This window comes from Bacteroides sp. 44_46, assembly GCF_001915465.1.
GTDB lineage: Bacteria > Bacteroidota > Bacteroidia > Bacteroidales > Bacteroidaceae > Bacteroides > Bacteroides clarus.
The window spans coordinates 230,686-288,356 of the sequence record NZ_MNQO01000013.1 but is presented as its reverse complement, the minus strand read 5'-3'; the positions used below and the strand labels follow the sequence as shown (position 1 = coordinate 288,356).

Below are 57,671 nucleotides of genomic sequence, written 5' to 3'. Positions count from 1 at the left end.
TAGTCATTGTAACGAAGTGTCCGGATGACATCAAGCCGATAGACTTCAACATTATTACCAAAAGGCTGCATTTGTATCCGTACCAGCAATTGTATTTCTCCAGATTCCGCTATGGCTCCCTACTACCGTTATTCCCCGAAAAGACGAAAGAGAGAATATCCTGTACGGGAAGCGAGCAGGTACTACTCGTTACGGGCATCGCCTCTCCCGCCCCGCTGGTGGAAGAAGTGGAATCGTACACCCCCGATGTCAATCTGCTGGAATTCGGCGACCATCACGACTTCGGCGAAAAAGACCTGCAACTCATTGAGGAGCAATTTGCCCGGTTGAAAGAGGGCAAAAGACTGATTATCACAACGGAAAAGGATGCTACCCGACTGAAAAATCATCCGGCTCTGAACGAAACGCTGAAACCGTACATTTATGTACTCCCCATCGAAATAGAGTTTTTGCAAAATCAACAATATATATTTAACCAAAACATTATTGGCTATGTTAGAACGTATTCAAGAAACCGCAGCTTATCTGAAAGGTAAGATGCACACGCGTCCTGAGACAGCGATTATCCTCGGAACCGGACTTGGCAGCCTTGCAGGCGAGATTACCGAGAAGTATGAAATAAAGTATGAGGATATTCCCAACTTCCCCGTTTCTACGGTAGAGGGACACAGCGGTAAGCTGATTTGCGGCAAGCTGGGCGATAAAGATATTCTGGCCATGCAGGGACGCTTCCATTTCTACGAGGGATATTCCATGAAAGAAGTGACGTTCCCGGTGCGTGTGATGCGCGAATTGGGCATCAAGACCTTATTCGTTTCTAACGCCAGCGGTGGTACGAATCCTGATTTTGAAATCGGCGACCTGATGATTATCACCGATCACATCAATTTCTTCCCCGAACATCCGCTGCACGGCAGGAATATTCCTTACGGCCCGCGTTTTCCGGATATGAGCGAGGCCTACGATAAAGAACTTATCCGTAAGGCGGACGCAATTGCCGCCAAAAAGGGTATCAAAGTACAACATGGCGTGTACATCGGTACGCAAGGGCCTACGTTTGAAACTCCGGCGGAATACAAAATGTTCCGTATCCTGGGTGCGGATGCGGTAGGTATGTCTACCGTTCCCGAAGTAATCGTTGCGAACCACTGCGGCATCAAGGTGTTCGGCGTATCGGTTATCACGGACTTAGGCGTGGAAGGCAAGATTGTAGAGGTGTCTCACGAAGAGGTGCAGAAAGCTGCGGATGCCGCACAGCCGAAGATGACGGAGATTATGAGGGAGTTGATTAACAGAGCGTAAGTAAACAAATAGTTGAAAGTTGATAGTCGGGAGTTGAAAGTTGCCGTGCAGTGTAAGTATGTAGTAACTATTCGCTTTCAACTATCAACTTTCACCTTTCAACTAATTAAGATGAGAACAGAAATAGCAACTCTCGGTGAGTTCGGCCTCATCCGCCACCTGACCGAGGGTATCGAATTAAAAAACGAATCAAGCCGGTACGGCATCGGTGATGATGCCGCCGTCCTCTCCTACCCGGCGGACAAAGAAGTACTGGTTACCACCGATTTATTACTGGAAGGCGTACATTTCGATTTGACGTATGTGCCTTTGAAGCATTTGGGGTATAAAGCGGCCATAGTGAATTTTTCCGATATATATGCCATGAACGGTACACCCCGGCAAATCACCGTTTCGTTGGGACTGTCCAAACGTTTCAGCGTAGAGGATATGGAAGAACTGTATGCCGGCGTCCGCCTTGCCTGTGAGGAATATGGCGTGGATATTGTGGGCGGCGACACGTCTTCTTCTTATACGGGGCTCACAATCAGCATCACTTGCATTGGAGAAGGTGAAAAAGGAAAGGTCGTTTATCGCAACGGTGCCAAAGAGACTGACCTTATCTGCGTTTCCGGTGACTTAGGTGCAGCTTATATGGGTCTGCAACTGCTGGAACGTGAAAAGAGCGTCCTTAAAGGTGGCGACAAAGATTTACAACCAGATTTCGCAGGCAAAGAGTATCTGCTGGAACGGCAACTGAAACCGGAAGCCCGTCGCGATATTATTCAGAAATTGGCTAAAGAAGGTATTCAGCCTACTTCCATGATGGACGTTTCCGACGGATTATCTTCGGAATTACTGCATATCTGCACGCAAAGCAAGGTCGGTTGCCGCATTTATGAGGAGCATATCCCTATCGACTACCAAACTGCTGTTATGGCAGAGGAATTCAATATGAACCTGACGACTTGCGCCCTCAACGGCGGCGAGGATTACGAACTTCTGTTTACCGTGCCTATTGCCGACCATGAGAAAGTGTCTGACATGGAAGGTGTCAAGCTGATAGGTCATATCACTAAACCGGAATTAGGTTGTGCCCTTATCACCCGCGACGGACAGGAATTTGAGTTGAAAGCACAAGGCTGGAACCCGCTTAAAGAGGAATCTGCTACTTGAGGCGACAGAGGATATGGAAGATTCTAAAGAATAGAACTGAAAAGCAAAGGGTAGAGCTGAAAAGCCGAGTAAAAAACGGACAAACAATGTTCTTACAAAGTTTTTCAGTATTTTTTCTAAAATAAAAAACGCTGATACTTAGCCACGTAGCCAATTATCAGCGTTTTTTATCTCTTAACCTCTTGCATAGTCCAAAACTTTCACTACCTTTGCAACCGCAAAAGAGATAGAAATGGTGCCATAGCTCAGTTGGTAGAGCAAAGGACTGAAAATCCTTGTGTCCCCGGTTCGATTCCTGGTGGCACCACTTTGAAGAAAAGCAAAAAGCAGTAAAATCCTGATTTCCAAACGAAATCGGGATTTTTTGTTTTCCGAGGGAACGCAAAAATCGGCAGAATATTACCGTTTTCGGTGTTCCAACCGGTAGGGCAAGAAAGGTGGAGCGTGAATCTCCACCGAACAAGATTATTTCTCTTTGATTTGCAATATTTTGCGTATCAAGAAAGCGTGCATGGTTTCCTACTTTTGTCCAACGAAAAAACTGTAGGAATTGAAACGAAACTCAATGAATGTGCTTTTCTTCATCAAGAAAGCCAAACTGCTGAAAAACGGGGAAGCCTCCGTGTGTATGCGCATTACCATGAACGGTGCGCGAGTGGAAAACAATATCCGCATGAGCATTGAGCCCGCCCTGTGGAATCAGGCGAAGGAGTGTGCCAAAGGCAAGAGCCGCAAAACTTATGAACTCAATCTTTACATCGAGCAAGCCAAAATCAAGTTGCGCAAGCTGTTCGATGAACTGGAGGAACGGAACCACCCTGTCGTAGCCCGAATCTTGCAAGAAAAGTTCTTCGGAGCTAACGAAGAAGTAAAGTAAGTCCGCACACTCATCAAAACCATACAGGAGTATAATGACCAATGCCGTGAACTTGTAGGCAAGGACTATGCGCTAATTACCGTCCGCCGTTATGAAAGCTGCAAACGCTATCTGGCGGAACTTATCAGACTGAAATACGATAAGGAGGATTTGCCATTGTCGGAAGTCAATGGCGAACTGATACGAGCCTTTGAATTTTATCTCAAAACGGAAAAGGAGTGCCAGCAAAATACAGTCATCCGCTATATGAAGTGCCTGAAGAAGATAACCAACCTCGCACTTGCCAACGAATGGATTACCAAAGACCCGTTTATTGGAATCAAGTTTCACGAGAAGGAAGTAATCCGTGAATTTCTGACCTTGGATGAACTGCACCGTATCTACAACAAGGAGTTTTCCCTTGACAGGATTACGGTTGTGCGAGATGTTTTCATCTTTGCGTCGTTCACTGGGTTGGCGTTCATAGATGTGCAACAACTATCAGCTGAGCACATCGTTCAAGATAACAACGGCAACTATTGGATTCGGAAGCCTCGCCAAAAGACGAAGAACATGTGTAACATCCCATTGCTTGATATTCCGATGCAGATTCTGGAGAGATACAAAAGCCACCCGACTTGCCAAAAGAAAAATGTATTGCTCCCTGTCCCCTGTAATCAGAAGATGAACAGTTACCTGAAAGAGATTGCCGATTTATGTGGCATCTCAAAGTGCTTGACCACGCACATCGCCAAACATTCGTATGCGACCTCTGTGTGCCTCGCCAATGGCGTAAGCATTGAGAATGTGGCGAAAATGCTCGGTCATTCCAATATAAAAATGACCCAGCACTATGCCCGTGTACTGGATTCTTCCATCCTCAAAGATATGATGAATGTGAAAAGTACCTTATTAAAAAGTCTTTGATTCTGAACAGAAATATTATAACAATCAGTGAAATGGGGATAGTATCCATTCCTGCTACTCCTGTATGGATGACCAAGTTTAAGATTGCCGACCTGTTCGGGGTATTCTCGTGCGACATCCGCAAGGCGATACGAGTAATCTATAAAAACAAGGAACTGACGGAAACTGATACGATGAAGTATATCAAGCAACCTGACGGTATCAGCTATGATGTGTATAATCTTGAAATGATTATCGCCATTGCATTCAGAATATGCAGTAAAGAAAGTATCCTGTTCAGACGGTTCGTAATAAATAAAATCTGCGCCACCAAGAAAGGAAGCCCGGTCACGTTGTTCTTATCTTGTGGAAAAGGGAGCAACTTATGGTATAGTTGAGGCTCATCCCGTCAGCCGCCTGTTCCCGATGCACGGATGCAAAGGTAGAAGATTTTGCCGTCCAACTGGATGTAGGCTATGCGTCCCTCGTTGCGGTAGTCCTGAAGTGTCCGGCGGCTCACCTTCAACCGAACCGACACCTCCTTGTCGGTGAAGAAACGCTCCCCGTTCAGTGTCGGGCGATAGTTGGCGGTCAAATGCTCTACGTTGTCTAGCAGGCGGTCGAGACTGCCCATAAAGTGGATTATCCACTCGTTTTCTTTGTTAATCAGTTCATTCATATTACTTTGAATTTAGTGGAATTGTTGTTGCTACTATATTTAGTTATCAGATAGTCCTGCCTTTGAACTTCGCTTCCTTTCGCCTGTTCTCTACGATGGGAACGATGCTTTGCACGTCTTCGGGTCGGTAATAGGTCTTGTGGTTTATCTGTGAATAAGCCAACGTGCCGTTGTCCCGAAGCGTCTGCAATGTGCGTGGGCTGATGTTGAGCATCCGACACACGTCCTGATTGTCCATCCACTCGCTCATCTTCTTTTTGCCGTACCTATGGCAGATGGCATCCATCCGGCTGATGAAGCGGTCGAACTTGGCGACCAGTTCCTCAAAGGTCTTTCTCTCGATTGATAAGATTTCCATTGTCTTTCTTTTTTAATGGTTGATGATTTTTCGTTTCCGTGATGACACATACAGACAGATTGCCGCCTGTCAGGTTCAGCACTGAAATGATGTTACAAAGAAGCAATGATTGACGACATTGCGTCATGAATTCATTGAATCCATACGTCACCGAATTATCGGATAACCGGGTTTCCGACGGTTCGGGTATCCGCTTCGGCAAGTATCCGCAGAAGCGGTTTTCCGCGTATTTGAATGTTCCTTTTCTCATATCTTCAAATCGTTGGTTTCTTGAATCACGATGCAAATAAACAACGATATTTTGGAACTTGTATCACTTCCCAAGTAAGTGGCAGCACGTTGTGTCGATTGGTAGTCATTGACTGGGTCAATCATCTGTCCGATACCGCTTTAATGGCGTAACTTTGCCCCGGACAGCAGGGTTCGCCGATGGTGGCGCAGCCGGAGTCCAGAGAAGTATCTTCCCCATCCGTCCCCTAACGGATTTTTATGTTCACCTGAACATAGCAAGGTATGTTTTGTATTTACTCAAAATGATTTGAGTAACCACGGAAAACGCCTTGCCCCTACAGGGGGCGGGCTTACCCTCCGAAGTCGGGAAGCCTTTCAGACCTACGGTGTATGTGCCTTGAAGCGGCGGCTTATGCCGTCAAACCGCTAAATCCAAAGTATTATGCCAAAAGAAAAAGGTAAGTCAGGGAGAAATCCCAAATTGAATCCGAAAACGCATTGCATCATGGTGCATTTTGACGATTCGGAGTGGAATGATTTCCTCTCCATGTTCGAGGAATCGGGTGTCTATGCACGCTCGGTTTTCCTAAAGGCTCACTTCTTCGGTCAGAAGTTCAAGGTGCTGAAAGTGGACAAGACGATGCTGGACTATTACACCAAGCTGTCGGACTTCCACGCTCAGTTCCGCTGCATAGGCACGAACTACAATCAGGTCGTCAAGGAGCTGCGCATCTACTTCTCGGAGAAGAAGGCGATGGCGTTGCTCTACAAGCTGGAGAAGTGCACCATTGACCTTGTTAAACTGAGCCGTGAGATTGTAGAATTATCAAAGGATATGGAGGCGAAATAGCAACAATATGACAGTTACTAACTTGTGATACCGCCAAGCAAGTATCGGAACAATTAAAAACCGCATCGGAATATGGCAGTCATTCCGATGCGGTTATATGGCAAAGATTTTATTAGACCTTCCCCGTCAGCCATTCTTTAGCCGCTTCTGTCAACTTGTATTACTGTTTTGGATGCTTCGGTTGGTTAGGATAAAGTCATTCAATTAGTCCCTCTTCCAATGCAGGGGTGATATAGCTTTCACGGAAATACTTTAAGTCCTTAATATCGCATACATCCGCCATATCCCTTAGAGACATATAAGAATCGCTCATTTTTTGAATGAGTAATTCTACTTGTGGGGTGCTTAGGGGGTACTTGTCCTCTTTCGTTGCTTTCTTGTCCTCCTTATCTATCTTTGCTGTGCCGGGTATGAAATCAGGTCGTTTGAAAGTGACGGTGATGAAGCTTCCATTGTCATGCCATGTTGGCTCTTCGACATTTTGTGCTTTATAGGCATCCATGATGCACCTTGCTCCGCTGCCCCAGTTTTCCAAATAAGTCATCCGATAAAGAGTTTCCGCCACTTTCAAGTTATGAGGATATGATTCGTGAGGTTCCTTGATATTTTCAGCAGTAATCTGTGGTGGAAACGTGCCAGGACTTGCTATCTCGATGCGGTCATCATAGATGGCAAGACTGATGGTCAAATTATACCTTTCCCAATGACGGTGGCAAAGAGCATTGATAAGAGCCTCCCTTAACGCATAATAAGGTACTTCAAGATGTTCCTCTCGTTCAAGGCTATGGTTTGTAATCCTGCCGCTGAGAGAAAGATGTTTGAAGCAGAACGCAACTCCGGCATCCAGAAGTTTGAAGAAATTTCCTTCGGCTCGTTGATTATCACGGAACATATTTTTGTTCATACCCACAAACCGCGCCATCCTTAGAGTGAACTGCGGGTACTCGTCAATGTTGTTGGAAAAGAGCAATACCGCTCCATTTGTCGGTACACCATTCTTAAGCAGCTTCCATTTTGAAAGAATATCCCCTGTCGGCTCATACAATGCAGTTTCAGGAATACGTCCACCGTCAATACCTCGACGGATGCAATTACGAATCAAACTCTCATCAAGGTTTGCTAACGTCACACCATCAGCCGCCAGTCGTTCCCACACATACATCTGTGGCTGGTGGGCGCGGATATGTTCATCGTACATATCTGTGGCATGACCTTCGTTGTGCTTTCGACTTTGTAATACGGACAGCCATGAAACGTATGCGGACGCTCACCCCATACCCATCCGTCAAAGTGCATAGTTATAACTTGGTAGCCCGGACGCTCCGGCACATCAACATACGCCACTCGCACATCTAGCGCAGGTTCCAGTCCTGCCAAAGCCTGAGCAATCTCCTGTTGTGTCTTGTCTGTCACTTCTTGTCCAATTATCTTCAAAGACTTTGGTGCTACACCGAAAATCAGCTAACGCCCTCTGTATTCAAGAATGCACATGCAGAGTGCATACCGTCTTTCAACTCTCCGGTAGTCTTCTTCAGTTCCAGAGTTCTCGACTCATCGGCTGACACCAGTTTCTTTATATCGTCAATTGTCATAGCACTCTAAAAAAAAGAAGTTTTATAGGCATATAATTTAGCCAATTTGTTTTCAACTTATCCCATTTTCCTATTTGTATCAAACATGCTTCAATTGAATTCATTAAAAAGAGTCTGAAATACAATGGTTCATTTTAGATATATAAATGCATTACTTGGGCCTAACAATTGTTTATCCCAAGTTTTTCAAAGAAAATAGCATTTCGCATCTTGGCATGAGTAATAAGACTCTTATAACTCATTACCTCAATATATGCATTACTGTTTTTGATAAATCCAAAATATCTTTCTCCATCGGGAGATTTTGTTAAATTGGACCAATCTGCGAAATCGTCTATTTTGGGAACAATATCACAAACAATGTAAATAAAAATAGGTGTAGACTCTTTATTTGCTTTGATTGGTTCAATGCCACAAGGGAGTTCATACTTACCTTCTTGAATCTGTTTTGCATATTTAAGAGCCTGTGTTATGGGATTTTCCGAATCTGTATAAGTTTTTCGTTTAGGCCGTTTGAATTCAACTATAGTCAGAAGCTGTAAACTTAGAAAAAGCAAGACGTTCATCCAAAAGCCAAAGATTGTGGTCTTCATAATCAAGTTCTTCGGAATTGTATCCCATTGGATAAATCAAATTATGCATAGTTGACTCATATGAGGCAGTTCCGTCATCTTTTCTCTTACGAAAGGAATCAAATAATTCTATTACCTTTTTACGGGTACATACGTAATGAGCCAAATCATTCTTTGATGCAATAGAAATTTTTGCTGTCAGTTCATGTATCTGATTTTGAAAATCAATGTCATTATCCTCATTTTCTGCAATTTCTTGTAGTTCATGTATAGAAATTTTTATTTCTCTTTCTCTTTCATATTTTGCTTTCTGAAAGCGCATTTCAAGTTCAAAATTTGAAATTCCCATCGGCATTGAATCTATATCTACATCATTAATGAGTGAGCGATGCCATGGAGCAGATTCGTTAATATAGTTAATTATCTTGGCTCGTTTTTCTTCTGAGCGTTTATCTACTTCTCCTGCAAAGTATTCTTTTACAACTTTGGCAGCAGCTTTTTCTATTTCAGTTTCTGAAACATCTGCAATGATTTCACCTTCTTCTTTGCCTAGTCTTTCTGGATTTATTTTAAATCCATCTCGCTCTACTGGAACACTATCATCAAGAAATTTTCCAAGCACATAGGCCTTTACGGTGTAGTTTTTCTGTTTCCCAGAAGTCACCTCAAACAAAGTTTCTTTAAACTCTGGAATGTACTGATGAATAGGTGTATCTGTTACTTCTCGTTTATTTGCAGTAAGACTTATTCGACTCGTAATTGGAGAATAATATATTTTATAGACCTGTACACTAAAATTAAAAACTTCTCCTGTTTTATGGGAAACGACCTCAACAGGTTTCTCTCCAATGGAAATGATATCACTTTCCGGCCCAATATAATCATTAAGAACGACCATATCTGATTTATCCTCCTCTATAATAGTAATCTTTGGGGCAGGTTTATTTGAATCGACAAAGAAAACAAGAAGTTTTTCAACCAACTTCCGAGCAATTACATCAATCCCCTTATCTGTGATTTTATTAGGCTTAACCCCAGCAAGATGTAAGGTGGTACCAGATTTTGTTAATAACGACGGTCTTACTTCTTCTTCAACGATAACTTTTTGCCAAAGCGAAACGTTCTTTCCATCATACCATCCTTAATGTGATATGCACTTTCTATTGTGACATCGTTAAAATATTTGAGATACATAAACCTGCCAAATCCTTTGCCGCCTTGTGTGGCTTTCAATCCACTTTTATATGTGTCAAAGGATTCACGGTCTTCTTCTGTGAATCCAACGCCATTGTCTATTATATCTATACCAATAATATTGGCTGTTGCACGAGTACCAGTTCCAGGGAGAAAATTCTCACGTTTTATAACAATGTCAATATTTCCGCCTAACACATAATCAATTGCATCAATTGAATTACATACAGCTTCAACCAAAGGAGTCAGATAGGTAGTTCTAACATTAATATCCTTAACGATTCCCTCAATATTAATTTTGCTCATTTATTTTTTTGTTATTCTTTAACGACGAAAATTATGTCAGCAAGACTCTCATAAGACTTTTTGTTGAATGTAAAATCAATTTTTTTCAATGAATGTGCATTGAATTTATTAAGATAGTCATTTACTTTGGGTTCAATCAAAGAGAATGCTCGCTTCATTTTCCACGATTGTTCCATATCTGTTGAGTCTATGAGAATAACAAATAAGCGATTCTCTGCACCAAACAAGCGTGGACTTTGATTCTCGTAAAGCCATTTCATTAAACTTTCTGGATTTGCACGAACATAATCAACAATTTGCTTTCTTGTCGCTGCAAGTTGTGCAATCACTTCAGGATGTCCATTGTTTTCAAGTTCTTCTTTAAGAAAATTATATTGTTCTGAATCAGAAAGGTTTTTATCAGGTAAAATATTGAACAATTTAGCTTTACGCTTAAGCCATGTAAGTTCGGAATTACCTAAAATATCCTTTAATTTACCTTGCATGTACGCTCCGGGGAAGTAAGTGACTTTCAAGTCTACAGGATTATTGTCAATAAAGAAATCAACGCTTTTAATCTCACCAACCGCTGACAAAACACGCCTATGTTTTTTGAATATCGATTCAATAAGATAAGAAGTCCAGTTATTGTACCAACTTGTTTGAACAAATTTCCAAGCGTTTGTTGCGATAGCATCTGCCTTACTTTTAAGTTCATCAAAGTCACTTATAACCTTGATGAATCTTCTAACGAGATATTGGTCAAGTGAGTTCTCTTGATCACCGCCCCACTCATAGTTATTAATTTGACGTAAGCCGCTCTTTAATTTTTCTTCGTCAACCCCCATCGTGTGATACCACTCGTTGTTCCTGTCACGTAAATAAGCATCAAGCATATTCATACTATTAGATGTTTTCTCCATCACAGAAAATAACTCAGCGAACTGATCGTTGAGTTTTGTCGATTTTAGTTCGATATTGTTTCTTTCGATAAATTGCTTTATCTGCTTTCCTCGGCATACGGCCCTAACCTTCAAGTACAACAATGCGTTCTCGTTGTTATTGAATGCATATAAATTTTGTGCGCGAAACTCTTTGTCCCACTTCTCAAAGTTTGTCATATCAAAATATAATAGAAGTATGTTTTTAGTTTTATTTAAGGCTCCATTGCCCATTGTCTCTAATTTGAAATTTTTTGTTTAATATCATAAACACGTCAACATTACCAATCATAATCATGTTTCGTAATATCCATTCCATTATGGCCATCATAATACCATTAGTATCTGTAATGCCATTTTGAATCGTTTCCGTTATGAAATCAACAACAATATTAGTGAAGTGTTGATCATCGCAAATATACAGATGGGCAGGCTCTGGATTCTTGCGGAAAGTCACAAGAACATCTCCTTTTATCGACTTAACTCGATTTAATTGTCTTGGTGGGTATGTTTTTTGTTCCAACCACTCATAATCTACAACATTAAAGTTGTTAAATACACACGCATTACTTACAGTTTTCCATTCCAACCCCGATAAAGAATGAAATGTTAGCGAAAAATACTTATTGTCCTTTAATATTCTTCTAATCTCTGAAAAAGCTGAATTGATATCGTTTTCGAAAGTATCAATATTTTTTTGACGTTGCTTGCTATCTGAAATTACTATTTCCTGCTGATAATCAGGAGTAAAACCAAGCCATGAATTCCAAATAATACTTTGCTCAAAGTATGGTACACTATCTCCATAAGGTGGATCAGTGAATACATAGTCCACAGATTTATCAGGAAACTGTAGTTTTTTTGCATCAAAATTTGTAATTTGATAAGTTGATTGTATGGGTTCAGTTAGCAAATCACCAGAAAAAAATTTTAAATAGTCTTCCTTTCCTTTGATAGCTTTGTTAATGCGGTTTTCATAGTAATGCAATACATTATTTTCTATATAAGTCTCGCCTATGTAAAACCCTGTCATCCATGCGCCTTGAGAAAGAGTTCCTCTACTTTTTATTGGAGGAACAAGTTTTGAACAATTTGCCAAATTTGCTGTAAAAGCAATTAGAAACAAGTTCTTAACCGAGCCTGTCGCATATTTTTCTATCAATGAAAATAATTTGGCATGACAAGCGAGAGTTCTTTTGGTGAAAAGATCTTCAACTGCCATATTGGGATGGGCAGATATTCTTGAATTCTCAATAATAGGAACTACGGGATACCAATCTTCTATAATATAATTATTTTCATACACACAGTATTCTTTGGCAAGTTCTTCAGGAATATCTTTTATTGAGGTCTTTTTACCGTCCTTAAAAGTGAATTGTATCGGCAATCCTTTTTTATTTCTTAAAACTGATATAGGGTAATAGTGGATACCATCAATAGTTATTTTATACCATTGTTCCACATACAATGATAGCTCTTTTTTAATATTTTCCCATGTTTTTTTTACGAGAGATATATTGACATCTTTAGAAAACAAATTATGAGCAATAAAATTTGCAATAGGGTTTAAATCATTAGCTATTACATTACGATTTTTAAGATACGCCTCGCAACAGAATACACCATAACCTGAAAAAGGATCAATAATCATATCTCCTGGATTTGTGTATTTGTCAATTAAAGGGCTAATACCGAAAGCAGGCTTTTTACCCCAGTATTTGTGCATAAAATATCGTGGTGCATTTTTTTCGCTACTCATTAGTTGAATTTTAATTATGATTGTTATTTTTGTGGAATGAGCAAATCTCGAGGGTCAACATTCAGAAGTTCTGCAATTTTCACAAGCATATCGAGAGAGGGTTGCATCTTGTTGGAACACCATCGTGAAACGGTTGCTTCGTTCTTCCCGACCTGCTCAGCGAGCCATTTTCCGGTTTTACCATTCTCGACTAACACAACTTTCAGCCTATTGATTTTTTGAGATTCCATACATCTTAATTTGCCTGTTAATTACAATACTTTGATTTATAATGCAAATATAATACTTCTATTTTGAATCTATCGCATTGTTTCTCAGAAAAGTGGATTAAAAAGCCGGAAACGTGATGAATTCTCGTACTAAATCAGTACTTTTGTACCAAGAAATCAATCACTTCCGCATCAAATTATGAACGAAGAAAACAAAATAATACTCTATCAGGACGATAACGAGATAACACGTGTGTCCGTGCGTTTCGCCGATGAGGACTTGTGGCTGACACAAAATCAGTTGGCGGATATATATTGTACTACCCAACAGAACATCAGCCAACACGTGGACAACATATATAAAGATGGTGAACTGACCATAGAGGCAACTAACAAGAAATTCTTGTTAGTTCGTCAGGAAGGTAATCGTCAGGTAAAACGTAACATCGACCACTATAATCTTGATATGATTATCGCCTTGGGCTATCGTGTTCAGTCGCAGGTGGCTACCCGTTTCCGCCGCTGGGCTACCCAACGGCTTCACGAATATATCCAAAAGGGATTCGCTATGGATGACGAACGATTAAAGCAAGGAGGGAACCGTTATTTCCGAGAACTTTTGCAGCGCATCAGGGACATTCGTAGTAGCGAACGCAACTTTTATCAGCAAATCACCGATATATATGCCACTGCAACAGACTATGACCCACGCGACAGTATGACAAAGATGTTTTTCGCCACCGTGCAAAACAAGCTGCATTATGCTGTTCACGAGAATACGGCTGCTGAAATCATATACAATCGTGTGGATAATGAAAAGCCTTTTGTCGGGATGACCAACTTCAAGGGCAACTATGTAACCAAAGATGATGTGAAGATTGCCAAGAACTATTTGTCTGAGATTGAGCTTCAACGTCTGAATCTGCTTGTTTCAGGTTTCTTGGATTTTGCGGAGTTCCAAGCATTGGAAATGAATCCTATGACAATGAAAGATTGGATAGAAGCACTGGATAACCAAATTATTGCCCATAAACGGAAAGTCTTGATTGGCAAAGGAAACATCTCGCATAAACAGGCAGTTGAAAAAGCGGAAAAAGAGTTTGAAATCTATCGCAAACGTGAAATGGAGTTGTTAGAAAGTGATTTTGATAAAGAAATAAAGAAGTTGAAAGACAATAATTCAAAGTAATTCACTACCTTTGTGCCAAGAAATCATCCGCTGCAACGATGTGCGAAACGCAGAAGTCCAACGGTGGAGCAATAGGAGGAGATTACTCTTGTGACGTTTCTTAAAAGTGATGATATACAGCCACTTGTGAATTTAGCACGATTCCTGGTGGCACCACTTTTAAGAAATGATGTAATCCTTGAATTTCATTGAAATTCAAGGATTTTTTGTTAATGGCCTTACCAAATCCTTTTAACTATGATTGACTCACAGTATATCTTTCCGGCAACACTTTCTGCCCTGACAATTTTGGCAACGGTACTGAATTTTACAGCACTTTTTTCGAATGGTGAATATCTTTCATGGAAAGCATTCAACAGAATATCATTTGCTACCCTTCTCTCCATGACTGTGTGTATTTTCGCCTGGATGATTCACTCACGGGCAGGGATGTTATCATCGCTTCAATTAGTAGAAAATAATCTGGGAAATATGGCGCTGATAATTCTGGGAAGCATGTTTGTTGTATATCAAGAGTTTATATTGTTCAAGAATGTGTTGTCCTGGATAGGACGTAATGCATTGCCAATGGATTTAGGCTATTCCTTATACGCTATTCTTGTTCCATTGGTAGTGATGATTATCAAAATCCCATTCAGCAGCCCGCTGGATATGTTTCCCAAGAATAACATATGGGGAGCGTTATGTTTCGACTTCGGCTTCTGGCACTTTATGACGGCACTTTCACTGGTATATGCCATTATTATGATTGTTATTCAATTCATCCAGTTCGTTACCGTGCTACGGCAGAGCCGTAAACGTCTTCTATTGGTATGTGTAATCTATTTCCCGGTAATGTTTTCCTTATTCATATTGTCGATGTATGCCGTAATAGGAGTAGTACTTCTCTTCATCATAAAATTTGCATTGAGTGTCATGGAAGAGAATAGCAGGAAATAAATTAAATAAAGATTACTCTATATACATCAAACATCTATTATCCTTCTTTTTAAAACGCTTCAACCGTTCCAGCTTCTCGCTTTCACTTTCTTTGGCAGGAAACGTTACTTGACCAGTGTCCTTGTTATAATCGTATAATTCCTGTGCAGGAGCCACATAAACTTGCTCCGGAGCACCATTTACCCACCCAAAGCCAAAAACGTAAAACAGACTTTTTATCGGACGGTTCAGTTGGTTAATATTCATATACACCTCATACTTCTCAATATCCTTCCTCTCAAGATAAAATCCTACTTTACTTCTCCATTTACATTCTACGGCTATTATCTCTCCGACCTTATAAATCCTGCTCCTATCTACAGCACATTCCAATAACAAATCCGGAGATGAAGAAGACAGAGGCCGGTATCCCTCAACATACTTATCGCCTCGCCAATCCAGAAACCGCCAGAATATTTTTCCTGCATTCAAGTCAGAGCACCCATCTTTACTGATATTAGAATTTTTCACAACCCACTCTTCAAACCTATCTCCCAAATATTTATTCTTGTTCCTTTCTTTAAAGTATTGAAAAGTGTCCATAAACCGATATTGAAAAACATTCACACAGTCATCTATAAATCTATTTAATATTTTCATTGCCATAACAAACTGCTTCTATATCATTATTCATTATCTATGAAGGTGTTTCAGGGAGCTTCATTACCTCGGTACAGATGCGGCTCACAATAAACCACCTGCAAAAATAAAGCAATATTTATTTCAAACAAATATTTACAAATAAAGAATAAACATTCTTGACTAGAAAAGCACAAAACAAACACCAAAATAAAAAATCAGACTTTTTTCTGTTTTTCCCAATTCTTTCCAGATTCCTTTCCCATCTTTGCAATACGAAAACAAATAAAGTATTAATCATTAAAAATAAAGAAGTATGAAAAAGTTTATTATGATGTTAGTTTGTATGTTTGCAGTGCACACAATGGTAATGGCAGATAACGATAAACCGATACAGGTAAATCAGTTACCGGTAAAAGCACAGACATTTATCAAGACTCATTTCAAAAACCATAAAGTGGCATTAGCCAAAATGGAATCGGGAGTATTCTACAAAAGCTATGATGTAGTCTTTACAAATGGAGAAAAAGTAGAATTCGATAAAGCGGGAGAGTGGAAAGAAGTACGATGCAGGCAAAGTGAAGTTCCCGCACAAGTTGTACCGGAAGCAATCCGTAATTATGTAAAGACCAACTATCCGGATGCAAGAATTCTCGAAATAGAATTCGATCACAATGAATATGAAATAAAATTGTCCAATCGTTGGGAAATTACATTCGACTCTCAAATGAGAGTAATCGATATCGACGATTGACAATGCCTACTCCCAAAGCATGAGAGATTAAAATTCAAAAGTACAAAAACAGTTGTTCGAGTAAACTCCGAACAACTGTTTTCGTTTAAAAGCCAAATGCATATCGGCCGGCAGATTATCAACTCTTTTGAGAGCAAATAACACATTATTTAATAGTAGCTCTCCAAACATTTCGTACATCATGAAAAATAAATGCCACAATAAGAAAATAAACACTTTGATTTTTATACTTTTACACTCATTAAATAGCAAATTCAAATTATATAAACGATGGATAATTCAACTAATAATAAAAATATATTCCAGTTGGAACTACCTTATGAAAAGAAAAACGGACACAGCATAATCCAAGAATTCATAAACAACTACCCTTACGGTATTCAAGACTTAGTCAAATTGCTCGAATGTGGTTATCAAATTACTTATGAAGATAGAAAAATCATGAAAGAGCAGTTCCCCGCCGACACTTATAAATATTATGCTACTTTCTCCAGATTAGCATTCAAATTGTATCAGGAAGGGCATGCTGAACTAATAACATCTCTAATTACTTCCGGAGCAGACCTTTCAGGAACAATTTATACGATTGAAGCATTACTTTCCAACAAACCCGAGTATTTCAGTTTTCAAACCAATGTATGGGTATGTATCGCTAATAACGCAATAACCCATTACAAAAATCATTGGATATTTTGTGAGGCAGCACTCAAACAAAGCGGTAAATGGGAAGAGGTTTATAAAGCAGAGTCATTCCTAAGAAAACACAACAAATTAGATAAAAATGAAATTGTAGAATGGAAGAAACCCAAAGAATACAAAATATTAAAGCTGCTCTATCCTCAATTGCAAGTACCGACTGTCCACTTCTTAGAAGACGAACAGCCCGACCGTTGCCAAACGGCTATCTCCCTTTTTCATAAAACCGAACTATCAGATGTGTTGGAAACATTAAGCACAAGTATAGAGAAAGAACGTCCGGTTTGGGGATATCATCACATAGCCGGTGCTACTGCTGAAGAGAAAATCAATACACTATGGCATACATTTCCCCACGAAGAATTTCTTGAGGCATTGTTTTACCTCGCTGATTACAAACACTCTTCTTCCATTCTCAACCTACTGATAAAAGATGAAGCTAATGAAATTAGAGATGCCATACACGCCCCTAATACACTTCATAAGTTACAAACAGGGCTGGAAGTCGGAAGAATATATCATCCGGAGTTTCTACTTCTATTATGGGAGTTAGGATACAGGCACAAGAAAATGGAAGATTGGCAAAAAGACAATAGTCTGACAAATACTACGAAAATGAAACTTTATTGTTTAGACAAACTATTCAACAATACACTAAACATCGATTTAAAAGAGATATTAAGTAATAGTATTATCCAAGCAGTGTGCCTGATTGAAGACATCAGGAATAACCGCATTACTTTCACCAATCATCCTAATTGGAAATCGCGTATAAACAGTATACGCAGTGTATCCAATCATCCCCTAAATAATTATTGGGGATACATTGATATGGCTTTAGATAATTTCCATACAAAAGAAGGACAAAGCATGAGAACGTATCTATGCCAGAGAGAACCGGGAATCAAACTTGATAATAAAGAGGAGACTATTGTCAAAGAGACAAACCTTTATAAGGCATTGACTATTTTATATCCAGATATTTATAATTAAATCATACTTATAAATACCGCTGCCCTTTACTAGAAAAAGAAGAATCCCTAAGAACATTATATTCCACCGAAAACAACATTCCGGAGCAGGACATTTACAGCCCAAACTATACATACCAGAGACGATGATATTCGGACAAAGATTGAATAGCGTAAGCAGTCAAAAAAACAAATATTTCGTTATTCGCAACGGCAATAAGTATTTGCACCGCATGTACAACGAGGCAATAGTTGCTCACTCAATTCATCGCGATAGAACTCGTACAGTTGTCGATACATTGTTTCATAGAGGGTTGCTATTTGTTGCTCTTGTTCACTCTCACTTTGAAAACGATTTTTAAAAGGGTCTTCAAAGTTAAAATGCGCTTGCCGTTTGGCATTGAGGGTAAGGAAGCTCAGTTCTTCCTCAGCTTCTTTACACAAGGTAACAACATAGTCCCATGACCGATGTGCATATACTCCGACACCGGAAGGCTTTTTACACGATATGCCATAACCGTTTTGCTCCATCACATTGCATACAGCATCGGGAACGCAATTTCCTTCCATAACTCCTGCCGTAGAAATATTCATCCCTCTGCCAAATGCGTACAGGAGTTCTTGTGCGATACGGCTACGGCACGTATCTTCATTACTTATTAATAATATATCCATTGTGTGTTATTTTACCTGTTCTAAATATTCACCATATCCTTCTGCCTGCATCTTGTCTTTAGGGATAAAACGTAAAGAGGCACTATTGATACAATAACGCAATCCGCCTTTATCGGCAGGACCATCTGTAAAGACATGTCCCAAATGGGCATCACCTGTTTTGCTACGGACTTCCGTACGTACCATTCCGTGAGTGGTATCTACTTTCTCCTGAATCAGTTTGCGGTCAATCGGCTTGGAAAAACTGGGCCATCCGCAACCGGAATCGAACTTATCGGTAGAGACGAACAAAGGTTCACCCGTAGTAATATCCACATAGATGCCGGGACGGTATTCATCCCAGTAGGCATTACGGAAAGGCGGTTCGGTGGCGTTTTTCTGAGTAACAGCATACTGTTCTGCGGTGAGTTGCGAATGCAAAGTTGCATCATCAGGCCTACTGTAAGCAGCCACCGATTTCTTCATCTTCGCTTTACGTGCCAGATCGAACAGCGCAGGATTGATATGACAATAGCCACCCGGATTTTTATCCAGATAATCTTGATGATACTCTTCTGCCGGATAAAAATTCTTCAACGGTTCAATCTCTACCTCCAACGGACGGGTATAGTTGGCTGCCAGACGGTTAACGGTTTCACGGATAACAGGCAGATCCACGACATCTGTATAATAGATGCCTGTACGATATTGAGTTCCACGGTCATTTCCCTGACGGTTCAGACTGGTAGGGTCAATTGTTTTGAAGTAAAGGTCGATAAGAAAAGGCAGGTCTGCCTTATCGGGGTCATACTGTACCTTTACTGTTTCGGCAAAGTTTGTAGTACCGGTGCACACCTGTTGATAGGTAGGGTTGGCTATATTCCCGTTTGCATATCCCACTTGGGTAACTTCTACCCCTTCTATTTGTTTCAGAAAATGTTCGGTTCCCCAAAAACATCCCCCTGCCAGATAAATCTCTTTCATTGGCTTCATATCACTTCTCCTTTCCGCCTGATTTGCCGGTTTACCGGCACAGGACAGGCAACTTATTAGCATTACAAAAATAAAGATTATTTGTTTCATACCACTTATCGTATAAACTGTAAAAACAAAAAAGTCAACACAATGGTTGACTTTTCCAAACAATATGTCTGCAACGATATCATCAGAAACTGAATTTCTCCAGTTTCATAGAGGCAATATCTTGTATTTTAGGAACTAAGGTTACAAAATGTGTAGCCTTTTCGTGCGCAGCCAAAGATTCCTCGTCTTTCCATGTTTCGCAAATCATAAGAACATCTTCACGGGTTGCACTTTCAAAAATATCATAGGCAATGCAGCCATTATCTTTCAAGGAACAAGCTACCAGTTCTTTTGCCATTTCCATTACAGCAGCACGGTTATCCGCACTTACTTGAATAAAAACATTCAGTCTAATCATACTCGTATCTATTTTAAATGCGCCGCAAATTTATATAGAATAAATAAGAAGTCCGTTACGATTCTGTGTAATGAATGTAAATCTCATAAAAAAGAATTCCGGTTCATAATGAATCTGAATTCTTATATTACAACAATGTGTAGCGTGCTTATGACCTTACTTCTTCCCGTACTCCCCGCCGTTCCATAATATCCGCCATGTGCTCCAATGCCCAACCTACCAGTGATTCGATATGCGGCATCAAGCTATATCCCGTTTCCGTAAGGGAATATTCCACACGTGGAGGAACTTCCGCATACACTTTCCTGACTATCAGCCCATCCGTTTCCAACGAACGCAGCGTAACCGTAAGCATACGTTGTGAAATATCACCGATTGTTTTCTGAATATCACAGAAACGCATCGTACCATTCGTCTTTAATGTAACCATGATAAGCATTGTCCACTTATCTCCCAACTTGCTCAAAACATCCCGTATCGGGCAACTACCTATATGATGAAAGTTTTCCATTTTTTAACTTTTACTAATTGTCTGAACGTCAACAATGGTTACATCGCTGTAACTATCTAACATTCAAGTGCCTTCTTGTTTACAACCAATAGGAAACCTAACTTTGCAGCACAAAAGTAATAAACTTACTGAAAATAACTATTGTTTCACTTAATAATTAAGATTATGACAAAGAAAGTTGCGGTTTTGGCAGTAAATCCGGTAAACGGGTGCGGTTTGTTCCAGTACTTGGAAGCGTTTTTTGAGAATGGCATTGCTTATAAGGTGTTTGCGGTGGCAGACAGCAAGGAAATCAAGACCAACTCCGGTATCGCTCTGACAGCAGACGATGTGGTAGCTAACCTGAAAGGACATGAAGATGAGTACGATGCGCTTGTATTCGCTTGCGGTGACGCCGTCCCCGTATTTCAACAGAATGCCGACAAACCGTATAACGTTACCATGCTGGAAATCATCAAAACATTCGGTGGAAAAGGTAAAATCATGATCGGACACTGTGCAGCCGCCATGATGTTCGATTTTACGGGTATCACCAAAGGTAAGAAAGTAGCCGTTCATCCATTGGCGAAACCCGCCATCCAAAACGGAGAAGCAACCGACAATCCTTCCGAAGCAGACGGGAACTTCTATACCGCTCAGGATGAAAACAATATCCGGAGCATGATAGAAAAGGTAGTAGCAGCCCTAAAAGCATAAGCAATACGTGAAAGCCCTGTACGATGAGACATTCTAACGAATACGGGGCTTTCTTTTTATCTGTAAAACACATACGCACTCACAGAGATTATTTGTACATTTGTTGCATCGTACTTAGATGCAGTATCCTATGAAAGTCAAGATAGAAGAGAGCTGGCGGCAGCGTTTACAAGAAGAATTCGACAAGCCCTACTTTGAGAGATTGGTATCATTTGTGAAAAGCGAATACGGACGCGCCAATGTGCTTCCGCCGGGACATCTTATCTTTCATGTTTTCAACTCATGTCCTTTTGAGAAGGTAAAAGTGGTTATCTTAGGACAAGATCCTTACCCTACCCCCGGACAATATTACGGAATATGTTTTTCCGTACCGGAAGGAGTAGCTATACCGGGTTCACTCACCAATATCTTCAAGGAGATACATCAGGATTTGGGCAAACCGATTCCTACTTCCGGTAATCTGGACCGTTGGGTAGCTCAGGGAGTACTCTCCGTGAATTCTGTCCTTACGGTACGCGCCCACGCAAGCGGTTCGCACCGTAACATGGGCTGGGAAACTTTCACAGACGCGGTAATCAAGAAATTAAGTGATGAACGGGAACATCTCGTATTCATGCTTTGGGGAGCGTATGCCAAAGAAAAGGCAACTTTGATAGACAGCAGTAAACACCTTATACTGACAACCGTCCATCCTTCGCCTCGTTCCGCCGAATACGGTTTCTTCGGATGCAAACACTTTAGCAAAGCCAACGATTATTTACGAAGCAAAGGCATTGAGGAGATAGATTGGTAAGAAAAAGCCCGATTTTACAACACTCCGTTCACCCCGCTGCCGAACAATGCAAAATCTCCCAAACAAGGGTCATCCGGAAAGACCTCCGCCAAAGCCGCAGTTATGTTCCGCGCATTTTTAAGAGAGAATGTTTCCGCATCGGTAAGCCCTAAAAGATAAGCTACCCTACAAACATGGGTATCTAAGGGAATCAGCAAGTCACGACGGTCAAAGCTGTCCCAAATGCCGAAGTCCACTTCCGATTCTTTTCGTATCATCCAGCGCAGAAACATATTCAGCTTCTTTTGAGGGCTCTTGGCTGAAACTTCCAAAAATGCGCACAACTTCTCCATCGGTGTACCCGAATAGCCCAACAAGGCGTTTTCCAAACTATCAAACTGAGAATAGGCGGCATGCAACCGGGCGAAGTAAGTATAAAAATCCGCATGAGAAAGCATACGGTAAAAACTGCTCTTATCTGTCGGTCGGAAATCTTCTTTCCATTGACAGGACAAGACATACCGATAAGGTGAAGCTCCCATTAATTGATGCAGTTCATCCGCTTTTTTCAATATCTGTTTGCGATTTCCAAAACTCATTATAGCTGTGAGCAAACCGCTAATCTCAATATCCTGTTTCTGCGTATACCGATGTGGAAACTGAACAGGATCACCTTGTATAAAGGCGGCGCAATGATATTCTCTTGCCCATGCCAAAAGTTGCAATCGTGTTTTCTCGGTCATGCCTTATAAGATTCAGCCGTTTGTAGTTTCTGTCTTTGCCTTTCTATCCAATTGCTGTAATCCCGCCACAATCCATACAGCGACAACAAAAGGTGCAGTGAGAGTTGTTATCCCCCATTCCATTCCGCCTATCTGAAGCAAAACGGACAGCAATACGGCCATTACAGCCCCCACACCGCCTTTCCATGTTTTATCCCCCAAAGCAATGGCGCACAACACACCGTTATATCCCATCAATCCGGCATTCAGAGCGGCATAATCCACTCCAAGCAGCAGGGCAAAGGGAATGGGAAGCAATGCCCCCAGTATGGTATAAAGACCATTGATACGGGAATTCACCAAGATACCCAGCAGAAAGAACACCCCTGCCAACACAGTATTTCCCTGAAACATTACCTGACCGATATTCAGACAAAAAGCCTGTAAAAAAGAAAGCGTCTGAGCCGTCACAGCATCTCCGGAAGGCAGTAACAAAGACGGCATCATCCAATTGCAAGTAACCAACAATATCCACACAGAAATAATAAAGGGAGCGGTGAACCCAGATACCAGCCGCTGCAAACCAAAAAGACGGGCTATCCAGGTAGACAAGCACGAGCCTGCAACCAACAGTAATAGGGAAGCAACAGTAATCGGCATAAACACCCCGATTGCTATTCCCACCAAAGTTCCGTTAAACCCGTAAAGTCCGTTCCGTATATCTTCGCGACTATAACCGGAAAAATAAGCCGCCAATGTACTTACAACATTACCTGCAATCGCCAACAAGGCCATTTGCCAAGAATTCAGAAGAACACCTACCAACATTAATAACCCTGACAGTGCATTATTCTGAAACATCACCTGCCCTATACCGCGTCCTAAAATAAGTAAAGCTCCTTTCATATACTTTTTCAAAAGCTATTTATATAATATAATTCCATTGCAAAAGTACATATATTTTATCTTTACAGACAAACTAAACAATGATTATTAACAACCTTCCGTTCAATAAATATGTGATAAACCATATTTATAGCAACATCGGACAAGTCCTCTATCCCTTTTCCCCTTATTTTTGCATCGTGAACAAACCGATAGAATATATGGAAACCAAGAAGACAACCCGGGAAGAGTATCAAAAATGTGTGAATGCAGTGGTAGATTATATCAATCTCCACCTCGGAGAAGAAATCGACCTGAAATCACTGGCCAAGATTTCCCATTTCTCTCCTTTCTACTTTCACCGCATCATGAAAGCTTTTTTGGGCGAACCCATAGGTACGTTTATTGTCCGGACACGTACCGAAGCAGCTGCACGGTTGTTGCGTCATTCCGAACTGCCGATAGCCGACATCGCTTATCGCATCGGTTATTCGTCACCCTCGTCGTTGTCTAAAGTATTCAAACAGTTCTATGGTATTTCACCTTTAGAATATCGTAACAATAAAAACTTTGTAATTATGAAACCAGCCATTATCCGTCCGGAACTCGAACTGAAACGAGAAATCAAAGAGCTCCCGGCCCGAAACGTGATTTATATCCGATTATTCGGAGACTATAAACTGAATGATTATTGCGGCACATGGATACGCCTTCAACAGTTTATCCAAGAGGAGAAACTGCCAATGGGAGAAGTGATGCCCTATTGTATTTATCATGATGACCCCAAAGTAACTCCGGTAGAAAAACTGCGTACCGATGTATGTATGGTTATGCCAGCTGCCGTAGCACCTAAAGGTGATATCGGTTTCAAACAGCTTCCGGCAGGACGTTACGCCATATTCCTATATAAGGGGTCTTATGAGCACCTGCAAGCCGTGTACGATACAATCTATGGAAAATATATCCCTGAAATGGAATGTACTTTCAGAAATGAAGCCAGCGCCGAACGATATCTGAACAATCCTGCAGAAACAGCACCGGATGAACTGTTAACAGAGATTTATATTCCTATAGAATAAATTTCGATACCGAACTTTCATTATAATATTTATAAGTTTATGATTTAGTATTCGTACTTTTGTGAAGCACTAAACAAAAACAAAAATGAAGCAAGAAGTATTGTTTGTAATATTAAATGAATATGCCGACTGGGAAGGCGCTTTCATAGCAGCCTGCCTGAACATGGGAGTAATGCCGGGCAGCGAAGTGATGTATACACCCAAAGTCGTTGCCCCGACATTGGATGCTGTGCGTTCTATCGGCGGTTTCTGTACGCTACCCGATTATAGTTTCCAGACGATGCCCACAGATTATGCGGCATTGATACTGATAGGCGGCATGCAATGGAATTCTCCCGAAGCGGCACAAGTGGTTCCTTTGGTGAAGGATGCTCTACAACGTGGAAAAATCATTGGCGCCATCTGCAATGCCGCCTCTTTCATGGCAAAGCACGGCTTCCTTAATAACGTAAAACATACGGGAAATACCATACAACAGTTGAAGCTTTGGGGTGAACAGAACTATACCAACGAAACCGGTTATGAAGAGAAGCAGGCCGTCAGCGACCAAAATATCGTCACAGCCAACGGCACCGGGCAGCTGGAATTCTGTCGCGAGCTTCTTTTGTTGTTAAAAGCCGATACGCCGGAAAGAATTCATGAATCCTATGATTTCTATAAAAACGGATTTGTAAGATAAAGAAAGGAGGCCTATGGACTGAGCCTAAGACAGCCTTAGTTCAAGCTCAGTCCATACGTACCTAAGGTCTCCATCTCGTCTGCCGTATAACTTCCCTGAGACTTGATATGCTGTACTTCTTTCATGAATGCCTCGACATGAGCCAGAAAGTCCCGGAAAGTCTTCATCTCTCGAGGATGTCCTTCCACCGTCGGCAAACGTTTGGCAATGTCCAACTGAATAACCAACTTCATCATTTTCATATCCAGCCGGGGCATATCGGGAGAGGGTTTGCGCATACACAATTGCAGAATACTCTGCATCGTGGCAGACATCCTGTTCATGGCAAGTATCTGTTCCTTCATCGGGTTATCATTCAGCAATACCTTCTGCGCTTCCTCGGTAAAAGGAGACAGCATATCAAGAATATTCTCTTTATACTCCGCCATCTCGACGCTCAGCCGGTAATTAACAGGCAGCAGTTTATCGGCAGCAGACTTATCTTTTGTTTTCAGCGAGGAAAGATACCGATTGAAATTAGCATAAAATTGCTTTCTAACCTGAAACAACTGCATAAAATTCTGTTTCAGATTGCGCCGGGTCTCTTCATTAAAATACGTACCGGGATTAACGACCGATGCAGAATCTTTCTGAGAGAAAGCCGGAGGAACAACAGCCGTCAGTATCGGCGCATCCCCATTCTGTTCCATATATCCCAATACGGAATTCACATCCTTCTCCACCACCAGATTCTTCAACAGGGCGAGCGAGGCATTGTAGTACTTCATCACCTTATCCGCCTGTTCCACTTCCGCTGCAGAATATTTTTCGGAAGTTTTCCGCTGAACACCGCTACCGCAAGCAGCCAACATAAGAGTAACCGCAAACGCTCCCGCAAACATTAAATTCTTTCTCATAAGGTTTCCTTTCATTTTTCAATATGCACGTACCATTCGCATGTACGCTTTTATTCACTAATTTTGCAAATCATTATGCGGAACAAACAAACGATGAAAGAGATAGGTTCCGGTATATCGTTTAATTTTCAAGAAAAAGATGCAAAACACTACTATAAAAGGTTTTCTATATGCGGCACTCTCCTCGTCCACATTCGGACTGGCGCCTTTCTTCAGCATATCATTGTTGGTAGCGGGATTCTCATCCTTTGAAGTGCTGACATACCGCTGGGGAATCGCTTCACTCATTTTGGCAATTGCCGGCATCATATTGGGAGAGCGGTTCCGAATCACCGGGAAAGACTGGCAGACCGTATTCATACTAAGCCTGTTCAGAGCCACCACCTCATTCAGCCTCGTGATAGCCTACCAAAATATTGCCAGCGGCGTAGCATCCACCATTCACTTCATGTACCCTCTGGCAGTAGCGCTCACCATGATGCTGTTTTTCAAGGAAAAGAAGTCTTTCTCCATCCTGTTTGCAGTGTTCATTTCATTGATAGGCGCGGCGTTACTGTCATCGGGCGAGATAGATTTCAAAGGCGGAGATACTGCAACAGGACTGATCGCCGCCGCCATTTCCATATTCTCGTACGGCGGATATATTATAGGTGTACGGAAAAGCCGCGCTGCCAACATCCCGTCTACGGCACTGACCTGCTATGTCATGGGATTCGGAACCCTATTCTATATTATAGGCGGCTGTCTGACAGACGGCATCCGACCGGCAACAGACAGCCATGCATGGCTGAACATCCTCGGACTGGCAATACCGGCAACGGCCGTTTCCAATATCAGTCTGGTAAAGGCAATCAAACATGTAGGCCCCACGCTTACATCCATCTTCGGAGCATTGGAACCTCTGACCGCCATAATCATCGGATGTTGCGTATTCAAAGAAAGCTTCACATGGAGCAGCGCTATCGGAATCGCCCTGATTGTGACGGCAGTGACAGTAGTCATCCTGCACGAAAACGGCACGGGCAAAGTGCGCAAGAATCCTACTTCGTCCGCTTATAATCCGCGATAAATCCTTCCATCATCCACTTTGCCAAAGCCTGGCGGTTGGAGCTGATAACGAAACGACGTTGGTCGAACGTATTCTGGATATTGCCCAATTCCACAAAAACGGAAGTCGGCGCGGCTTTCAGCAATACATAAAGGTTGCGTGAGCTGACAGTCCCTTCAAACCCGCGGTTTGGCTGGTGTTTGTCGTACTTCGACTCGAAAGTTTCTTTCATGGTAACCGCCAGCTTCTTTCCCAACACGCTTTTCGGGGCATGGTAAAAGAAGACATCCGTCTGCGCGCTCTTGCTACGGCTGTCTACGTGCAGAAAGATGGCCCGGCAATACTTATATTTCTGACGGTCTTTCCGATAGAGTTCATTGATTTTGGCACAACGCTGTTGCAGACGGGCTACCTGGTTCAGCGGAATAGCTTCTCCCATACAAGTTTCCCGCTTACTGTTGGATAGATAGCGGTCGTCACGAATCCCGTCTTTGGCATCCTGAATGATGATACGTACTTCCGCCCCTTCCTGCATCAGGTTACGGGCAAGGCGCAAGGCAACATCATAGGCATATTCATCCTCATGCAACTCCACCTTTCCTATTTTCCCGATAGCTCCCGGGTCGGGACCGCCATGCCCGCTGACTACATAGAAGCAAGCGCCCTGTAAGCGGTTGGAAGTCACTTTCACATCAGCCAGTTTCTTCCCGAACAACCGTTCCCGAACCGCTCCCTTTTTGCCGGCGGCAGATTTGGATGAAGCGGCGGCAGAAGTCCCCTTCTTCAAGGGAGGCAATATATACTTCACTCCCAATCGCAGTTCCTCTTTTCCACGCAGACGCTTCTCGTTCAGCTTCATAAACTCGTTATAGCAGGCTTTTCCGGGACGCTTGTTCCGCTCCAGAAAAGCGGAAATACCCTCACCCGCCTTGGGTGTGGCATATTCTCCCTGAGCAGAGACCTCAAAAACAAGAAAAGTACAAAAGAAGATAGCCAGCAAGCAAAATATACGTTTCATATTCCCGTTATTCGTCATTTATTCGTATCGGCAGTAAATTTTCAACTGCTAAATTATTGCATTTTACCATTCACGCGTACAAATTTATATTTTTTTCCCTACTTTTGCGACAACTTACGCGTTTTAAAGAAAAGAAACTCTAAAAACAGATAGCATTATGGCAAAGCAATTCAAGCCGGAGACACTGTGCGTACAGGCAGGGTGGACTCCTAAAAAGGGTGAACCCCGTGTACTCCCCATTTATCAAAGTACAACTTTCAAATATGACACCAGCGAACAAATGGCTCGTCTGTTCGACCTCGAAGACAGCGGTTACTTCTACACCCGTCTGCAGAATCCTACGAACGATGCCGTTGCCGCCAAGATAGCCGCTCTTGAAGGCGGTGTAGCCGCTATGCTGACATCGAGCGGACAGGCTGCGAATTTCTATGCTATCTTCAACATCTGTCAGGCAGGCGACCACTTCGTATGCTCATCCACTATCTATGGCGGAACATTCAACCTGTTTGGCGTAACAATGAAAAAACTGGGCGTCGACGTGACTTTTGTCAACCCGGATGCGCCCGAAGAGGAAATCTCCGCAGCTTTCCGTCCGAATACCAAAGCCTTGTTCGGCGAAACGATCTCCAACCCAACGCTGGAGGTTCTCGATATCGAAAAGTTTGCCCGCATCGCCCACAAGCATGGGGTGCCGTTGATTGTAGACAACACTTTCCCCACTCCTATCAACTGCCGCCCGTTTGAATGGGGAGCCGATATAGTAGTCCACTCCACCACCAAATACATGGACGGACACGCCACCAGCGTAGGCGGCGCAATTGTAGACAGCGGTAATTTCGACTGGGACGCGCATGCCGACAAATTCCCCGGCCTCTGCACTCCGGACGAATCGTATCACGGGCTCACTTATACAAAAGCTTTCGGCAAACTGGCTTACATCACGAAAGCTACGGCGCAGTTGATGCGCGACCTCGGCAGCATCCAGTCTCCACAGAATGCCTTCTTGCTGAACCTCGGTCTGGAAACGCTGCACCTGCGTATGCCTCAACATTGCGGCAATGCCCAGAAAGTCGCCGAATACCTTTCTAAGAATGACAAAGTGGCATGGGTAAACTATTGCGGTCTGCCCGACAATAAGTACTACGAGTTGGCACAGAAATACATGCCGGGCGGTTCGTGCGGCGTTATCTCCTTCGGGCTGAAAGGCGGTCGTGAGGTATCCATCAAATTTATGGATTCACTGAAGCTGGCTGCTATCGTAACCCACGTTGCCGATGCGCGTACCTGCGTGCTTCACCCTGCCAGCCATACGCATCGTCAGCTTTCTGACGAGCAACTGTTGGAAGCCGGTATCCGTCCCGACCTTATCCGCTTCTCGGTGGGTATTGAAAATGCGGATGATATTATCGCTGATATAGAGCAAGCGCTGAATGCGTAACCAAATAAATTTTGCACCACAGCGAAAAAGAAATATCGCTGTGGTGCAAAACCTTTTTCAGATGATTTCGGCCTGATAAGCCGGAAGTCTTATTCCACTTTCAACGTAATCGGCAAACTCGCCTTACCCTGATAGAATGTCCCTGCCTTAACGACCGAAGCATCGCACTTCACCGGCATTTCCCACAAAGCGGAATTTACAGTCGGTTCTGAACCATCCATTGTATAACGTATTTCAGCGCCTTGAATGGCTGTATTGGCGTAAAGTGTACCGTCTTTCACCAGCAATCCCGGATGCGGCAGGCGGAAATTGATACCGTTCTTCGCCCAATAAGGCATTTCCATATCACTGATTTTTTCATAATACAGCGCCAGCGCTTTGTCGAAAGCTTGTTGTTCCTGTGCGCCTCGCAGTTTTTCCCATGCCGGATAAGCATTCCAACCACGCTCTGCCAGTCCCATGATTTTCGGGAAAAGAAGATATTCCACACCGCTGAAGCTACGGATTGTTTCGGCAAACAGCTGACCTTGCACACCCAGAATATTCGTTCGGCCTTCTGCCGTCAGAACAGTTTTTCCTTTTTCCGCTTTATCCAAATCAACAGAATCCCCTGCTCCGTCCGTACGCAATGAACGATAGATGCTGAAAGGAAGCATGGAAAAAGAGATTGCCTCATCCACATAGCCGCCCCAGTCGAGCCCGCGCTCATCAGGATGCCCGTTGTAAGCCATATCCATATAGAAATTGCCCACATTGCAGAGAATCACCGGATAACCGTTATTGGCAATCTGATAAACCACTTCATCGTAGCCCGGAACTGTATTCCAGCAGTACACGCCTGCCGCCTGAGTCCGCAATTGCCGGTGAGCCTCTTCGGTATGCCCCAAAGCCACTTCCTGCCACCCGCTGAACTTCAGACCATTCCTTTGCATGATGCCGGCCATTTGCGTGATGAAATACTCTGCCAAATCATGCGGTTTCGTCATACCTTCCTCTTTCATCAATGCCCGGCACTTGGGAGAACCCAGCCATACGCCGCGCGCCACCTCATCACCGCCAAGATGCACCGTAGTCAGCGGTACTCCGGCTTCCTCATACATAGCCGCAAGTTCCTGAATCACTTTCTCCATAAAGCGGTAGGCGGAAGGCATGGCCACATTTATCACATTGTCTGTATAATACTGCACGGACGCATAGCGGGAAGTATCTTCCGGCTCACTCAACAGATATTCGGCGGCCTTTTCCATATCCGTATCCTTATACCTGTTGTAACGTGCTTTCATGGAAACGATAGCCGCACGGGCATGTCCGGGAGATTCTATTTCCGGTATGACGCGGATATGCCTTTCGGCGGCGTAACGTAGCAAACCGATAAAATCCTCGCGGGAGTAATGTCCGTTGCCTACTGTTGAGGCATCCGGGTCATAGCCGCCATCGTAACAGGGATAGAGGCATCGGCTCTCGTCAGTGGTATGTCCGCGACGGCTGCCTACGGCCGTCAGTTCTTCCAGTCCCGGAATTTCCAAACGCCATGCTTCGTCATCCGCAAAATGGAAATGAAGCACATTCATTTTGTAAGAAGCGAAAATATCCACCAGCTTTTTCAGATTGTCCGCGGTAGTGAAGTTACGGGCAATGTCTATCATCTGCCCGCGGTACAAAAGGTCGGGATAATCTTCCACGGACATGGCGTCCAGCCGGTACGGCGCTTTTTTATCTTTCAGCATCGCCAGCAAAGTCTGCGTACCGTTGAAAACTCCGTGCGGCGTGGCGGCGCTGATTTTTATCCGGTCGCTGCCTATAACCACATCATAGTATTCATCGTTCACAGCTTTCGCCTTGTCGGCCAAAGTTTCCAAAGCAATTGTGACGGGAGCTTGGCCAACTATCTCCAAACCATACAAGGCGGACAGTTTCTCTTTCAGCAGCTTCGCCTCGCCGGCATACTCGTCCGGATAAACCAAAGCCACCTTACCGTCCAACACAACACCACCCTCGGCAGGCGTTACTTTCTTTACCGACGGCAATATATCCGACTGTTTCAAAGCCGGCGCATGCGCCAAACGGAGGTTCGATTCGTATATCTTAACCGCATCCGGATAGCCGGGCAGTGATTCCGGCGAGGGCAACCCAAGCGCATTCAGCGTTACGGGAAGCGGCTTGCCTTCCTTACCGTCTGTCGCAGCTACCCAATAAGTACCCTCGGGCGCATGCGAGTTCCGGTCCAGCTTGTAAGAACACAGGAAAGTGATACGCATGGAATCGCCGGGTGCCAGCGAAGTGAAGCTTTCCGTCGGATACATCTTAAAGAAGTTTCCGTTCACCGACTCCACCTTAACGGCAGGATTCCCCGCCTGCTTCACATTGCGGGGAAGCTGTGAATAATAGATTGTCCAATCTTTGGGAAGAGGAGCATCGGAGATGTTTTTAAGAACAAAGGAGTTCTCATAATAACCGGGAGCAATGTCGCTCGCCCCCATTTCCCAGGTCAGGGAAACCGGAGCTTCGGATTTGTCACTCGTTCCGCATCCCGTCCAAAACGGCACGGTGCAAAACAATAATCCTGCAAGAGGAAGTTTCAAAATTTTCATAAAATACTTGTGTTAAGTTAATAATCGGGGGTAATTACTTAAATCTACTGCCAAAAATAAGCATTTTTAGTTTATTTACTGATAAATCTAATAGAATTTATCAGTCACAAGCTACAATTTAGAACTTTTATCTCTAAATTTGCGACCAAATTATAACCATTTTAACTAATCTACCATGGCTAAGATAACCAAAGAAGCCGCCTTGCTTTATCACTCGCAAGGCAAACCGGGAAAAATTGAGGTAGTGCCGACCAAGCCCTACAGTACACAAACCGATCTTTCACTCGCTTATTCTCCGGGCGTTGCGGAACCTTGTCTCGAAATCGAGAAGAATCCGCAAGACGCGTACAAATATACAGCAAAAGGTAATCTGGTAGCTGTAATTTCCAACGGAACCGCCGTTCTCGGTTTGGGCGACATAGGCGCGCTCAGCGGCAAGCCCGTTATGGAAGGAAAAGGGCTGTTATTCAAAATTTATGCCGGTATCGATGTATTCGATATTGAAGTGAACGAAAAAGACCCCGATAAGTTTATCGAAGCGGTCAAAGCAATCGCCCCCACTTTCGGCGGTATCAATCTGGAAGATATCAAAGCTCCCGAATGTTTTGAAATAGAACGCCGTCTGAAAGAAGAGCTCGACATCCCCGTGATGCACGACGACCAGCATGGTACAGCCATCATCTCCAGCGCCGGACTGCTGAACGCCCTGGAAGTGGCAGGCAAGAAGATTGAAGATGTAAGAATCGTGGTGAACGGCGCAGGCGCTTCCGCCACCTCTTGCACCAAGCTATACGAGTCGCTCGGCGCGCGCCGTGAAAACATCCTGATGCTGGACAGCAAAGGCGTCATCACCAGCGACCGCGAAAACCTGACCGAACAGAAACGTTACTTTGCAACCGACCGTCGCGACGTGCATACCCTTGCCGAAGCCATCAAAGGCGCCGACGTATTCCTCGGCCTGTCCAAAGGCAATGTATTGACACAGGATATGGTGCGCAGCATGGCCGACCATCCCATTGTGTTCGCCCTTGCCAACCCTACTCCGGAAATATCTTACGAAGACGCCATGGCCGCACGCCCGGATGTATTGATGTCTACCGGCCGTTCCGACTATCCGAACCAGATTAACAACGTCATCGGCTTCCCTTACATCTTCCGCGGCGCGCTCGACACGCAAGCCAAAGCCATCAACGAGGAAATGAAGATTGCCGCGGTACACGCCATCGCCAACCTCGCCAAGCAACCCGTACCCGATGTAGTGAACGAGGCCTACCATGTAAACAACTTCACTTTCGGTCCTGAATACTTCATCCCGAAACCGGTAGACCCGCGCCTCATCACCGAAGTATCTTGCGCGGTAGCCAAAGCCGCCATGGACAGCGGCGTAGCCGGCAAGAGCATCGAAGATTGGGATGCCTACAAACTGCAACTGCGCGAACTGATGGGCTACGAAAGCAAACTCACCCGCCAGCTCTACGACACTGCCCGCCGCAACCCGCAGCGCGTAGTCTTTGCCGAAGGCATTCACCCGAATATGCTGAAAGCTGCCGTTGAAGCCAAAGCCGAAGGTATCTGCCACCCTATTATATTAGGTAATGACGAAGCAATCGAGAAATTGGCGAAAGAACTCGACCTCAGCCTCGAAGGCATCGAAATCGTAAACCTGCGCCATCCTGACGAATCGGAACGCCGCGAGCGTTATGCACGTATCCTCTCCGAAAAGCGTGCCCGCGAAGGCGTTACCTACGAAGAAGCCAACGACAAGATGTTTGAGCGCAACTACTTCGGTATGATGATGGTAGAAACCGGCGAGGCCGACGCTTTCATCACCGGATTGTACACCAAATACAGCAATACCATCAAGGTAGCCAAAGAAGTAATCGGCATCCGTCCGGAATACAAGCATTTCGGTACCATGCACATCCTTAACTCCAAAAAAGGTACGTACTTCCTTGCCGACACGCTCATCAACCGCCATCCCAACGCGGAAACACTGATTGATATCGCCAAACTGTCGGAATATACCGTACGCTTCTTCAACCATACGCCCGTTATGGCCATGTTGAGCTACTCCAACTTCGGAACAGACAAAGAAGGAAGTCCGGTAAGCGTGCACGAAGCCGTGGACTATATGCAGCAAAACTATCCCGACCTTGCCATTGACGGTGAAATGCAAGTGAACTTTGCCATGAACCGCGAACTGCGCGATGCCAAATACCCCTTCACCCGTCTGAAAGGAAAGGATGTGAATACGCTTATCTTCCCGAACCTGAGCTCCGCCAACTCCGCATACAAATTGTTGCAGACAATGGATATGGATTCCGAGCTTATCGGCCCGATACAAATGGGGTTGAACAAGCCTATCCACTTCACCGACTTTGAAAGCTCCGTACGCGATATAGTAAACATCACTGCGGTGGCGGTTATCGACGCCATTGTAGATAAAAAGAAAGCCGGTAAATGAAAAGACGATTATCCAAATTCCAAATAGTTTGCATTACGCTTCTTTGGGCGGCACTTTGTTACATCGTCTTGACTTCCGCTGAACGAATTGACGGGCCAATCATTCTAACGCTTATCATTTCGGCGGCATTGGTATTCATTCCTGTAATAAAAGCTCTCAAAAGAGGATAAATAATATCTTTTTATTCCTTTTTGCGGGATAAAACAACATTTTTGCTGTTTTATCCCGCATTTTCTTTATAAATTGTTTGCTTGTATCATTTTTATGTTTACTTTTGCAACCGCAACGAGAGATAAAGCGATAAGGTAATAAAGTGATGAGGCTTACACTTATGTTCATCGCACGATGATACAGAAGCAACGCCATCACCCTACCGCATCACCACTTTATAACACAAATATGTAACCAATTTAAAGAAATAGATTATGAATGCAGCTAAGGTATTAGAAGATTTGAAAAGACGGTTCCCCAACGAACCGGAGTATCATCAGGCAGTAGAAGAAGTTCTTTCTACCATTGAAGAAGAGTACAACAAACATCCGGAGTTTGACAAAGCCAATCTGATTGAACGTCTTTGCATCCCCGATCGCGTTTACCAATTCCGTGTTACTTGGGTGGATGACAAGGGTAACGTACAAACCAACATGGGTTACCGTGTACAGCACAACAACGCCATCGGTCCGTACAAAGGCGGTATCCGCTTCCACGCTTCCGTGAACCTGTCCATTCTGAAATTCCTTGCTTTCGAACAGACTTTCAAAAACTCACTGACTACCCTGCCTATGGGTGGCGGTAAAGGCGGTTCGGACTTCTCTCCGCGCGGCAAGTCAAACGCAGAGGTTATGCGCTTCGTTCAGGCTTTCATGCTGGAACTGTGGCGTCACATCGGTCCCGAGACTGACGTTCCCGCCGGTGACATCGGTGTAGGCGGCCGTGAAGTAGGTTTCATGTTCGGTATGTACAAGAAGCTGACCCACGAGTTTACCGGAACATTTACAGGAAAAGGCCGCGAATTCGGCGGTTCGCTGATCCGTCCGGAAGCTACGGGTTACGGTAACATCTACTTCTTGCTGGAAATGCTGAAAACCAAAGGCACAGACCTTAAAGGTAAGACCTGCCTGATTTCCGGTTCGGGTAACGTAGCCCAGTACACTGCCGAGAAAGTATTGGAAATGGGCGGTAAAGTTTTAACGATGTCCGACTCCGACGGTTACATATACGACCCCGCAGGTATCGACCGTGAAAAACTGGATTACATCATGGAGTTGAAGAACCTCTACCGTGGACGTATCCGCGAATATGCAGAGCAATATCCGGGCGTTAAATACGTAGAAGGCGCACGTCCCTGGAGTGAAAAAGCGGATATTGCCTTGCCGTCCGCCACTCAGAATGAAATCAACGGTGACGATGCCAGAAAACTTATCGCCAACGGTGTAATGGCGGTATCCGAAGGCGCCAACATGCCTTCTACTCCCGAAGCCATCAAAGTATTCCAGGAAGCCAAGATTCTGTATGCTCCGGGTAAGGCGGCCAACGCCGGCGGTGTATCGGTATCGGGTCTGGAAATGACTCAGAACTCCATCAAACTGGGTTGGAGCTCCGAAGAAGTAGACGAGAAGCTGAAAAGCATCATGAAGAATATCCACGCCGCTTGCGTGCAATACGGTACGGAAGAGAACGGTTACGTGAACTATGTGAAGGGCGCTAACGTTGCCGGATTCATGAAAGTAGCCAAAGCCATGATGGCACAAGGTATTCTGTAAGAACAGACAGCCATAGTATAATAAAACAGAGGCGGGAAGATACAATGTTCCCCGCCTCTATTTTTTTATTTAATAATATTGTCTACATTTACTCCCCGTTAAAAGAGATTTCAAAACGATATGACAACAAAAGAAATTCCCGTACTGCTCCTTACCGGTTATCTGGGCAGTGGCAAAACGACCTTGGTAAACCATATTCTCGCCAATAAACAAGGTATCAGATTCGCGGTTATTGTCAATGACATAGGCGAGGTAAACATCGATGCAGACCTCATCCAAAAAGGCGGCGTTGTGGGCAAGAAAGACGAAAGCCTCGTTGCGCTTCAGAACGGTTGCATCTGTTGTACGCTGAAAACGGACTTGATAGAGCAAATAGGCGAAATCATGCGGATGGAGCGTTTCGATTATATCGTCATCGAAGCCAGCGGCATCTGCGAACCGGAACCCATCGCGCAGACCATCTGCTCCATTCCCCGCCTGGGCGGCATGTACACCAAGTATGGCATCTGCCGCTTGGACTGCATCACTACCGTAGTGGACGCCCTGCGCCTGCAAAACGAATTCTCCTGCGGCGACGACCTTACCCGGAAAGGGATTGACGAGGAAGACATTGAAAATCTTATCATCCGGCAGATTGAATTCTGTAATATCATTCTTCTGAACAAGGCGGCGGAAGTAAAGCCCGAAGAGCTGGAACGCATCAAGCTGATTATACGTACCCTGCAACCCGCGGCCGAAATCATCGAATGCAATTACGCGGATGTGAATTTAAAGAAGATTATCCATACAGGCATGTTCGACTTTGAACGGGTGGCTACTTCGGCGGGATGGATTCGCGGAATAGAGAAACAGGCCACCGAAGAGGAAGAGAAAGAAGCGCACGGACATCACCGCCACCATGAAGACGGACATGCGCATCCTCACGAAGAACACGAGCACCGTCACGAAGCGCACGGACACCATCATCACCATCACGAAGGGGGCGAAGTGGAAGAGTACGGCATCGGCACTTTCGTTTACTACCGCCGTCCGGCATTCGACATTCACAAATTCGACCACTTCATCGCCACCAGATGGAGCCGCAACATCATCCGTGCCAAAGGCGTATGCTATTTCAGCCACAACCGCGACATGTCCTACCTCTTTGAACAGGCAGGCGCCCAGAAGCAACTGACCGAAGCCGGCTTGTGGTATGCCACAGCACCCGAAGAAGACCTGATTGAATTAATGCGTCAGGAACCCGGCCTGATGCGTGACTGGGATGAAAAGTACGGAGACCGTATGCAGAAGATAGTCTTCATAGGACAGCACATGGACAAAGAGCAGATTATACGCGACCTCGACGAATGCCTTGAATAAGGCGCATTTCCGTTTCCACCGGAGAAGACGGCTGTTTCCCTAATGGAAACGCCCGTCCCCCTTAAAGGAAACCCGAATTTCCAAGCAGGGAAACCGAAGTTTCTACCGTAGGAAACTGACGTTTCCCTTTGAGGAAACCGGAGTTCCCGCCATAGTGCAGTCACATTACGCTGCATTCCAGCCGGCTATCCCCACCAGTCATACCGTTCTACATACTCGTCGAAGTAGTCATCAAGCCGCAGGCCGAGAGCTTCCGCCTGGCTGACAATGTACTGCTGGGCGGTAGGGTCGATAAGGTATTCCCCTTTACGGGCGAGGTAATAGTTCTTACGTCCGAAGTAGGAAATAAGCCGCAAGCGGAATGTGCCCGCCACCCGAACCGTCAGCAACTCTGCCACCCGGGTGAAACCGCGGGCGTAACGCACCGGCGTATTCGGACGGTAATATTCGCACTCTCCTTTCATCGACTCCAACTTCCGGGGACTAAGCGTAGGCAGGAACGGATATTGCGGGGAAGCGTTCTGCAAGGCTATATAACGCAGGCAGGTAAAGCGTTTCGTACAATCGGCAGAGGCACATACACCGAAGTTGTAAGGCGCCTGCGAATTCTCTAAGTTATTCATTTATTTTACAGATTAGTTTGTCTCAACGCTTCATAGACAGCCGGATGCAGGAAATAGCGCACGTCCCTGCCCTCTTCCATCGCCTGGCGGATAAAGGTAGAACTTATTTCGAATGTGGGCGAAGAGGCCAGTTTTACATTTTGAGGTAAAGTATTCCCGTCCACCGCATAACCGGGACGGGGATAAATAAGAATAAAGTTTTCCGCAAGAATACGCTCCGACTGATACCAGCGGGAAAAGAGCGCCCAGTTATCAGAACCTATGATAAGGTGAAAAGTATCTTGCGGGTAAGCCTGTTTCAATTTATCAAGCGTATGGACGGTATAAGACGGGCGCGGCAGATGAAACTCGAAATCGGAAGCCCGGAACTTGGGATACCCCTCGATGGCAAGCCGCACCAGCTTCAGGCGAAGCTCATCGCTCATCAGAGAAACTTCTTCTTTCAGCGGATTATGCGGTGTCACCATAAACCAAACCTCATCCAACCCTTCGTATTCACAAAGATAATTGGCAAGAGCCAGATGTCCGATATGTACCGGATTGAACGAACCGCTGAAAATACCTATATTCACTTGGTAAATTGAAAATTAAGAATTGAGAATTAAAAAATGCCGGAGACTATGCTGTCAAAGTTCTCCTTTCAGACGCTTCCAACAGCCGTAAATATTTACGCCGCTTATGAACATCACGATGAGCATGGCTGCGGCCGGAGTGTACTCCTTCAGGTCGACATTCAATATAGCCAAAACAATAGCTCCCAGGAACAGAACGATATTCAGGACTAACAGGAGCTTATTGGCTCTCGGCGATAGCTTTTTGATTTTGGTCCGCTTCATCGGTTCAAGAATTGAGTTATTACTTTTAAAGCTTCCGCTTTAGCCGTCTCCAAATCATCGTTCACAATCACCGTATCGAACTTCGGCGCGAAACCCAGTTCGTATTCGGCTTTCGCCACACGGCTCTCGATTACTTCGGGAGCATCCGTGCCGCGACCTACCAAACGCTTCCGCAGTTCTTCCACCGAGGGCGGCTGGATAAAAACGGACAAGGCACGCTCTCCGTAGAATTTCTTGATATTACAACCGCCCACTACATCTACGTCGAATACAACATTCTGTCCGGCCGCCAACTGCCTTTCCACCTGCGCTTTCAGCGTTCCGTAAAAGCGGTCCTGATACACTTCTTCGTATTCCAGAAACTCATCATTGGCGATGCGGCTCCGGAACTCTTCGGGAGTGAGGAAGAAATATTCCACACCATTCCGTTCGGCGCCGCGTGGCGGACGGCTGGTTGCGGAGATAGAAAAAGCCAGGTTCAGGTTCTGCGTCAGCAGATAGTTGATAATTGTGGACTTGCCCGAACCGGAGGGGGCGGAAAATATAATCAGTTTACCCATCTATGGTATTTGCTATTTGACGATTGACAATTTACTATTTAATACGCTGCATGAATATTCGGGACTTGTTCCTTACATCACATTCAGGACTTGTTCCTTAATCTGCTCCAACTCATCTTTCATCTGCACTACAATCTTCTGCATTTCAGCGTGATTGGATTTACTGCCCAAAGTATTGATTTCGCGTCCCATCTCCTGCGCGATAAAGCCTAACTTCTTGCCTTGTCCGCTGCCGCTCTCGAGCGTGCTGATAAAGTATTTCAGATGATTGGAAAGACGTTGCTTCTCTTCATTGACATCAAGTTTCTCAATATAGTAGATAAGTTCCTGTTCCAAACGGTTCTTATCATAATCTACGCTCAATGTCTTTTCAAGGGCATCCGTGATACGGTCTTTGACCTTTCCTACCCGTTCCTGCTCGTACGGGGCGACCGACTCAAGCAACCGGGCTATATTCCCGATTTTCTCACGGAACTTCTTCTCCAACGCCGCGCCTTCCTGCTTGCGGAAATCTATCAGATGCCCGATAGCCTCTTCTACCGCTACGTGAACCACCGCCCACTCCTCGTCACTCAATTCCTGCGTTTCATTCTTCGTCATTACGTCCGGCATACGAAGCAGTGTAGCAAACCAATCGGCAGGTTCGGGGATACCGGCAGACGCGGAAATCTCCTTAATCCGCTTATAGTACGCCTCTACCAACTCCTGGTTGATAGGAGTGGCCAGTTGTTCCGCATCTTTCTTTTCAATCCAAAGGCTGAAATCGACCTTGCCGCGTTCCAGCATCCTGGATATTTCATTGCGGATTTCCATTTCCTTTTCCCTGTAAAGCGGAGCGATACGCGCAGACAAATCCATAGCTTTGCTGTTGAGCGACTTAATTTCAACATTGATTTTCTTATCGGGCAATTCGGCAGTTGCTTTGCCATAGCCTGTCATAGATTGTATCATAACAGTATAATTTTATTTTCTTAGCTAATTATCAAAGAGTTACAATCCGCGTAAATCTCTCTCGCCCGTAACTCTTCTCCAAAATATCCGACAAAGATAGCTATTCTCAATGATTATTTATTGCATTCATTGAGAATTCTTTGAGCAAATGTCAAACCAAGCTTTCCTACAAACAACTTGTGTAATCGAAACAAATCACGTAAATTTGCCACAATAAAATTCAGAATAGAAGTTATGTCATGTATCTTGCACATTGAAACGTCCACTTCAGCCTGCTCCGTAGCTGTGAGCGAAGACGGGCAGAACGTTTTCAAAAAAGAAGACCTGAACGGTCCTTCACACGCAGTATCATTGGGAGTATTCGTGGACGAGGCGTTGTCGTTTGCCGACAGCCATGCCATGCCGCTGGATGCCGTTGCCGTAAGTTGCGGCCCCGGTTCGTACACAGGATTACGCATCGGTGTATCCATGGCGAAAGGCGTTTGTTACGGCCGGAACCTGCCTCTCATCGGCCTTCCTACCCTGAAGGTGCAATGTGTGCCGGTGTTGCTTTATCACGACGATTTACCGGAAGATGCATTGCTGTGCCCTATGATTGACGCCCGGCGCATGGAAGTGTACGCCGCCGTGTACGACCGCGCACTGAAACCCGTACGTGACATAGCAGCGGACATTGTAGATGAAAACTCATACCGGGAGTTCTTGGATAAGTCTCCCGTCTACTTCTTCGGTGACGGTGCGGCCAAATGCAAAGAAAAGATAGTCCATCCCAATGCGCATTTCATCGACGGCATCCGTCCACTGGCAAGCATGATGTTTCCACTGGCGGAAAAGGCAATAGCCGAAGAAGATTTTAAAGACGTCGCCTACTTCGAACCGTTCTATTTGAAAGAGTTCGTAGCGAGCCAACCGAAAAAACTTATTTAGTGATTAGTGTTTAGTGATTAGTGATTAATGCCATGCGGCATAATAGCGCAGCCTACTAATCGCTAAACACTAATCACTAATCATTAATCACTAATCATTAATCGTTAATTACTAAAAGATTATGCAATATAATACTCAACAAAAACGGATGCCTTTGCCCGAATACGGACGTAGTATCCAAAACATGGTAGACCATGCATTGACAATCGAAGACCGCTCCGAACGTCAACGTTGTGCAAACACGATTATCAACATCATGGGAAATATGTTTCCCCACTTGCGTGATGTACCCGATTTCAAGCATAAACTTTGGGACCATCTTGCCATCATGTCCGACTTCAAGCTGGACATTGATTATCCATACGAAATTATCCGCAAAGATAATTTGAAAACCAAACCGGAAACAGTCCCTTATCCCAGTACCAAAATACGTTACCGCCACTACGGCCGTACTTTGGAAGTACTGATTAAGAAAGCCATTGACTTCCCCGAAGGAGACGAGAAACAAAATCTCGTTGCACTGATATGCAACCACATGAAGAAAGACTATATGTCCTGGAATAAAGATACTATCGACGACCGCAAAATAGCGGACGACCTTGCAGAACTGTCCGACGGCAAACTGCAAATGACCGATAGCCTTCTCCGCCTTATGTCTGAACGGATCGAGCAGAATTATCGTCCGAAAATGAATAATCAGAACAACAGGAATAACAATAGAAATAATAAAAGAAAATACTAAATAAAGTGATTAGCGATTAGTGGTCAGTGATTAGCTTTTAATGCCATACGACATCACCCTTCCACCACTAATCACTAATCACTAACCGCTAATCACTAACCACTACTTCCATGGCCTCATTTGTAATAGAAGGCGGACACAGCCTTTCCGGTGATATTTATCCTCAAGGAGCGAAGAACGAGGTGTTGCAGATTATCTGCGCCACGCTGCTCACCGCCGAAGAGGTGACAGTGCACAACATACCGGATATTCTGGACGTGAATAACCTGATTCAACTGATGCGGGATATGGGAGTGAACGTATCGAAAAAAGGCATCGATACATACAGCTTCCAAGCGGCCAATGTTGATTTTGCCTATTTGGAGAGCGACGAGTTCCTGAAAAGATGCTCCAGCCTGCGCGGTTCGGTTATGCTCGTAGGACCAATGGTGGCGCGCTTTGGCAAGGCTATGATTTCCAAACCGGGCGGAGACAAGATAGGACGCCGCCGTTTGGATACACATTTCATCGGTATACGGAATTTAGGAGCCGACTTTGTTTACAACGAAAGGCGGGAAGTCTACGAAATATCCGCCCGGCAGTTGCAGGGAAGCTATATGTTGCTGGACGAAGCATCTGTAACGGGAACCGCCAATATCGTAATGACGGCTGTACTGGCGAAAGGTAAAACAACCATTTACAATGCCGCCTGCGAGCCTTACATACAACAGCTATGCCGGATGCTGAACCGTATGGGCGCAAAAATAGAAGGCATCGCTTCCAATCTGCTCACCATCGAGGGGGTAGACGAACTGCATGGAACAGACCATACCATTCTTCCGGACATGATTGAAGTAGGAAGCTTTATCGGTATGGCGGCCATGACGAAAAGCGAGCTAACCATCAAGAACGTTTCGCACGAAAACTTAGGTATCATCCCCGACAGTTTCCGGCGTTTGGGCATCAAAATGGAACAACGGGGTGATGATATCCATGTACCTGCACAGGACACCTATCAGATAGAATCCTTTATCGACGGTTCTATCATGACAATAGCCGACGCTCCCTGGCCCGGCCTGACACCGGACTTGCTGAGCGTATTACTGGTAGTCGCCACACAGGCAAAAGGCAGTGTGTTGATTCATCAGAAAATGTTTGAGAGCCGCCTCTTCTTTGTGGATAAACTGATAGATATGGGAGCGCAAATCATTCTGTGCGACCCGCACCGTGCCGTAGTAATCGGACATAATCACGGCTTCAAACTGCGTGGCGGTAATATGACGTCACCGGATATCCGTGCCGGCATCGCTTTGCTGATAGCCGCCATGAGCGCCGACGGTATCAGCCGTATTCATAACATCGAGCAGATAGACCGGGGGTATCAGAACATAGAAGGACGGCTGAATGCGCTCGGAGCGAGAATAACGAGAATATAAACGTGATAAGGCGATAAAACGAGATGATACGAAAAGAAGAAGTATATAAAATAGGTATATTCAACAAACCTCACGGCATTCACGGAGAATTGTCATTCACCTTTACGGATGATATTTTCGACCGTGTAGAGGCTGAATATCTCATTTGCTTGCTGGACGGGATATTCGTACCGTTCTTTATCGAAGAATACCGTTTTCGCTCAGACACCACGGCTCTCGTCAAACTCGAAGGAGTAGATACGGCGGAACGCGCACGGATGTTTACCAACATTGAGGTTTATTTTCCAGTGAAACATGCCGAAGAAGCCGGACCGGGAGAACTCAGTTGGGATTTCTTCGTAGGTTTCCGTATGGAAGAAGCGCATCACGGCAAACTGGGTGAAGTAACGGATGTAGATACTTCTACCATCAACACTTTGTTCGTGGTAGATTATAAAGGAGAAGAATTGCTGATTCCGGCACAGGAAGATTTTATTATGGACATCGACCAAAAGCATAAGGTTATTACGGTAGACTTACCGGAAGGATTACTCGCTTTGGACGATACGGAAGAGGTGTAAATAAGGCAGTAAAGTGTAAGGTTCAAAGTATAAATAGAAAAGTTTATAAGTGACAGCGAATAAGAAGAAAAAAAGAAGAAAAGCCTTCTGGAGTAATATCAAGTTCAAATACAGGCTGACCATTACGAACGAGAATACCCTCGAGGATATTGTCACATTACGTGTGTCCAAACTGAACGGAATCTCCGTACTGCTTTCCGTACTGACGGTACTCTTTCTTATCGCCTCTCTGATTGTCGCTTTCACTCCGTTGCGCAATTACCTGCCCGGATATATGAACAGTGAAATTCGCGCACAGGTCGTAGAGAACGCCTTGCGTGTGGATTCACTCCAGCAACTGGTGGACAGGCAAAACCTGTACATAATGAATATTCAGGATATTTTCCAGGGTAGAATAAAAGCCGATACGGTTCATTCCATTGACTCGCTGACGACTGTACGGGAAGATTCACTCATGGAACGTACGCAACGCGAGGCTGAATTCCGTAAACAGTACGAAGAAACGGAAAAATACAACCTGACAAGTATCACCTCACGCCCCGAAGTAGACGGACTGATATTCTACCGTCCCACCCGCGGTATGATTTCATCTCCCTTCAATGCCGAAAAGAAACACTTCGGAACGGATATAGCCGCCAATCCGGGAGAAAGCGTATTGGCTACTCTGGACGGAACGGTCATTCTGAGCACCTACACGGCCGAAACCGGTTATTTGATAGAAGTACAGCATAATCAGGATTTTGTATCCGTCTACAAGCATTGCGGTTCTCTGTTGAAACGTGAAGGCGATACCGTAAAAGGCGGAGAAGCCATTGCTCTGGTAGGAAATACCGGACAACTGACAACCGGACCGCATCTGCACTTCGAGTTGTGGCACAAAGGAAGGGCGGTGAATCCGGAACTTTATATTGTATTTTGAGAATGAGAAATAAAATATAAAGTAAGATATAAGGTATAATTTATAAATCTGAAATCATAAAGCTGATGAAGAAACAAATTGCCATACTTGGCTCTACCGGTTCTATCGGTACACAGGCATTACAGGTCATAGAGGAACATCCCGACCAATACGAAGCCTATGTACTGACTGCTAATAACCGGGTAGATGATCTGATTGCCCAGGCTCGCAAGTTCAAGCCCGAAGCAGTGGTAATAGCAAACGAAACGAAATATCAACAACTGAAAGACGCGCTTGCCGACCTGCCGATTAAAGTGTATGCCGGTGAAGAAGCTTTATGCCAAATTGTAGCGGAAGCTCCTATCGACATGGTACTGACCGCCATGGTGGGCTATGCCGGACTGAAGCCGACCATGAACGCCATTCGCGCGCGCAAAGTGATAGCCCTCGCCAACAAGGAAACATTAGTCGTAGCAGGCGAACTCATCAATGACTTGGCGCGTTTCAGCGGCACTCCTATCCTACCGGTGGATTCCGAACATTCCGCCGTATTCCAGTGTTTAGCCGGAGAGGTAGGCAATCCCATCGAGAAAGTTATACTGACAGCCTCCGGCGGTCCGTTCCGCACTTGTACAATGGAACAGCTTGCCACCGTAACCAAAGCACAGGCTTTGAAACACCCCAATTGGGATATGGGAGCCAAAATCACAATAGACTCTGCCTCCATGATGAACAAAGGCTTTGAAGTGATTGAAGCAAAATGGCTGTTCGGCGTACGCCCCGACCAGATAGAAGTAGTGGTACATCCGCAATCCGTCATTCACTCGATGGTACAGTTTGAGGACGGAGCGGTAAAAGCACAGTTGGGAATGCCGGATATGCGACTGCCCATTCAATACGCATTCTCTTATCCGGAACGCCTGAAAGCGTCTTTCCCCCGACTGGACTTCAAGCTATGTACAGACCTGACTTTCGAGCAACCGGATACGAAACGTTTCCGTAATCTGGCGCTGGCATACGAAGCCTTGCATCGCGCAGGAAATATGCCATGTATCGTCAATGCCGCCAATGAAGTGGTAGTAGCCGCTTTCTTACGGGACGAAATATCGTTCCTCGGCATGAGCGATGTCATTGAGAAGACAATGACACGCGTCTCTTTTATACAGAAACCTACTTACGAAGACTATGTAGCAACTGACGCAGAAGCCAGACGAATAGCCAAAGAACTGATAGTTAAAAATTAAATTGTAAATAATAAAATAGTAAATAATTAGATGGAAACATTCTTGATTCGTGCCCTGCAACTTATAATGAGCCTTTCATTGCTCGTAATAATCCATGAAGGCGGGCACTTCCTCTTCGCCCGCTTATTTAAGACACGAGTGGAAAAATTTTGTTTATTCTTTGACCCGTGGTTCACTCTGTTCAAGTTTAAACCGAAAAACAGTGAAACAGAATACGGCATCGGTTGGTTACCTTTAGGCGGGTATGTCAAAATCGCAGGTATGATAGACGAATCCATGGATACCGAACAGATGAAACAGCCTGTACAACCGTGGGAATTCCGTGCCAAACCGGCATGGCAACGTCTGCTGATTATGGTAGGCGGTGTATTGTTCAATTTCCTGCTGGCGTTGTTCATCTACTCCATGATACTCTTTACCTGGGGAGACGAATATGTACCTTTGCAGAAAGCTCCGCTGGGTATGGACTTCAACGAAACGGCTAAAGCGATCGGTTTCCGTGACGGTGATATATTAGTTTCCGCCGACGGCGTTCCTTTTGAACGCTATGGAGGCGATATGCTGACAAGCATCGTCGATGCACGTCAGGTTACCGTATTGCGTGACGGACAGGAAGCATCCGTATACATTCCCGAAGATATGATGGAACGCCTGCTTGCCGACAGTGTTCGCTTCGCTTCATTCCGCTACCCGTTTGTCATTGACAGTATTATGCCGGGACAGCCTGCCGCACTTGCCGGATTACAACCGGGTGACAGCATCACGCAATTGGACGGACGCAATATCGCTTACTTCGACTTTAAAGAAGAAATGCAGAACCGGCAAAAAGCGGCTGACGACAGTACCGGCCGTCTCCTCACCCTGACTTACGTCAGAGCCGGAGTAGCGGATACCGTAACGCTGACTGCAGATTCTTTATATCAAATCGGCATCGCCGCATCCCTGCAGACAAACAAGCTGCTGCCTGTTGTCAAGAAAGAATATAGTTTCTTCGCGTCTATTCCTGCCGGAGTTACTCTGGGGGTAAATACGCTGAAAGGGTATGTCAGCCAGATGAAGTATCTTTTCTCTAAAGAGGGCGCCAAGCAACTTGGCGGTTTCGGAACAATCGGCAGTATATTCCCTGCAACATGGGACTGGTATCAGTTCTGGTACATGACGGCATTCCTTTCGATTATACTCGCTTTCATGAACATTCTGCCCATTCCGGCATTGGACGGCGGACATGTTTTGTTCCTCATCTACGAGATTGTAGCACGTCGCAAACCCAGCGATAAGTTTATGGAGCGTGCACAAATGGTGGGAATGTTCCTGTTATTCGGCCTGCTAATTTGGGCAAACTTTAACGATATACTCCGGTTCTTCTTCTGATAACAAGATACAAAAAAACACATCGTCTGTTATGGTCAAACAGATGATGTGTTCAGTACTGACAGATGGTGCATTTCATATAAACGCATCATCTGTTTTTTTATATTCTTATACCAAGTGTGCAATCCACTCCTCGCGGTCGCCCGGCAGAAGGTCGATAACCGGAATCTCAACCATTGTATAGCAACCCGGTTGCTGACGCATTGCGGCACGCGCCACACATACCAGCACTTGCGCGGTAAGCGCAGGATTATTGATACGCATATTGAATTCGAACAACTGGTTCTGCGTTTTTCCTGAAACGCCTTTACGGGTCAGGTTTACACCATGTCCCATATCGAGCAACGCGTCTACGCTCGGAACAAGTTTCACATGCGTCTCATCATTTACAAAATACGGATCGGCCTTGATAGCGGCAGCTACTTTCTCAAATTCGTAACCGTCGTTCAGTTCGATGTAGACCATACGGCGATGTATACCCGTACCGGTAGGAATAGTCATTGAGAGGGCAGCTTTTACACCTTCGATGGCTTTTACCGCCACCGTATGTCCCATACTCATACCCGGACCGAAGTTGGTATAAGTAATTCCCTTCGGCGCAATAGCTTCCAGCAAGGTGCGTACAACGGAATCGCTTCCCGGATCCCAACCCGCAGAAATAATAGAAACAGTGTTATGAGCTTTCGCTTCAGTATCCAGGGTACGACGTAATGCCGGAATGCCGGTATGAATATCGAAACTGTCTACCGTGTGAATTCCAAGCGCCAATATCTCTTTTGCATATTTCTCAACGCTACGTGTAGGAGTACAAAGGATGGCCACATCCACATCCTTCAGCTCTTTAATATCTTTCACAACGGAATACTCACTCAATTCCGCAGGACGGTTCTCCGCCCCCGCACGACGTACTACTCCGGCTATTTCAAAATCAGGAGCCGCTTGTAATGCCTCAAGTACAAAATGTCCGATATTGCCATAACCAACGATGGCTGCTCTTACTTTTTTCATCTTTTTATCGATTTTAGTTATCAACTTTCTATTTTATGAGCGCAAAAGTAAGCATTTTCATTTATATCTTAGTATAGAAGAGTTCAAGTTTCACAGAGTTTTTCTTTTTTTAGAGACTAAAAGTCAATAATAATTCCTACATTCGCAGAATAGGAATAATAATTATATGATAGAATACATTAAAGGTGAAATTGCCGAGTTGAGTCCGGCAAGCGCAATTATAGACTGTAACGGTTTGGGGTATGCCGCAAATATCTCCTTGAACACATATGCCGCCATACAAGGAAAAAAAAGCTGCAAACTATATATTTATGAAGCTATCCGTGAAGATGCATATATCCTTTATGGTTTTGCAGACAAGCAAGAACGTGAGTTGTTTCTGCTGTTGATTTCCGTATCAGGTATCGGTGGCAATACGGCCCGTATGATTCTTTCAGCCTTATCCCCCTCCGAGTTGATAAATGTTATCAGCACGGAGAATGCCAATCTGCTGAAAACGGTGAAAGGAATCGGTTTAAAAACAGCCCAGCGTGTGATAGTTGACTTAAAAGATAAAATAAAAACCGGTGGAATGGTTTCCGGAGCGGCCGATATAACCGGTCCTGCCTTTACTGCCGCCAATGCGCAAGTACAAGAAGAAGCTGTGGCCGCCCTCACAATGTTGGGATTCGCACAAGCTCCTTCGCAAAAAGTAGTAATGGCCATCCTAAAGGAAGATGCCAATGCACCGGTAGAACAGGTTATCAAACTGGCTCTGAAAAGATTATAACCCCATACATATTATTCACACATTAAAAGCAAACAAACAATGAAGCCAGTTCCTATTCTCATGAAACAATGGTTGGGCGCCAATGAGCGCACGCGTGTGCTACCCGGCGACCAATGGTATCTCAAATTTGCAGCGAGTATCTTCCCGCTAGTACAACAATCTCCTCTGTTTAAGGAAAACGACTATGTGCAAAAAGACGCCACGGTCTCGCTCTGTATGTATTTTCAAGATGTAATTGCCCAGACCGGCGGTTGGAAAACATTCACCGAATCATATTATGCGCTGTATAATACGTATCTTCCTTTCTATCGGTTATCCGACAGCTACATCCCCGATGAAATCAATCCGGAAGACATTGCATTTGTACTGTGGACATTAAAATCCCACTTCGCACTCTATGGACCGGATGAATACACATTGCAAGATCCGTATGATAAGGACTTGCTGGATTTGGCTCAAGAAGTTTATAAACTGATGGATGAAGAATTTGAAGAAGCGCCTATCAACGAAGAACCCTCTTCATTTTTATGGGTAATGGGACCGGATTTGTTAGATATGCCTTCCACTCCTCTTCCGGAAATCACTCCTGAAACAAAATTGAGCAAGGATGTTGAACATTGCCTGGAATACAGCGGTGGCAAATCTTTACTATACTTTGCTACCTATAAAGAACTCTGCAAATTCTTTGTTGAAGTCCTGAGATGGGAAGATACTCCTTCCGCTCTACTCCCCGACTTAGAGTATAAGAAAGAATTCGTAATATACGCCAATGCCAAAGGCATGCTAATAGCCCATAATGTAGCCGCCTATTTTTGTGAAGGGCACAACCCGATGTACAATGCCGAACGCGCTGCTGCCGAAGGCTACAAACTCTTTTGCCGTCCGGGAACCTGCCCGTTCGACTTAATAAAGTACGGTATGCTCAAAGGAATATTACCTGACGTGCAGTTTCCATTTACCAACGGCAAAGAAGTATTACAGAAAAATTGGGACTTTATCGCCCGTTATTATCTATGTGAATATTATGAAGGTGAGTAAAAACACACAATCGCACCCCAATCGAAACAATAAAGCCAAACCTACAGGAAAGAGAATCGGTAAATCAAAACCATCCAAGGCTAATAACCAATTGAACAGAAGGGTGAAGTGAGTGATAAGCGGTTAGCGATTAGTGATAAGTGATTAGTGATTGCCATACGGCATAATTGCCAGCTAATCACTTATCACTAATCGCTAACCGCTTATTGTTTATCATAATTCTATGATTTCCTCTTTGCACAAAGTCAGTTTCTCCAAACCATCGGTTGTTACAGCCCATGAGTTTTCAATTCCGACAGGACCTATACCGGGCAAAACGATTTTGGGTTCCAGGGCAAAGACCATACCCGGCTCCAACTCCTGCTTCATACGGGGCGCCAATACGGGCATTTCATTTATTTCCAGGCCAATGCCATGACCTATGAATTTCGCTTTTTGATCTACTCCCATAAAGTAATCCGCAAAACCGGCTTTCGTTACTATTTCAATGGCTTTGTTGTACATATCTTCACAAACAGTTCCCGGTTTTGCCATCGCCGCAATCTCCTCTTGTATTTCTATACACGTCTGATGCGCGGTATATGCCTGTTCCGGCAACCTGCCTATGGAAAATACACGGCTCATATCACCCATATAGCCATAGAAATTTCCACCCATATCTACCATAAAGCACTGTCCCGCTTGCAGGAGAGTACCACTCACACCGCCCGGCAAGGAAGGATCGAGCCCTTTACCGCCCAATGCAAAATCATACGGAGAGGGAACCGCCGCATTGTCACCGGCCAAAAGACTTCCCATAAAAATCTCCATACTCTGTCCGAATACGCGGAATATCCCCAAACATCCCTCCAAACGCATCAACCGTTCTATTTCAATGGATAGCTGACGGTCGGTCATTCCCGGCTGATAAACCGAGGGAATCTGTTCGTACGCCTTTGTATGAGCAGCTCCGGAACGACGGAACATTTCAATTTCTATCGGAGTCTTTACGCTTCGAGCCTGACGAACCAACGCGGTACCGCAAGGCACAACCTCTGTTTCGGGAAAACAGGCAGCCAAGCGATTATATTCCGTAAAGGATAATTCATCACCTTCCAGCATCAACTTAGCAGGCAAAGGCAAACCACATTCCTTCAACAATTCGGTAATTTGTTCCGGCTTACGGATAGGATGGATATGTTCGCCCTCGATATCATTAGGGCGTTTTATGAACAAACGCGCAGGAGCATTCAACGGCAAATATAAATATCCGCTGACAACGCGACCGTACGTATAGATTAAGTTTACATTGCAGGTGATAAGAGCAGCATCAATGCCTTGCTGAACCATGAGAGCACGTATCTTATCACGTCTTAATTTCAATTCCGGTTGTAACATCTCTTTGTTATTTATTATTCTGGAATGCAAAGGTAAGAAAAATAGTGATTAATCATTAACCGCCCATCATTAAAAAAGATGCTGCCCACACCTTCGCAGGCCGGGGCAGCACAAACCACAAATACAAATACAACTAAACAAAGTTTTTCCTTAGATAATTCCCTGACCCATCATGGCATGGGCTACTTTCATGAAACCGGCAATATTAGCGCCTTTCACATAGTTAATGTAACCGTCAGGTTCGGTTCCGTATTTCACACACTGGGTATGGATACCGTGCATAATGGCATGAAGTTTTTCATCCACTTCGGCTGCGCTCCAGCTGATATGCATAGCATTCTGTGACATTTCCAAACCACTGGTAGCCACACCGCCCGCATTCACAGCCTTACCCGGTGCATACATAATCTTGTTTTCGATAAATAGGTCGATGGCTTCGGGCGTACATCCCATATTGGAGATTTCACCTACGCAAGTCACCTTATTATCAATCAGATGCTGTGCGTCTTCACCATTCAGCTCATTCTGCGTTGCACATGGCAAAGCAATATCGGCTTTCACTTCCCACGGACGTTTACCCGGAACAAAAGTAGAACCCGGGAATTCATCGGCATACGGAGCTACAATATCATTGCCCGATGCACGAAGTTCCAACATATAATCTATCTTTTCGCCACTGATACCGTTCGGATCATAAATATAACCGTCGGGACCTGAAATAGTAATGACTTTCGCCCCCAACTGGGTAGCTTTGGTAGCTGCTCCCCAAGCCACGTTTCCGAAACCGGAGATGGCAACCGTCTTACCTTTAATATCGATACCTTTGGTTTCCAACATCTGATGTACAAAATACAATCCGCCAAATCCTGTTGCTTCAGGACGTATCAATGAGCCGCCGAATTCCAACCCTTTACCGGTGAAAGTTCCCGTAAACTCACGCGTCAGCTTCTTATACATACCGAACATATAGCCCACTTCACGGCCGCCCACACCGATATCACCGGCAGGCACATCCATATCCGGACCAAGATGGCGCCATAATTCAAGCATGAAAGCCTGACAGAAACGCATCACTTCCGCATCGCTCTTACCGCGCGGAGAGAAATCGGAACCACCTTTACCACCCCCCATAGGCAGAGTAGTCAACGCATTTTTGAAGGTTTGTTCAAATCCCAAGAATTTCAGAATAGAGAGATTTACAGAAGCATGGAAACGGATACCGCCTTTGTACGGACCGATGGCGTTATTGAACTGTACACGATAACCGAGGTTCGTCTGCACCTCGCCTTTATCATCTACCCACGTAACGCGGAAAGTAAAAATACGGTCAGGTTCAACCAATCGTTCTATAATCTTTGCCTTCTCGAACTCAGGATGCTGATTGTAGATATCTTCGATAGAAAGAAGTACTTCCTTTACGGCTTGAAGATATTCAGACTCGCCGGGATGCTTTGCCTCCAAAGAGGACATGATACGTTCGATATTCATAATATTACGTTTTAAAGGTTCTTACCTCGTTATTCAATAATCATTCGAGCAAAATGTCAATAAACAACATTGCAAATATAGGAAAACTTTTCAAAACACCTAAACTTCACGGCAATATTTTGATTAAATAATAATAAAACGTCAAATCTCATAAATTATAAAGAATAACAAAAACAGAATCGAACAGCGCCGTACAAGTGTCTTGCAAAGGTAATTCTTCATTCTTCATTCCTCATTCTTCATTTAAATTGCTACTTTTGTCCTCCGAACTAATAAACCATGAGAAAACATGCTTAGTAAGTTTAAACTAAATCAGCTCTATTTCAAAGATACGCAGTTTGCAAACCTCATGACACGACGTATCTTCAATGTGCTTTTAATCGCCAACCCTTATGATGCTTTCATGCTGGAAGACGATGGCCGTATCGACGAAAAAATCTTCAATGAATATACCTCGCTCTCCCTGCGTTACCCGCCGCGCTTTACACAGGTATCTACTTGCGAGGAAGCGCTGGCCCAACTATCGTCCATGCCATACGACCTTATCATATGTATGCCGGGAACAGGAGATAACGAGGGATTTGACGTAGCGCGAACCATCAAAGGACGATACGAGCATATTCCCATGGTAATTCTAACGCCGTTCAGTCATGGCATTACCAAACGTATTGCCAACGAGGACCTCAGTTCGTTCGATTATATCTTCTGCTGGTTGGGAAATACCGATTTACTGGTGTCCATCATCAAACTGATTGAGGACAAAATGAATCTGGAGCATGACGTCAGTGAAGTGGGCGTACAGATTATTCTTCTGGTAGAGGACGGAATCCGCTTCTACTCCTCTATCCTGCCCAATCTTTATAAATTCGTATTGAAGCAGAGCCAGGAATTTTCTACCGAAGCGCTGAATGCCCACCAACGTACGCTACGCATGAGAGGGCGCCCTAAAATCGTCCTTGCGCGTACCTATAATGAAGCAATCGGCATATACGAAAAATACAAAAACAATATACTGGGAGTTATCACAGACGTTCGCTTCCCCCGTGTAGAACGTGGTGAAAAAGACGCGCTTGCCGGTATCAAGTTATGCGCCGCCATACGAAAGGAAGATCCGTTTGTCCCGTTGATTATACAATCTTCCGAATCGGATAACGTTTCGTACGCAGCTAAATATGATGCGTCTTTCATCGATAAAAACTCCAAGAAGATGGACGTAGACCTGCGACGTATCGTATCGGACAATTTCGGTTTCGGCGACTTCATCTTCCGTAATCCCGATACGCTGGAAGAGATTGCCCGCGTCAAAAACTTGAAAGAACTCCAAAACATCCTTTTTGCGGTTCCGGCAGAGTCGTTCCTCTATCATATCAGCCGCAATCATGTGAGCCGCTGGCTCTATTCGCGTGCCATGTTCCCCATTGGCGAGTTCTTGAAACCTATTACCTGGAACAGTCTTCAGGATGTAGATGCCCACCGTAAAATCATTTTCGAGGCAATCGTAAAGTATCGCAAGATGAAGAATCAGGGTGTGGTGGCTGTCTTTAAGCGTGACCGCTTTGACCGCTACTCGAACTTCGCCCGCATTGGCGACGGTTCATTGGGCGGTAAAGGACGTGGCCTGGCATTCATTGACAATATGGTGAAGCACCATCCGGAATTCGACGAATTTGAGAATGCCCGCGTCGCTATACCCAAAACGGTAGTGCTTTGTACGGATGTATTCGACGAGTTCATGGATACCAACAATCTGTATCAAATAGCCCTCTCTGATGCGGATGATGATTTGATTTTACGATACTTCCTGAAAGCCAAACTGCCCGACCGCTTGGTTGAGGACTTTTTCACTTTCTTTGATGTAGTAAAATCCCCTATCGCTATCCGTTCTTCCTCACTATTGGAAGATTCGCATTACCAGCCTTTCGCCGGAATATACAATACTTATATGATTCCTTATCTGGACGACAAGTATGAAATGCTCCGCATGCTCAGCGATGCCATCAAGGGAGTTTACGCTTCTGTATATTTCCGCGATTCAAAAGCCTATATGCAAGCAACAAGCAACGTTATCGACCAGGAGAAAATGGCAGTCATCCTGCAAGAGGTAGTCGGAAATCAGTATGGCGACCGTTACTATCCATCCATGTCGGGTGTAGCACGCTCGCTCAACTACTACCCTATCGGAGATGAAAAGGCGGAAGAGGGCATTGTCAATCTGGCACTCGGATTGGGTAAATATATTGTAGACGGCGGTATGACACTTCGTTTCTCTCCCTATCACCCCAACCAGGTCTTGCAAACCAGCGAGATGGAGATTGCACTAAAAGAAACCCAAACACGTTTTTATGCGCTCGACCTGCGTAATGCCGGTCATAACTTCTCCATTGATGACGGTTTCAACCTATTGAAATTACATGTTAAAGAGGCTGAGAAAGACGGTTCCCTCAATTATATAGCTTCCACCTATGACCCTTACGACCAGATAATCCGTGACGGTTTATATCCGGGTGGGCGTAAAGTGATCACCTTTGCCAATATCTTGCAGCATGATGTATTCCCACTACCCCGTATCTTACAATTGGCATTGAAATACGGACAGCAGGAAATGCGCCGCCCTGTTGAAATCGAATTCGCAGCTACCATGAGCCGGGAAAAAGACAAGACCGGCACATTCTATCTGTTACAAATCCGTCCGATTGTCGATAGTAAGGAAATGCTTGATGAGGACCTTACAGCCATTCCCGATGAACAACTATTGCTCCGTTCCAACAATTCATTAGGACATGGAATAATGAATGAATTGCAGGATGTAATTTACGTAAAAACCGATGATTACAGCGCTTCCCACAATCAGGAAATAGCCTGGGAGATAGAAAAACTGAACCAGCAATTCTTGAACGAAGGAAAGAACTACGTCCTGATAGGCCCGGGCCGCTGGGGCAGTAGCGATACATGGCTCGGCATTCCTGTAAAATGGCCTCATATCAGTGCAGCACGTATTATTGTAGAAGCCGGGCTGACAAACTATCGTGTCGATCCCAGCCAGGGAACGCACTTTTTTCAGAACCTGACTTCTTTCGGTGTCGGTTATTTCACAATCAACGCGTTTATAAATGACGGTGTATATAATCAAGACTTTCTGAATGCGCAACCTGCTGTACATGAGACCAAATACCTGCGTCATGTACACTTTGAACATCCGATAACAGCTAAGATGGACGGAAAGAAAAAGCAAGGAATAGTATTACTACCCGAACCGTAACATTTTATAATTAAAAATAAGCTAAAAAGTACATTAATCAACTTTTCTTTTTTTGTAGGAAATGGGACAAATGATGTCCCATTTTTCATTTATCGCTGTAAAATAGAGCTTTACACGGTTATTTTATTGCCAAAAAACAGTATCTTTGCGCCCAGTTTCAAGTTTTAATAGGTAAAAAAGATAATTAAGTATTGTCAATGGGCAAAAAATACACAACTATTTTAACTCTGTTTGTCATAATATCAGTTTTATTCGCGGGATGCGAACAAGACGAAAGACATGCTACAGGTTATGGCACAATGAACATACAACTATCCGCTAATCCAAGCATGATAGAAGTAGGCAGTTCATCCGATACACGCGGTCAATCCGATAAGCAATCGGCTATTACGACCACCCGTATGGAAGAAGTACCGGAAGCGTCATCATTTTCATTATCTTTATCCAATGAAAAGGCAGAAGTGAAGCATTGGGATTCTTATGCAGACTTTAAAGAAGGAGAGAAAATAGCTATTGGCAATTACACGCTGAAG

General features: G+C 44.3%; 56 protein-coding genes, 1 tRNA gene and 2 pseudogenes (2 of these 59 only partly in view). 31 read left to right on the top strand and 28 right to left on the bottom strand.

The annotated features are described in order from the left end of the window. The 6 genes and pseudogenes from lpxK to BHV73_RS06385 all read left to right on the top strand — a co-directional run. Positions 1-536, top strand: partial view of a tetraacyldisaccharide 4'-kinase gene (lpxK, locus tag BHV73_RS06410; protein ID WP_087412715.1) — the end only. The gene continues 568 nt to the left of window position 1, outside the view; 536 of the gene's 1,104 nt are visible here — the last part of the coding sequence; the start codon falls outside the window, past its left edge; the stop codon is at positions 534-536. Further along, on the top strand, positions 493-1,302 hold the full coding sequence (locus BHV73_RS06405) for a purine-nucleoside phosphorylase (RefSeq protein WP_087412714.1): 810 nt from the start codon (positions 493-495) through the stop codon (positions 1,300-1,302). Before lpxK ends, BHV73_RS06405 begins: the two co-directional genes overlap by 44 nt. 111 nt (positions 1,303-1,413) lie before the next feature. Then, the gene (gene thiL, locus BHV73_RS06400; protein ID WP_087412713.1) at positions 1,414-2,457 is read left to right on the top strand and encodes a thiamine-phosphate kinase; all 1,044 of its coding nucleotides are present in this window, start codon (positions 1,414-1,416) and stop codon (positions 2,455-2,457) included. A gap of 234 nt (positions 2,458-2,691) precedes the next feature. Beyond that, positions 2,692-2,764: transfer RNA gene (locus BHV73_RS06395), tRNA-Phe, on the top strand. Positions 2,765-3,007: 243 nt separating this feature from the next. After that, positions 3,008-4,240: pseudogene (locus BHV73_RS06390) on the top strand (site-specific integrase). A 2-nt stretch (positions 4,241-4,242) separates the two neighbouring features. Continuing rightward, positions 4,243-4,617, top strand: a complete 375-nt coding sequence (locus BHV73_RS06385) for a virulence RhuM family protein (protein ID WP_087412728.1) — start codon at positions 4,243-4,245, stop codon at positions 4,615-4,617. Between the two features lie 11 nt (positions 4,618-4,628). Here the strand turns inward: BHV73_RS06385 and BHV73_RS06380 are convergent, their stop codons facing one another. From BHV73_RS06380 to BHV73_RS14700, 3 genes and pseudogenes are all read right to left on the bottom strand, one after another. After that, the gene (locus BHV73_RS06380; RefSeq protein WP_087412712.1) at positions 4,629-4,898 is read right to left on the bottom strand and encodes a helix-turn-helix domain-containing protein; all 270 of its coding nucleotides are present in this window, start codon (positions 4,896-4,898) and stop codon (positions 4,629-4,631) included. Between the two features lie 46 nt (positions 4,899-4,944). Next, a complete protein-coding gene (locus tag BHV73_RS06375; RefSeq protein ID WP_087412711.1) occupies positions 4,945-5,256 on the bottom strand; it encodes a helix-turn-helix domain-containing protein in 312 nt (103 codons plus the stop codon). A gap of 25 nt (positions 5,257-5,281) precedes the next feature. After that, positions 5,282-5,506: pseudogene (locus BHV73_RS14700) on the bottom strand (hypothetical protein); the annotation flags it as partial. Between the two features lie 423 nt (positions 5,507-5,929). Between BHV73_RS14700 and mobA the strand changes: the two are divergent. Continuing rightward, positions 5,930-6,337 carry a conjugal transfer protein MobA gene (gene mobA / locus BHV73_RS06365; protein WP_087412708.1) on the top strand — a complete coding sequence of 136 codons (408 nt, stop codon included), beginning with the start codon at positions 5,930-5,932 and terminating at the stop codon, positions 6,335-6,337. Between the two features lie 196 nt (positions 6,338-6,533). Here the strand turns inward: mobA and BHV73_RS06360 are convergent, their stop codons facing one another. The 7 genes from BHV73_RS06360 to BHV73_RS06330 all read right to left on the bottom strand — a co-directional run bounded on the left by BHV73_RS06360 (position 6,534) and on the right by BHV73_RS06330 (position 12,910). Next, positions 6,534-7,535, bottom strand: a complete 1,002-nt coding sequence (locus BHV73_RS06360; protein ID WP_087412707.1) for an ATP-binding protein — start codon at positions 7,533-7,535, stop codon at positions 6,534-6,536. A 259-nt stretch (positions 7,536-7,794) separates the two neighbouring features. Beyond that, the gene (locus tag BHV73_RS06355; RefSeq protein ID WP_220399761.1) at positions 7,795-7,929 is read right to left on the bottom strand and encodes an AlbA family DNA-binding domain-containing protein; all 135 of its coding nucleotides are present in this window, start codon (positions 7,927-7,929) and stop codon (positions 7,795-7,797) included. Positions 7,930-8,448: 519 nt separating this feature from the next. Then, entirely contained in the window at positions 8,449-9,483 is a 1,035-nt protein-coding gene (locus BHV73_RS06350; RefSeq protein ID WP_229116237.1) for a hypothetical protein, read from the bottom strand. 98 nt (positions 9,484-9,581) lie between these two features. Beyond that, a complete protein-coding gene (locus tag BHV73_RS06345) occupies positions 9,582-10,001 on the bottom strand; it encodes a hypothetical protein (RefSeq protein ID WP_229116236.1) in 420 nt (139 codons plus the stop codon). A gap of 11 nt (positions 10,002-10,012) precedes the next feature. Next, positions 10,013-11,155, bottom strand: a complete 1,143-nt coding sequence (locus tag BHV73_RS06340) for a hypothetical protein (protein WP_229116235.1) — start codon at positions 11,153-11,155, stop codon at positions 10,013-10,015. Beyond that, positions 11,133-12,680 (bottom strand): DNA methyltransferase, encoded by a 1,548-nt coding sequence (locus BHV73_RS06335; RefSeq protein WP_118468082.1) that lies wholly within the window; start codon positions 12,678-12,680, stop codon positions 11,133-11,135. Before BHV73_RS06335 ends, BHV73_RS06340 begins: the two co-directional genes overlap by 23 nt. A gap of 23 nt (positions 12,681-12,703) precedes the next feature. Next, on the bottom strand, positions 12,704-12,910 hold the full coding sequence (locus tag BHV73_RS06330) for a helix-turn-helix transcriptional regulator (RefSeq protein WP_087412705.1): 207 nt from the start codon (positions 12,908-12,910) through the stop codon (positions 12,704-12,706). 178 nt (positions 12,911-13,088) lie between these two features. On the opposite strand from BHV73_RS06330, the gene BHV73_RS06325 reads away from it, so the two are divergent. Continuing rightward, positions 13,089-14,078, top strand: coding sequence for a virulence RhuM family protein (locus BHV73_RS06325; RefSeq protein ID WP_087412704.1), 990 nt, complete (start codon positions 13,089-13,091; stop codon positions 14,076-14,078). Between the two features lie 471 nt (positions 14,079-14,549). After that, the gene (locus tag BHV73_RS06320) at positions 14,550-15,017 is read left to right on the top strand and encodes a hypothetical protein (RefSeq protein WP_230324900.1); all 468 of its coding nucleotides are present in this window, start codon (positions 14,550-14,552) and stop codon (positions 15,015-15,017) included. 12 nt (positions 15,018-15,029) lie between these two features. Here the strand turns inward: BHV73_RS06320 and BHV73_RS06315 are convergent, their stop codons facing one another. Continuing rightward, positions 15,030-15,662: a hypothetical protein gene (locus BHV73_RS06315; protein WP_087412702.1), complete on the bottom strand. Its 633-nt coding sequence runs from the start codon at positions 15,660-15,662 to the stop codon at positions 15,030-15,032. A gap of 289 nt (positions 15,663-15,951) precedes the next feature. Here BHV73_RS06315 and BHV73_RS06310 point away from each other — a divergent pair, with 289 nt between their 5' ends. Beyond that, positions 15,952-16,389, top strand: coding sequence for a PepSY-like domain-containing protein (locus BHV73_RS06310; protein ID WP_195620817.1), 438 nt, complete (start codon positions 15,952-15,954; stop codon positions 16,387-16,389). 270 nt (positions 16,390-16,659) lie between these two features. After that, on the top strand, positions 16,660-18,078 hold the full coding sequence (locus tag BHV73_RS06305) for a DUF7829 domain-containing protein (RefSeq protein WP_087412699.1): 1,419 nt from the start codon (positions 16,660-16,662) through the stop codon (positions 18,076-18,078). Between the two features lie 179 nt (positions 18,079-18,257). Here BHV73_RS06305 and BHV73_RS06300 read toward each other — a convergent pair whose 3' ends face one another. The 4 genes from BHV73_RS06300 to BHV73_RS06285 form a co-directional block, all read right to left on the bottom strand. Continuing rightward, the gene (locus BHV73_RS06300; RefSeq protein ID WP_087412698.1) at positions 18,258-18,731 is read right to left on the bottom strand and encodes an arsenate reductase/protein-tyrosine-phosphatase family protein; all 474 of its coding nucleotides are present in this window, start codon (positions 18,729-18,731) and stop codon (positions 18,258-18,260) included. A gap of 6 nt (positions 18,732-18,737) precedes the next feature. Beyond that, positions 18,738-19,793, bottom strand: a complete 1,056-nt coding sequence (msrB, locus tag BHV73_RS06295) for a peptide-methionine (R)-S-oxide reductase MsrB (RefSeq protein ID WP_087412697.1) — start codon at positions 19,791-19,793, stop codon at positions 18,738-18,740. 82 nt (positions 19,794-19,875) lie between these two features. Next, entirely contained in the window at positions 19,876-20,151 is a 276-nt protein-coding gene (locus tag BHV73_RS06290) for a putative quinol monooxygenase (RefSeq protein WP_087412696.1), read from the bottom strand. A 148-nt stretch (positions 20,152-20,299) separates the two neighbouring features. Beyond that, positions 20,300-20,662 (bottom strand): winged helix-turn-helix transcriptional regulator, encoded by a 363-nt coding sequence (locus BHV73_RS06285; protein ID WP_009123282.1) that lies wholly within the window; start codon positions 20,660-20,662, stop codon positions 20,300-20,302. A 165-nt stretch (positions 20,663-20,827) separates the two neighbouring features. Between BHV73_RS06285 and BHV73_RS06280 the strand changes: the two genes are divergently transcribed. Further along, positions 20,828-21,358, top strand: a complete 531-nt coding sequence (locus tag BHV73_RS06280) for a DJ-1/PfpI family protein (protein WP_009123281.1) — start codon at positions 20,828-20,830, stop codon at positions 21,356-21,358. Between the two features lie 130 nt (positions 21,359-21,488). Beyond that, entirely contained in the window at positions 21,489-22,151 is a 663-nt protein-coding gene (gene ung / locus BHV73_RS06275; RefSeq protein WP_286737367.1) for a uracil-DNA glycosylase, read from the top strand. Between the two features lie 14 nt (positions 22,152-22,165). Here the strand turns inward: ung and BHV73_RS06270 are convergent, their stop codons facing one another. After that, complete coding sequence (locus BHV73_RS06270; protein WP_087412695.1) at positions 22,166-22,873, bottom strand: TIGR02757 family protein; 708 nt, start codon at positions 22,871-22,873, stop codon at positions 22,166-22,168. A 12-nt stretch (positions 22,874-22,885) separates the two neighbouring features. Beyond that, complete coding sequence (locus BHV73_RS06265; protein ID WP_087412694.1) at positions 22,886-23,758, bottom strand: urea transporter; 873 nt, start codon at positions 23,756-23,758, stop codon at positions 22,886-22,888. Positions 23,759-23,958: 200 nt separating this feature from the next. Between BHV73_RS06265 and BHV73_RS06260 the strand changes: the two genes are divergently transcribed. Together BHV73_RS06260 and BHV73_RS06255 are read left to right on the top strand one after the other, a co-directional pair. Then, positions 23,959-24,816 carry an AraC family transcriptional regulator gene (locus BHV73_RS06260; protein ID WP_087412726.1) on the top strand — a complete coding sequence of 286 codons (858 nt, stop codon included), beginning with the start codon at positions 23,959-23,961 and terminating at the stop codon, positions 24,814-24,816. An 85-nt stretch (positions 24,817-24,901) separates the two neighbouring features. Further along, entirely contained in the window at positions 24,902-25,495 is a 594-nt protein-coding gene (locus BHV73_RS06255; RefSeq protein ID WP_087412693.1) for a type 1 glutamine amidotransferase family protein, read from the top strand. A 35-nt stretch (positions 25,496-25,530) separates the two neighbouring features. On the opposite strand, the gene BHV73_RS06250 is transcribed toward BHV73_RS06255, so the two are convergent. Further along, positions 25,531-26,391: a DUF6845 domain-containing protein gene (locus tag BHV73_RS06250; RefSeq protein ID WP_195620816.1), complete on the bottom strand. Its 861-nt coding sequence runs from the start codon at positions 26,389-26,391 to the stop codon at positions 25,531-25,533. Positions 26,392-26,530: 139 nt separating this feature from the next. Here BHV73_RS06250 and BHV73_RS06245 point away from each other — a divergent pair, with 139 nt between their 5' ends. Next, the gene (locus BHV73_RS06245) at positions 26,531-27,460 is read left to right on the top strand and encodes a DMT family transporter (protein ID WP_087412691.1); all 930 of its coding nucleotides are present in this window, start codon (positions 26,531-26,533) and stop codon (positions 27,458-27,460) included. Here BHV73_RS06245 and BHV73_RS06240 read toward each other — a convergent pair. Further along, complete coding sequence (locus tag BHV73_RS06240) at positions 27,432-28,475, bottom strand: N-acetylmuramoyl-L-alanine amidase family protein (RefSeq protein WP_087412690.1); 1,044 nt, start codon at positions 28,473-28,475, stop codon at positions 27,432-27,434. The genes BHV73_RS06245 and BHV73_RS06240 overlap by 29 nt on opposite strands. A 139-nt stretch (positions 28,476-28,614) precedes the next feature. On the opposite strand from BHV73_RS06240, the gene BHV73_RS06235 reads away from it, so the two are divergent. Further along, a complete protein-coding gene (locus BHV73_RS06235; protein WP_009123271.1) occupies positions 28,615-29,895 on the top strand; it encodes an O-acetylhomoserine aminocarboxypropyltransferase/cysteine synthase family protein in 1,281 nt (426 codons plus the stop codon). Positions 29,896-29,984: 89 nt separating this feature from the next. On the opposite strand, the gene BHV73_RS06230 is transcribed toward BHV73_RS06235, so the two are convergent. After that, positions 29,985-32,486, bottom strand: coding sequence for a family 20 glycosylhydrolase (locus tag BHV73_RS06230; RefSeq protein ID WP_087412689.1), 2,502 nt, complete (start codon positions 32,484-32,486; stop codon positions 29,985-29,987). Between the two features lie 175 nt (positions 32,487-32,661). Between BHV73_RS06230 and BHV73_RS06225 the strand changes: the two genes are divergently transcribed. The 3 genes from BHV73_RS06225 to BHV73_RS06215 all read left to right on the top strand — a co-directional run bounded on the left by BHV73_RS06225 (position 32,662) and on the right by BHV73_RS06215 (position 38,072). After that, a complete protein-coding gene (locus BHV73_RS06225; protein WP_009123269.1) occupies positions 32,662-34,950 on the top strand; it encodes an NADP-dependent malic enzyme in 2,289 nt (762 codons plus the stop codon). Between the two features lie 425 nt (positions 34,951-35,375). Beyond that, a complete protein-coding gene (locus BHV73_RS06220; RefSeq protein WP_009123266.1) occupies positions 35,376-36,713 on the top strand; it encodes an NADP-specific glutamate dehydrogenase in 1,338 nt (445 codons plus the stop codon). 120 nt (positions 36,714-36,833) lie between these two features. Beyond that, on the top strand, positions 36,834-38,072 hold the full coding sequence (locus BHV73_RS06215; RefSeq protein WP_087412688.1) for a GTP-binding protein: 1,239 nt from the start codon (positions 36,834-36,836) through the stop codon (positions 38,070-38,072). 185 nt (positions 38,073-38,257) lie between these two features. On the opposite strand, the gene BHV73_RS06210 is transcribed toward BHV73_RS06215, so the two are convergent. The 5 genes from BHV73_RS06210 to BHV73_RS06190 all read right to left on the bottom strand — a co-directional run bounded on the left by BHV73_RS06210 (position 38,258) and on the right by BHV73_RS06190 (position 41,042). Continuing rightward, a complete protein-coding gene (locus tag BHV73_RS06210) occupies positions 38,258-38,695 on the bottom strand; it encodes a DUF6078 family protein (RefSeq protein ID WP_087412687.1) in 438 nt (145 codons plus the stop codon). Between the two features lie 5 nt (positions 38,696-38,700). Beyond that, on the bottom strand, positions 38,701-39,267 hold the full coding sequence (nadD, locus tag BHV73_RS06205; RefSeq protein ID WP_009123263.1) for a nicotinate (nicotinamide) nucleotide adenylyltransferase: 567 nt from the start codon (positions 39,265-39,267) through the stop codon (positions 38,701-38,703). Between the two features lie 54 nt (positions 39,268-39,321). Further along, positions 39,322-39,531 (bottom strand): hypothetical protein, encoded by a 210-nt coding sequence (locus BHV73_RS06200; RefSeq protein ID WP_022219011.1) that lies wholly within the window; start codon positions 39,529-39,531, stop codon positions 39,322-39,324. After that, positions 39,528-40,091, bottom strand: coding sequence for a guanylate kinase (gmk, locus tag BHV73_RS06195; RefSeq protein ID WP_087412686.1), 564 nt, complete (start codon positions 40,089-40,091; stop codon positions 39,528-39,530). The genes BHV73_RS06200 and gmk overlap by 4 nt, the downstream gene beginning before the upstream one ends. A 72-nt stretch (positions 40,092-40,163) precedes the next feature. Beyond that, positions 40,164-41,042, bottom strand: coding sequence for a YicC/YloC family endoribonuclease (locus BHV73_RS06190; RefSeq protein WP_087412685.1), 879 nt, complete (start codon positions 41,040-41,042; stop codon positions 40,164-40,166). Between the two features lie 234 nt (positions 41,043-41,276). On the opposite strand from BHV73_RS06190, the gene tsaB reads away from it, so the two are divergent. The 7 genes from tsaB to rseP all read left to right on the top strand — a co-directional run bounded on the left by tsaB (position 41,277) and on the right by rseP (position 48,199). Continuing rightward, on the top strand, positions 41,277-41,969 hold the full coding sequence (gene tsaB / locus BHV73_RS06185) for a tRNA (adenosine(37)-N6)-threonylcarbamoyltransferase complex dimerization subunit type 1 TsaB (RefSeq protein ID WP_022219009.1): 693 nt from the start codon (positions 41,277-41,279) through the stop codon (positions 41,967-41,969). A gap of 121 nt (positions 41,970-42,090) precedes the next feature. After that, entirely contained in the window at positions 42,091-42,711 is a 621-nt protein-coding gene (locus BHV73_RS06180; RefSeq protein ID WP_022219008.1) for a DUF4290 domain-containing protein, read from the top strand. Between the two features lie 110 nt (positions 42,712-42,821). Next, positions 42,822-44,126 carry a UDP-N-acetylglucosamine 1-carboxyvinyltransferase gene (gene murA, locus BHV73_RS06175; RefSeq protein WP_009123256.1) on the top strand — a complete coding sequence of 435 codons (1,305 nt, stop codon included), beginning with the start codon at positions 42,822-42,824 and terminating at the stop codon, positions 44,124-44,126. Positions 44,127-44,149: 23 nt separating this feature from the next. Further along, on the top strand, positions 44,150-44,686 hold the full coding sequence (rimM, locus tag BHV73_RS06170; RefSeq protein WP_022219007.1) for a ribosome maturation factor RimM: 537 nt from the start codon (positions 44,150-44,152) through the stop codon (positions 44,684-44,686). Between the two features lie 49 nt (positions 44,687-44,735). Next, positions 44,736-45,605, top strand: coding sequence for a M23 family metallopeptidase (locus BHV73_RS06165; protein ID WP_087412684.1), 870 nt, complete (start codon positions 44,736-44,738; stop codon positions 45,603-45,605). A gap of 65 nt (positions 45,606-45,670) precedes the next feature. Then, positions 45,671-46,828, top strand: a complete 1,158-nt coding sequence (locus BHV73_RS06160) for a 1-deoxy-D-xylulose-5-phosphate reductoisomerase (RefSeq protein ID WP_162609567.1) — start codon at positions 45,671-45,673, stop codon at positions 46,826-46,828. A gap of 30 nt (positions 46,829-46,858) precedes the next feature. Beyond that, positions 46,859-48,199: an RIP metalloprotease RseP gene (gene rseP / locus BHV73_RS06155; RefSeq protein WP_087412682.1), complete on the top strand. Its 1,341-nt coding sequence runs from the start codon at positions 46,859-46,861 to the stop codon at positions 48,197-48,199. A gap of 108 nt (positions 48,200-48,307) precedes the next feature. Here rseP and BHV73_RS06150 read toward each other — a convergent pair whose 3' ends face one another. Further along, positions 48,308-49,207: a diaminopimelate dehydrogenase gene (locus BHV73_RS06150; RefSeq protein WP_009123251.1), complete on the bottom strand. Its 900-nt coding sequence runs from the start codon at positions 49,205-49,207 to the stop codon at positions 48,308-48,310. A 166-nt stretch (positions 49,208-49,373) separates the two neighbouring features. On the opposite strand from BHV73_RS06150, the gene ruvA reads away from it, so the two are divergent. Continuing rightward, the gene (ruvA, locus tag BHV73_RS06145; protein WP_009123250.1) at positions 49,374-49,976 is read left to right on the top strand and encodes a Holliday junction branch migration protein RuvA; all 603 of its coding nucleotides are present in this window, start codon (positions 49,374-49,376) and stop codon (positions 49,974-49,976) included. A gap of 39 nt (positions 49,977-50,015) precedes the next feature. Beyond that, complete coding sequence (locus tag BHV73_RS06140; RefSeq protein WP_196052804.1) at positions 50,016-51,014, top strand: DUF3843 family protein; 999 nt, start codon at positions 50,016-50,018, stop codon at positions 51,012-51,014. A gap of 213 nt (positions 51,015-51,227) precedes the next feature. Here BHV73_RS06140 and BHV73_RS06135 read toward each other — a convergent pair whose 3' ends face one another. Both BHV73_RS06135 and gdhA read right to left on the bottom strand, forming a co-directional pair. Then, positions 51,228-52,391: a M24 family metallopeptidase gene (locus BHV73_RS06135; protein WP_196052805.1), complete on the bottom strand. Its 1,164-nt coding sequence runs from the start codon at positions 52,389-52,391 to the stop codon at positions 51,228-51,230. A 150-nt stretch (positions 52,392-52,541) separates the two neighbouring features. Further along, entirely contained in the window at positions 52,542-53,879 is a 1,338-nt protein-coding gene (gene gdhA, locus BHV73_RS06130) for an NADP-specific glutamate dehydrogenase (protein ID WP_009123247.1), read from the bottom strand. A gap of 289 nt (positions 53,880-54,168) precedes the next feature. Between gdhA and BHV73_RS06125 the strand changes: the two genes are divergently transcribed. Together BHV73_RS06125 and BHV73_RS06120 are read left to right on the top strand one after the other, a co-directional pair. Then, entirely contained in the window at positions 54,169-57,138 is a 2,970-nt protein-coding gene (locus BHV73_RS06125; protein ID WP_195620799.1) for a PEP/pyruvate-binding domain-containing protein, read from the top strand. A 197-nt stretch (positions 57,139-57,335) separates the two neighbouring features. Then, positions 57,336-57,671: the 5' portion of a DUF4493 domain-containing protein gene (locus BHV73_RS06120; RefSeq protein WP_286737365.1), read on the top strand. It continues 2,355 nt past the right edge of the window; 336 of the gene's 2,691 nt are visible here — the first part of the coding sequence; it begins with the start codon at positions 57,336-57,338; its stop codon lies off the right edge, out of view.

Bases quoted from the DNA above. Each gene is read 5' to 3' on its own strand.
- BHV73_RS06405 (WP_087412714.1), top strand. From the start codon at position 493: ATGTTAGAACGTATTCAAGAAACCGCAGCTTATCTGAAAGGTAAGATG.
- thiL (WP_087412713.1), top strand. From the start codon at position 1,414: ATGAGAACAGAAATAGCAACTCTCGGTGAGTTCGGCCTCATCCGCCAC.
- BHV73_RS06380 (WP_087412712.1), bottom strand. From the start codon at position 4,898: ATGAATGAACTGATTAACAAAGAAAACGAGTGGATAATCCACTTTATG.
- BHV73_RS06375 (WP_087412711.1), bottom strand. From the start codon at position 5,256: ATGGAAATCTTATCAATCGAGAGAAAGACCTTTGAGGAACTGGTCGCC.
- mobA (WP_087412708.1), top strand. From the start codon at position 5,930: ATGCCAAAAGAAAAAGGTAAGTCAGGGAGAAATCCCAAATTGAATCCG.
- BHV73_RS06360 (WP_087412707.1), bottom strand. From the start codon at position 7,535: ATGTACGATGAACATATCCGCGCCCACCAGCCACAGATGTATGTGTGG.
- BHV73_RS06355 (WP_220399761.1), bottom strand. From the start codon at position 7,929: ATGACAATTGACGATATAAAGAAACTGGTGTCAGCCGATGAGTCGAGA.
- BHV73_RS06345 (WP_229116236.1), bottom strand. From the start codon at position 10,001: ATGAGCAAAATTAATATTGAGGGAATCGTTAAGGATATTAATGTTAGA.
- BHV73_RS06340 (WP_229116235.1), bottom strand. From the start codon at position 11,155: ATGGGCAATGGAGCCTTAAATAAAACTAAAAACATACTTCTATTATAT.
- BHV73_RS06335 (WP_118468082.1), bottom strand. From the start codon at position 12,680: ATGAGTAGCGAAAAAAATGCACCACGATATTTTATGCACAAATACTGG.
- BHV73_RS06330 (WP_087412705.1), bottom strand. From the start codon at position 12,910: ATGGAATCTCAAAAAATCAATAGGCTGAAAGTTGTGTTAGTCGAGAAT.
- BHV73_RS06325 (WP_087412704.1), top strand. From the start codon at position 13,089: ATGAACGAAGAAAACAAAATAATACTCTATCAGGACGATAACGAGATA.
- BHV73_RS06320 (WP_230324900.1), top strand. From the start codon at position 14,550: ATGGCGCTGATAATTCTGGGAAGCATGTTTGTTGTATATCAAGAGTTT.
- BHV73_RS06315 (WP_087412702.1), bottom strand. From the start codon at position 15,662: ATGGCAATGAAAATATTAAATAGATTTATAGATGACTGTGTGAATGTT.
- BHV73_RS06310 (WP_195620817.1), top strand. From the start codon at position 15,952: ATGAAAAAGTTTATTATGATGTTAGTTTGTATGTTTGCAGTGCACACA.
- BHV73_RS06305 (WP_087412699.1), top strand. From the start codon at position 16,660: ATGGATAATTCAACTAATAATAAAAATATATTCCAGTTGGAACTACCT.
- BHV73_RS06300 (WP_087412698.1), bottom strand. From the start codon at position 18,731: ATGGATATATTATTAATAAGTAATGAAGATACGTGCCGTAGCCGTATC.
- msrB (WP_087412697.1), bottom strand. From the start codon at position 19,793: ATGAAACAAATAATCTTTATTTTTGTAATGCTAATAAGTTGCCTGTCC.
- BHV73_RS06290 (WP_087412696.1), bottom strand. From the start codon at position 20,151: ATGATTAGACTGAATGTTTTTATTCAAGTAAGTGCGGATAACCGTGCT.
- BHV73_RS06285 (WP_009123282.1), bottom strand. From the start codon at position 20,662: ATGGAAAACTTTCATCATATAGGTAGTTGCCCGATACGGGATGTTTTG.
- BHV73_RS06280 (WP_009123281.1), top strand. From the start codon at position 20,828: ATGACAAAGAAAGTTGCGGTTTTGGCAGTAAATCCGGTAAACGGGTGC.
- ung (WP_286737367.1), top strand. From the start codon at position 21,489: ATGAAAGTCAAGATAGAAGAGAGCTGGCGGCAGCGTTTACAAGAAGAA.
- BHV73_RS06270 (WP_087412695.1), bottom strand. From the start codon at position 22,873: ATGACCGAGAAAACACGATTGCAACTTTTGGCATGGGCAAGAGAATAT.
- BHV73_RS06265 (WP_087412694.1), bottom strand. From the start codon at position 23,758: ATGAAAGGAGCTTTACTTATTTTAGGACGCGGTATAGGGCAGGTGATG.
- BHV73_RS06260 (WP_087412726.1), top strand. From the start codon at position 23,959: ATGGAAACCAAGAAGACAACCCGGGAAGAGTATCAAAAATGTGTGAAT.
- BHV73_RS06255 (WP_087412693.1), top strand. From the start codon at position 24,902: ATGAAGCAAGAAGTATTGTTTGTAATATTAAATGAATATGCCGACTGG.
- BHV73_RS06250 (WP_195620816.1), bottom strand. From the start codon at position 26,391: ATGAGAAAGAATTTAATGTTTGCGGGAGCGTTTGCGGTTACTCTTATG.
- BHV73_RS06245 (WP_087412691.1), top strand. From the start codon at position 26,531: ATGCAAAACACTACTATAAAAGGTTTTCTATATGCGGCACTCTCCTCG.
- BHV73_RS06240 (WP_087412690.1), bottom strand. From the start codon at position 28,475: ATGACGAATAACGGGAATATGAAACGTATATTTTGCTTGCTGGCTATC.
- BHV73_RS06235 (WP_009123271.1), top strand. From the start codon at position 28,615: ATGGCAAAGCAATTCAAGCCGGAGACACTGTGCGTACAGGCAGGGTGG.
- BHV73_RS06230 (WP_087412689.1), bottom strand. From the start codon at position 32,486: ATGAAAATTTTGAAACTTCCTCTTGCAGGATTATTGTTTTGCACCGTG.
- BHV73_RS06225 (WP_009123269.1), top strand. From the start codon at position 32,662: ATGGCTAAGATAACCAAAGAAGCCGCCTTGCTTTATCACTCGCAAGGC.
- BHV73_RS06220 (WP_009123266.1), top strand. From the start codon at position 35,376: ATGAATGCAGCTAAGGTATTAGAAGATTTGAAAAGACGGTTCCCCAAC.
- BHV73_RS06215 (WP_087412688.1), top strand. From the start codon at position 36,834: ATGACAACAAAAGAAATTCCCGTACTGCTCCTTACCGGTTATCTGGGC.
- BHV73_RS06210 (WP_087412687.1), bottom strand. From the start codon at position 38,695: ATGAATAACTTAGAGAATTCGCAGGCGCCTTACAACTTCGGTGTATGT.
- BHV73_RS06200 (WP_022219011.1), bottom strand. From the start codon at position 39,531: ATGAAGCGGACCAAAATCAAAAAGCTATCGCCGAGAGCCAATAAGCTC.
- gmk (WP_087412686.1), bottom strand. From the start codon at position 40,091: ATGGGTAAACTGATTATATTTTCCGCCCCCTCCGGTTCGGGCAAGTCC.
- BHV73_RS06190 (WP_087412685.1), bottom strand. From the start codon at position 41,042: ATGATACAATCTATGACAGGCTATGGCAAAGCAACTGCCGAATTGCCC.
- tsaB (WP_022219009.1), top strand. From the start codon at position 41,277: ATGTCATGTATCTTGCACATTGAAACGTCCACTTCAGCCTGCTCCGTA.
- BHV73_RS06180 (WP_022219008.1), top strand. From the start codon at position 42,091: ATGCAATATAATACTCAACAAAAACGGATGCCTTTGCCCGAATACGGA.
- murA (WP_009123256.1), top strand. From the start codon at position 42,822: ATGGCCTCATTTGTAATAGAAGGCGGACACAGCCTTTCCGGTGATATT.
- rimM (WP_022219007.1), top strand. From the start codon at position 44,150: ATGATACGAAAAGAAGAAGTATATAAAATAGGTATATTCAACAAACCT.
- BHV73_RS06160 (WP_162609567.1), top strand. From the start codon at position 45,671: ATGAAGAAACAAATTGCCATACTTGGCTCTACCGGTTCTATCGGTACA.
- rseP (WP_087412682.1), top strand. From the start codon at position 46,859: ATGGAAACATTCTTGATTCGTGCCCTGCAACTTATAATGAGCCTTTCA.
- BHV73_RS06150 (WP_009123251.1), bottom strand. From the start codon at position 49,207: ATGAAAAAAGTAAGAGCAGCCATCGTTGGTTATGGCAATATCGGACAT.
- ruvA (WP_009123250.1), top strand. From the start codon at position 49,374: ATGATAGAATACATTAAAGGTGAAATTGCCGAGTTGAGTCCGGCAAGC.
- BHV73_RS06140 (WP_196052804.1), top strand. From the start codon at position 50,016: ATGAAGCCAGTTCCTATTCTCATGAAACAATGGTTGGGCGCCAATGAG.
- BHV73_RS06135 (WP_196052805.1), bottom strand. From the start codon at position 52,391: ATGTTACAACCGGAATTGAAATTAAGACGTGATAAGATACGTGCTCTC.
- gdhA (WP_009123247.1), bottom strand. From the start codon at position 53,879: ATGAATATCGAACGTATCATGTCCTCTTTGGAGGCAAAGCATCCCGGC.
- BHV73_RS06125 (WP_195620799.1), top strand. From the start codon at position 54,169: ATGCTTAGTAAGTTTAAACTAAATCAGCTCTATTTCAAAGATACGCAG.